Source organism: Subsaximicrobium wynnwilliamsii (assembly GCF_007997225.1).
GTDB classification, from domain to species: Bacteria; Bacteroidota; Bacteroidia; order Flavobacteriales; family Flavobacteriaceae; genus Psychroserpens; species Psychroserpens wynnwilliamsii.
The window spans coordinates 1-57,671 of the sequence record NZ_VORM01000007.1 but is presented as its reverse complement, the minus strand read 5'-3'; the positions used below and the strand labels follow the sequence as shown (position 1 = coordinate 57,671).

Below are 57,671 nucleotides of genomic sequence, written 5' to 3'. Positions count from 1 at the left end.
GTTTTCAAAGATAGTGGAAGTGCTATAAAACAAGCAAACTTTAGATTTAATTGAGTTCCCAATCCTGCTTTCGTGATTTACAGGCCTTTCGAAAACGTTTGAGTTGACAATAACTGATAACTTGGGTTGGGATTTTTTCTATAACTCGGGTTTTTTCCGTTTTTTTGCATGTTTTTTATCAATTCGCTGAACTTATGATTACAAATACAGAGTTAGAACACAAGGGAAATTTGACACCTTCAAAAATCATTGGTTTTCGAAAGGATGTTGACCGACTTTATTTCTCAACCGATAATGACGTGGTGCTTCAGGTAACGGTATTGCGTGACAGCGTGCTTCGGTTTCGTTATACAACCACTGGTACGTTCACTAAGGATTTTTCTTATGCCATAACAAAATATGCTAGTACAGGTTACAATCATCTTGAGATTGAAGAGCTTAAAACTTTTTATAAAATTACCACATCAAAATTGGAGTGCCATATTTCTAAGTTGAATTTGGGGGTTCAAATTTACGATGTGTTGGACAAAAGACTTATCAATCAAGATGAGATTGGCTTTCATTGGGAAGAAAGTTACGTTCATGGTGGCAACTTCGTGAAAATGAGCAAGGTTTCCAATGATGGTGAGAGTTACTATGGTTTGGGCGATAAGCCTAGCCACATCAACTTGAAGGGGAAACGTTTTGAAAATTGGGTAACCGATTCTTACGCCTACGGCAAAGATAGTGACCCAATCTATAAGTCCATTCCCTTTTATACGGGATTGCATCATAATAAGGCCTATGGGATTTTCTTTGACAACTCCTTCCGAAGCTTTTTTGATTTTGCGCAAGAACGACGCAATGTGACCAGCTTCTGGGCTATGGGCGGTGAGATGAATTATTATTTCATCTATGGACCAAAGATGACAGAAGTCGTTGAAAGTTACACCGACCTTACCGGCAAACCACATTTGTTGCCACCTATGTGGGCCTTGGGCTTTCATCAATGTAAATGGAGCTACTATCCTGAGAAAAAGGTAAAGAGCATTGCCAACAACTTCAGAAAACTTAAAATCCCTTGCGATGCCATTTATTTGGACATTGATTATATGGATGGTTTTAGATGTTTTACTTGGAATAAGGATTACTTCCCAGATCCAAAGCGAATGGTCAAGGAATTGCTTGATGACGGGTTCAAGACCGTTGCCATTATCGATCCAGGTATTAAAATCGATAAAGAATATTCGGTATTTAGGGAAGCTTTGGAAAACGACTATTTCTGTAAACGTGCCGATGGCCCTTACATGAAAGGGAAGGTCTGGCCTGGTGAGTGTTATTTCCCAGATTTCACAAATCCTAAAGTGCGCGATTGGTGGGCTGGCTTGTTTCAAGAGCTCATTGAAGATATAGGTGTAAAAGGCGTTTGGAACGATATGAATGAACCTGCAGTGATGGAAGTGCCCAACAAAACTTTTCCAGATGATGTGCGCCATGAATATGATGGCAATCGTTGTAGCCATAGAAAGGCCCACAATGTGTATGGGATGCAAATGGCAAGGGCAACCTACCAAGGGCTCAAAAAGTTTGCTTACCCAAAACGCCCATTTGTAATTACCAGAGCAGCATATTCTGGTACCCAACGTTACACATCAACCTGGACGGGAGACAACGTGGCCACTTGGGAACACCTGTGGATTGCCAATGTACAAGCGCAGCGTTTGGCCATGAGTGGCTTTAGCTTTGCCGGCAGTGATATTGGCGGATTTGCAGAGCAACCTCAGGGCGAATTGTTTACACGATGGGTACAGCTTGGGATTTTTCATCCTTTTTTTAGGGTGCATTCTTCTGGAGACCATGGTGACCAAGAGCCCTGGGCCTTTGGGAAGAATGTGACTGATGTGGTGCGTAAATTCATTGAAATTAGATACCAGTTGCTCCCTTATCTCTACACCACGTTTTGGAATTATGTCGAAGATGGCACGCCAATCTTAAAATCACTCGTACTCTACGATCAAGAAGATGTGCACACCCATTATAGAACCGATGAATTTGTGTTTGGGAACCAAATTTTGGTCTGTCCTATTTTGGAGCCTAATGCCAAGGGGCGCCGTATGTATGTTCCAAATGGAAATTGGTATAGTTTCTGGGATGATTCTATAATTGAAGGAGGTTTGGAGCTATGGGTCGATGCCGATATTGAAGAAATGCCAATCTATATAAAGGAAGGGGCCGTAATACCGAAGTATCCTATACAGCAATATGTTGGGGAAAAGAAAATAGAAACCGTTACCCTAGAAGTGTATTATAAGGAAGGTAAGGAAGTCTCACAACTATATGATGATGCGCATGATGGTTATGATTACACCAAGGGACGCTACAGTTTGAGAACATTCAAATTAACAGGTAAGCCTAATGAATTGATCATTCAACAGCATAAAGAAGGCAAGTTTGACGCTGAATATGGCAATTTTGAAATCAAGTTGCACGGGTTGCCATTTGAAATCGAAGAGATTCAAGTGGATAACGTGGTGATTCCGGTAAAAGAACTCATTAAAAACGGTAATTCTGAGATGACTATAGATAAGGAATTCTCACAATTGCATTTGATAGGAAAAACAGAATAATTCAAATGGTATATTAATTGTGATAACATTAAATCTGTTTGGGCTAAGACAGAACAGTTGATGTCGTACATTACCTTAGTTAAAAAAATAGAATACCATGAATATGAAAAATAACATAGTTGCCACAGTAACTCTAGCGCTGTTTTTGTCTTGTGCTACAAATCCATTTACGGGAAGTAAAACCTTGGCCCTTGTTCCGAATGACTCGTTGTTTCCTTCGGCCTTTGCCCAATATAATCAGTTTTTAACAGAGAGCAAAGTCATAAAAGGCACCGCAAATGCTGAAATGATTACTCGGGTTGGACAACGCATTGCCGTAGCAGCAGAACGTTACTTAAATGCCAACGGCTATCAAGGCTATTTAGAGGACTACCGATGGGAGTATAATTTAGTGGACGATAATACAGTAAATGCTTGGTGTATGCCTGGTGGGAAGATTGTTTTTTACAGCGGTATTTTACCCGTTGCTGAAAATGAGACGGCCATTGCAGCCATTATGGGGCATGAGGTAGCTCACGCCTTGGCCAACCATGGACAGCAGCGCATGAGTGCTGCATATATTCAACAAGGCGTAGCGGTGGCTGGAAATATTGCCTTGGCTAATGATGAGAATCTAGCACTTTACAATCAAGCGTTTGGTATTGCCTCCAATGTAGGGGTAATGTTGCCCTTTAGCCGTGACCATGAGACAGAAGCCGATAAAATTGGTCTTTATTTGATGGCGATTGCGGGTTATGACCCAGATGAAGCTGCCGAATTATGGAAAAGGATGGATGCAAAAAGCAGTGGGCAAGCGCCTCCGGAGTTTTTGAGCACTCACCCAGCCAATGCGACCAGAATCTCAAACTTGCAAAGTTTGGCATCTAAAGCGGTGGCTGAAGCGAAAAAATTCGGGGTTACCTCGTTTAGACCTTTAGGTAAATTTTAATTGTCAAGACTAAAAAATATAGTATTTTCGGAGCTGTTCATTGATTTGAACAGCTTTTTTATTTGATGAATCCAAAGTTATGATGTCTTGTTCAAACCATTTAGTTTCATCAAAAACCTAATAGCCAGCTAAAGCACCTATGTATCAACCAAAAAAAGGAAGTAAGAAATTGCTAAATGCTTGGGCATTTTACGATTGGGCAAACTCAGTATATACCTTGACCATCGCTTCTTCGATATTCCCAATTTTTTATTCGGCATTATTTGTGGATCAGGTTGAAAAACAGGTCTCAGCTTTTGGGATGGTTTTTAAAAGCACAGCACTCATTACCTATGTTACAGCGTTTACGTTTTTGATTGTGAGCTTTTCATCCCCTATACTTTCTGGTATTGCAGATTATGTGGGTAATAAGAAGAATTTCATGAAGTTTTTCTGTTATCTCGGCGGTATTGGCTGTATTGGTTTGTATTGGTTCAGTTTGGAAAACATCCATATAAGCTTGTTGTTTTATTTTATGGGGTTGCTGGGATATTGGGGTAGTTTGGTGTTTTATAATTCTTATTTGCCAGATATTGCCTATCCAGAACAGCAGGATCGTATTAGCGCCAAAGGGTTTAGTATGGGCTACTTGGGTAGTGTTCTTTTATTGCTTCTCAACCTTGCAATGGTAATGCAGCCTCAATTTTTTGGATTTGATGTGAGTATTGCTGAAACCATAACCAACACCGGCACCCAAGCCGAAATTGATCAAGCCATGGCAGCCGCACAGAACGAGGCCTCTTTTGAAGCCATGCGTATTGCTTTTATAACTGTTGGTATCTGGTGGATTCTATTCAGCCAGTACACATTCTACGTCTTGCCAAAAGGCAGTTCTAAAGGTCAAAAAGTCACAAAGGCAATCGTATTCAATGGCTTGAAAGAGCTAAGATTGGTATGGATTCAACTTAAGCAAAATTTGAGATTGAAACGCTATCTGGCGGCATTTTTTGTGTTCAGTATGGCGGTGCAAACCATTATGTTGGTAGCGGTTTATTTTGGTGAGGAAGAAATTGCTTGGGGAGGTCCAGACGCCAAGCGTTTTGGATTGATCACCAGTATCTTGGTAATTCAACTCGTTGCTATTTTGGGTGCGGTGTTGACTTCTCGGGCGTCTGCCAAATTTGGAAATATAAAGACCTTGATCGTGGTCAATTTCATTTGGATGGGGCTTTGTTTTTATGCCTATTTCATGAAAACGCCAATGCAATTTTATATCGCAGCCTCTGCCGTTGGATTTGTGATGGGCGGGATTCAGGCTTTGGCAAGATCCACCTATTCTAAATTTCTACCAGAAACCAAAGACACGACCTCCTATTTTAGTTTCTTTGATGTGGCAGAGAAAATTGGGATCGTAATTGGGATGGTCATTTTTGCAACCATAGACCAAGTAACCGGGAGTATGCGAAATGCCATTCTATTTCTTTTTGTCTTCTTTCTAATCGGTATTGTCTTGCTGTTTAGAGTGCCTCGGGAAAATGTTTAAATTAAAACTGTATGTTTGTAATCAATAAAAAAACTATGAAAATTTCATTTACAAAGATCGCAAGTGCCTTACTTTGCCTGGTGTTATTTACCGCTGTTGCATGTGAAAATGAGTCTTTTGAGGGGGATTTCAATACAGATGGTGTCGCCGGGTGTGAGGTGGCATCTCTAAATACTACACAAGCAGCCTTGAATTTTACAGGCGCAAATATTGATAATTATGCGCTTGTATGCCCAAATTATAAATCGGCTTTACAAGCGCAAATTTTGGCTTGTAACGACGCCAATGGTAATTTACAAGCTATTCTGGATACGCTTGGTGATTGTACCGAATTCACACAACCAGATGATTGCGCAACTGCAACGGCAGCAGTGGGCGTTACACAGTCTGCCTTTTCAAATGCGACAGCTGAAAATTACACCCAACTATGCAATGCATACAAAGCAGCTCTAGAGAATCTTATTGTGCAATGTGGCAATGATGGTGGGACCCAATCTGAAATAGAGGCCTTGGGTGATTGCTTTAATAGCAACCAGCCAAATGCCGAGGTTGAAGGGACTTGGAAATTAACAGCTTGGATGGGAGAAAATCCCATCGATTTGAATAATGACGCGCAGGAAAGCACTAACTTTTTAGATGAAATTGATTGTTATACCGATGAGACGTTGGTGTTTAATGCCGGTGGTACAGGTGTGTCCATGAGTACGTCTTATGCCAATTTTGATGTGCAACTTGAGACAGATTCAACCAATACCTATGACTATACCGTAGATTGTATTGCTGAAGTTGAAAACACCGATTTTACTTGGACACAATCTGGAAACAGCTTAACATTGATCATTGCCGAGCAATCTTATAATTACACAATTGACGGAAACAGCCTTTCCACTCTTGTGCCAAATGGATTTACGGTAAGCAATGCCGATGCTACAATCACAGTGACTGAAGATCTAACTTTTGTGTTTACAAAGCAATAGCACTAGTTTTTAAGAACAAATAAAAAAAAGCGACGGGATTTAGAATCTGTCGCTTTTTTTGGTGTTTCGCACCGTGATTTAATCTGAAATAGATGACTATTTTCCAATACTCCCAGATCCTGTAACTTTAGTGTCTTCGGTCTTAGGATTGCCACGAAATTCAATATCTCCAGAACCTGTGACGCGTGCTATGAGCTTGTTAGTGGAGAAAACAGCTGCATCACCAGAGCCCGTTACCGAAACATTGACGTCTTGCGACCTGATGTCAAACCCGTGAAAATTTCCAGAGCCTGTCACATTCGCTTCCAGTTTTTCTGTTGTGCCTGTAAAGGTCAAATCTCCAGAACCGCTAATCCTAGCCTTTGCAGAAGTGGTCTTGATTTCCAAAACAACATCTCCAGACCCTGAAATGGAAGCGCTTAAATTATTGGTATCAATAACATCGGTATTCCATAAATCTCCAGACCCTGATAAAGACACTTCAGTGATTTCCTTAAACGGAATCGTGATCTTAATGCCTTTATTCGTGCTGGTGTTTAAGTTTACGTTGTTTTCGGTTGTGATGCTCAGTGTTCCGTTTTGTACTTCAGTAATGATATATTCCAAAAGATTTTCTTCTCCTTCAATTTTAATGTCTCCTTCAGTGCCTTCAACCAAGATATAATCAAAAGATCCTGCGCAGTGAATAGCGTCATAATCTGATGTGGTTCTGGTAATGGTTTTCAAGTTGCCGTTACCTTTAATGGCGTTGTTGCCCCATTTTCCTTGTGCGCAGCTAAAGGTGGCTAAGCTTGCCAATGCTAAAATAAGTGATTTCATAATGTTGGTTTTAGTTGATTGTTATAGGTCAGTCACGATTGACCCCGTTTGTACTTTTTTATATGTGTCAGCCGCGACTGACCTTTACGGCGTGGCCGATCCCTCAATTTTTCTTGAAGGTCACACTTCCGTAGTCGCTCTTAATTCTAATTCGGTTACTGCTATTGGCGTTTCGGTAGTAGCCTTGGTAGTATTTATCTGTCGATTCAACCCGCTTTTTTGTGAACTGAAATTCCTCTGCATTCCGCAGTGAGGCATATTCCAAATCAATATCGAAACTAAAATCGTATGCCTCGTCGTAGCCAATGGTAATGCCATTATAATCTGATTCGATGTCTATGTTGCCCGCGTTGGCAGTCATGTTATCAATTTTTATGGAACCGTAATCTGCTCTAAGACTTACATTTTTATAGATGTTGCCCAGTCTTACGGTCAAATAATCACCATTGCCATTCACATTATTGGCATTATTGATGTTTACAGATCCATAATCACAATTGTAGTCCACGTTCTCGGCAATCTCCACTTCAGACTTCGTATAATCTGCAGTGATTGCTAAATTCTTGGTTTTTGCAACGGTATAACTGCTGTAATCTGCATTGATTTTTCCGCTTTTTATGTATTCAAAATAACAACTGTTGGAGTAGTCGAAACTGATGTTATTGTTATCGGCCATCAATTCTTTGGTTGTTATCTTTCCGTAGTCACAATTGAGGTTTGCACGACCTTCCAAACGGTCTAGGGAGATGCTTCCGTAGTCGTTGTTGAGGTCCACATTATTGCTAATGGGAAGTTTGATGATGTAATTGATTTCCATGTTCACGTTATTGTCACGTCCCCAGTTCCACCAAGAATTGGATTTACTTTTGCTGAAAAGCGTTTTTGCTGAAACGTAAGCACTTGATGCGGTAAATTCAACGTCGATGTCGCGTAATTTCTGTCGCACCTTATCTTCATCATTGCCATTGGTTTTAATATGTACTTCTATGGCAATCAGAGTGCCTTCGTAAGTGGTCACGTTAATGTTTCCGTAGCTGTTATCCACTTTTAAGGTGGCGTTTGCTAAAACTGAAAATTCTTTCTTTATGATTTTTTCTTCGGAATGTTTACCGTTCCAATCCCGTTCGTGGTTTGCGAACAGAAACATGGGTGCTAAAAAAAGCACTAAAATAAATTGGTATGAGATAATTGTTTTCATCTGTTTTCTATAAAATATTAGGTGTTTCGGTACTCATGTTCTTGGCATCTTCAATATGTGCCATCACATTTTGAAGCAGCTCAATGCGATTTTGAAAATTACTGATCATGGCATAGACAACACGTTTATCATTGCCACTTTCTTTTAGGTCCATTTTAAGTTTGTTGTAATCGGTTTCCAAAAGTGAAATTTGTTTCAGGGCATCGTTTATGAGTGCTTCAGTTTCTGGTGTGCGTTTTGAATTTAAATTGTTAAGTTCCTGTGAAATAGCCGCATTGAAAAAGTCTTGGGTTTCAGATAATTCTGGAGAAACACTTGCAAGTCCGTCAATTGCGGGTTCTTTATCCAGCGTTGTAAAAATTGCAAGCCCTATCAAAAGTGAAGCGGCAATTGCCAATAAAGGCTTCCAGAAATTAAATGTACTCGAACTTGGTAAAACCTGAACTTTTGAAACTTCGTTCAGCTTATCCAAAAACCGTTGCTGATGGCCTTCGTTGGGAGATTCTACGTCAAACCCTCCTTCCAGTCTTTTAAATAAATCCTTTATATTATCTTTTTTCATCATCTTTTTTTAAATTCCAAATTCCAATCAAAATATTCGCAATCCGCGCCGTACGGGTCAGTCGCGACTGACCCGTACGGAATTTCAAAAATCTGCCATTTCCTCCAATTTTTGCCTTAATTTTTCTTTTGCCCTTGATATCATGGTTCTACAATTCGCATTTGAAATATCCATGATCTCACAAATTTCCTCATAATCAAAACCTTCAATAAGGTGCAGGCTTAGACTCATTTGATAATTAGCCTTCAGTGATTTCATGGTTGCTAAAACTTGCTGCGCCTTCAGATTGGAAAAATCATGATCTTCACAAAAACCTTGGGAATCATCTTCTATTTTGTAGATGACCTCATCCAAAGGCACATCACGGTATTTGCTGTTCTTTTTATAATGATAGATGCTATTATTGATGACAATTCGTTTTAACCAAGCTCCAAATGTCGATAATTCCTTAAGACTCTCTAACTTTGTAAAGGCCGATAGAAAGGAATCCTGCATAATGTCTTCAGCCTCAAACCGATCCTTTACAATGCGAAATGCTGTATTGAACATCGCTCTGTAATACCGATTGTAGACCTCCAGCTGTGCTTGCTGGTCGCCATTTTTACAATGCAGTATAAGCTGCGAAATATCTTGATGGGTTAGTGTCAAAAAACAATTGCTTTACTATTAAGATGTGAAATCGCTAAACTTGTTACACTTATCAATAAAAAACTTTTTAGGCATTAAATGTGAATGGCATAACTATTGGAAACCTATAAAGGTAAATAATTGCTTTTATGTGTTATTTCACTGGATAACTGGGTTTTAGCAATTTTTGAAATTAATTATAACTAAAGATATCTGTTTATTGATGACAGATTGACTAAAAATATACTATGGCGAAATCTAATTTTTTAAGTCTTGACAATTTGTCATTTCAGGAATTTGATGAAAATTCTGAATTGATCCCGTTAATGACACCCGAAGATGAAGAAGAAATAAACAAAGAACTCCTTCCAGACTCATTGCCCATATTGCCTTTGCGTAATACTGTGCTGTTTCCTGGAGTGGTTATCCCAATTACTGCTGGTCGTGATAAATCCATCAAACTCATCAACGATGCCAATAACGGTATAAAAACCATTGGTGTGGTGTCGCAAAAGGATGAGACTATTGAAGACCCTGAAGCGAAAGACATCTTTAAGACGGGAACGGTTGCCCGCATTTTGAAAGTACTCAAAATGCCAGATGGCAATACAACCGTCATTATTCAAGGTAAAAAACGCTTTGAAATCGAAGAAGTCATTTCAGAAACACCATATATAACCGCTAAGGTCAAGGATGTGCCTGAAGCAAAACCTGCTTTGGAAAACGAAGAGTTTTCTGCAATAATTGAATCTATTAAGGATTTGGCACTTCAAATCATAAAGGATAGCCCTAATATTCCTTCGGAAGCTTCCTTTGCGATAAAAAATATTGAGAGCAATTCCTTCTTGGTCAATTTTGTGTCTTCCAACATGAATCTTAGCGTAGACGAAAAACAGAAACTGCTGGAGATAAACGACTTAAAGGAACGTGCTTTGGCAACCTTGAAGTTTATGAATACCGAATTTAAGAAACTGGAACTTAAAAACGATATTCAATCCAAGGTGCAAAGTGATATGAACCAGCAACAACGCGAATATTTTCTACACCAGCAAATGAAAACCATCCAAGAGGAATTGGGTGGGGGTGTGTCTTCGGGTGAGGAGATCGAAGACATGCGTGTTCGCGCCAAAAAGAAAAAATGGGACGAGAAAGTATCAAAACATTTTGATAAGGAACTTTCCAAAATGCAACGTATGAATCCGCAGGTGGCGGAATATTCCATACAGCGCAATTATTTGGATTTGTTTTTGGATTTACCATGGGACGAGTTCAGTAAAGATAAGTTTGATCTCAAACGTGCCATGCGCATTCTGGACCGCGACCATTACGGTTTAGACGATGTGAAAAAACGCATCATTGAATATTTGGCGGTCTTGAAATTGAGAAATGATATGAAATCGCCAATTCTTTGCCTTTACGGCCCTCCAGGTGTTGGTAAAACCTCTTTGGGGAAATCCGTTGCTGAAGCATTGGGCAGAGAATACGTGCGCATGTCTTTAGGTGGTTTGCGCGATGAGGCAGAAATTCGCGGACACCGGAAAACTTACATTGGCGCTATGCCAGGGCGAATCATTCAAAACCTCAAAAAGGCTGGGACTTCCAATCCCGTTTTCGTGTTGGACGAGATCGATAAGTTGTCCAATTCCAATCAGGGCGATCCTTCTTCCGCGTTGCTGGAGGTTTTGGATCCCGAGCAGAATAGCGAATTCCATGATAATTTCTTGGAAATGGGTTTCGACTTGTCAAAAGTCATGTTCATCGCAACTGCAAATACACTCAATAATATCCAGCCAGCATTGATGGACCGTATGGAGATCATCAACGTAACGGGTTACACCATTGAAGAAAAAGTGGAGATTGCGAAACGCCATTTGCTTCCGAAGCAATTGAAAGAACACGGGCTCACAGAGAAACATTTGAAAATTGCCAAACCACAGCTTGAGAAAATCGCGGAAGGCTACACTCGTGAGTCTGGGGTGCGAGGTTTAGAAAAGCAAATCGCCAAAATGGTAAGACATGCTGCAAAAAATATTGCAATGGAGGAGACTTATAATCTAAAAGTCACTAATCAAGACGTGCTTGACGTGTTGGGCTCTCCAAAATTGATGCGCGATAAATATGAAAATAATGCCGTTGCTGGTGTAGTCACTGGTTTGGCTTGGACACAGGTTGGTGGGGATATTTTGTTTATCGAATCCATTTTATCTAAAGGAAAGGGTGAAATGAGCATTACAGGTAACCTTGGAAAGGTCATGAAGGAATCGGCGACGATTGCCATGGAATACATTAAGTCAAATGCTGAAGAATTTGGTATTGATCCAGATGTGTTCTCAAAATATAACGTGCACATTCACGTGCCAGAAGGCGCCACACCAAAAGATGGGCCAAGTGCAGGTGTGACCATGCTTACTTCATTGGTGTCTTTATTTACCCAGCGCAAAGTCAAGCAACACCTTGCCATGACTGGCGAGATTACCTTGAGAGGTAAAGTGCTTCCTGTTGGCGGCATCAAAGAGAAAATACTCGCAGCCAAGCGCGCAAGAATCAAGATAATTTTGTTGTGTGAGGCCAATAGACGTGACATTGAGGAAATCAAGCCCGAATACTTGAAAGGGCTCGAATTTCACTATGTGACAGAAATGAGCGAGGTTTTGGAACTTGCGCTTACCAAAGAAAAGGTAGATAAGGCGAAGAACCTATAATTCTCAAATACACAGTAAAATATGTAATTATAACTGTTTCGGGCTATTTGGTCTGAAAGTTGACAAAAAGAGGTTTTAATCGACCTCTTTTTTGTGCTCTAAAAATAAATTGGGCATGCCACCGTTTTAAGATAGATTTAGTTACTTTGCACACTTTATGCTAAAGAAAATTACCACAATTTGTTGTCTCGCTTTTACAGGCATTTGCGCTGCGCAATTGGGTGGTGAATCGACATATCAGTTCTTGAATTTAATTGCTTCGCCAAGACAAGCGGCTTTGGGGGGTAAGGTAATCACCAACTTTGATTATGATGTGACCGGGGGATTATTCAATCCTGCGACCATCAATCCTGAAATGGACAATCAATTGGCACTCAATTACTCGAGTTATTTAGGCGGAATAAGTTACGGTTCTGCAGCTTATGCCTACACTTGGGATAGGCACTTGCAAACCTTCCATTTTGGGATGACTTACATCAACTACGGAAGTTTTGATGGGTATGACCTCAATGGCGTTTCCACAGGCACCTTTACGGGTAATGAAGCGGCTTTATCTGTTGGCTATGCCTATCAAATTCCGTTTACCGATTTTTATTTGGGTGCCAATCTGAAAATGATCACCTCCAAATTGGAGCAGTACAATTCCATTGGTATTGCTGCAGACTTTGGAGCCATTTATATTAATGAGCGCTTGGATTTTCATGCCGCCATAACGGTGCGTAATTTGGGTACGCAAATCCTAACCTATGCAGACTTGAATGAAAAATTGCCTTTAGAAGTAAATCTAGGGCTGTCACAAACGCTTGAAAACATGCCTTTACGATGGCATTTGACCTTTGAGAATTTGCAGCAATGGCCAATTGGGTTTTCGAATCCGTCGCGAGCCACAACCGATCTTGATGGCAACCAAACCCAAGAGAAAGTTGGTTTTTTTAATGAGGTTTTACGTCATACCATAATAGGAGCAGAGCTTTTTCCAGAACGCGGCTTCAACATTAGAATGGCCTATAATTTTAGAAGAGCAGAAGAATTGCGTATTTTAGAACAGCGCAATTTTTCGGGATTGTCATTCGGTTTGGGCATAAAGCTCAATAAAATGCGTTTTAGTTATACGCATGCCAGATATTCTGGAGCATCGAATGCTAATTTTTTTGGGATTCAAATTGATTTGCGAAAATAATTTATGACGTACGGGTCGGTCGCGACCGACCCGTACGGATTCGCAATACATTGCAAGGATTCGAATTTGAGGCAAAATTAATTCGAATTATAAATTTGAAAAATATTTAAAAATTCCCTTCCGATAGTTCGGGATTATGGGAATTAAAATAATTAAAAATTCCTTCTCCTTTGGAGAGGGCGAGCGAGAAGCATGAAAAAGATAATAACCATTGCCATTGACGGATTCTCATCCACAGGCAAAAGCACCGTAGCGAAACGTTTGGCAAAGGCTCTGGGCTATGTTTACGTAGATACTGGAGCCATGTATCGTGCGGTTACCTTTTATGCGATGCAAAACGATTTAATTTCTGACGATGCCTTTGATAAAGAAGGCCTTATTGCGCATCTAGATAAGGTAAAAGTCAACTTTAAATTCAATGAGAACCTTGGTTTTGCTGAGGTGTATCTCAATGGAACCAACGTAGAGCAGGAGGTAAGAAACATGGAGGTTTCACAATTTGTAAGTCAGGTGGCCACAGTTTCTGAGGTTAGGCAACGTTTGGTAAAACAACAGCAAGCCTTCGGAAAGGATAAAGGGGTCGTTATGGATGGTCGGGATATTGGCACAGTGGTTTTCCCTGATGCAGAGTTGAAATTGTTCATGACCGCTTCCGCAGAAAAGAGAGCGCAAAGACGTTACGATGAGTTATTGGAGCGCGGTGATAAAGTGAGTTATGAAGCCGTTTTGGAAAACGTACAATCCCGGGATTTAGTAGATTCTACCCGCAAAGATTCGCCGTTGGTAAAGGCAGAAGACGCTATTCGTGTGGATAATTCCAACATGACTTTGGATGAGCAGTTTGAATTCATCTTAAAGCTTTCCGAAGAAAAAATCTCAGCATAAAAGATGGCACTAGGAATATTCAAAAGTGTATGGAGGAATCTATCTTTCAGTTTTAAAATCCATTGAATCAAAAAAGCGACCCAAGAGTCGCTTTTTTTAATTTGAAATGATCCTTTAATCTTTATTAGGAATTACCAGTTCCTGATCTGGATGAATCATGTCTGGGTTTTTTAGAACATCTGTATTTGCTTTGAAAATCTTTTGGTATTTTGAAGCATCACCGTAATAATGCTTGGCGATTTTACCTAAAGTCTCTCCCTTTTTAACGGTATGTCTGTGGTAAACAGAGGTATCGGCAACTTTGATGTCGGCCATGATATCACTAGGGTTTTCACCACCTACCGATTTGATTTCATCCCAAAGTAAGTCTTTTTCATATTGTGTGGGAGCGGTGCCGTGCATTTTTAGAACGCCGTTTTCCACTTTAACATCGCCATGTTGAATGTTAAGCTGTTCTCCTAAATCAAGAACGCTTTGATATTTTGATTTTACCATAAAGTTAGTTTTTAATGAAATTAATAGTCTCGTAAATATATCAAATTTAAATGCGAAAGGGTTTCGGTGTTTTCTAAATTTTAACATTTATCAGTCCTGTTTGTCAACAAGTTAAATGAAGACTTCTAAATTTGTGAAAATGATTATTTAATTGTATTTTTGCACTCCTTTTAGCGGAGTCAGAAAGATGAAGGGAATCAAACAAAACAATGATAACACTTCTGTGTGTTATTCGCTTAAAGCTTTCTAAACATAACAGAATACAAATTTTAATTCAGCAAATGTCTGAAAAAGAAACAAACCAAGCTGAGGTAGAGACTTCTACTGAAGCAACAACTGTAGAAACTACAGAAACGCAAACTGAAAAGACTCACAAACAGTCTGAAGCTCAAGCAAACCCAGAGAAATTTTTAGAGGATTTCAATTGGCACAACTACGAAGAGGGAATTGACCCAGTAGATGACAAGCAATTGGAGGAATTTGAAAAATTAGTATCTGAAAATTTTGTGGATACCTTAGATGATGAAGTCGTAGAAGGTACCGTGATCCATCTTTCAGATCGTGATGCCATCATTGACATCAACGCTAAATCTGAAGGTGTCATCTCTCTTAATGAGTTTAGATACAATCCAGATCTTAAGGTTGGTGATAAAGTTGAGGTATTGATTGATGTACGTGAAGATTCAACGGGTCAATTGATTCTCTCACACCGTAAAGCACGTGTAATCAAAGCATGGGAACGTGTTAACAATGCACATGACAATGGTGAAATCGTAAACGGTTTTGTGAAATGCAGAACTAAAGGCGGTATGATCGTTGACGTATTTGGTATTGAGGCATTCTTGCCAGGATCTCAAATTGATGTGAAGCCTATCCGTGATTACGATCAGTACGTGAACAAAACAATGGAATTCAAGGTGGTTAAAATCAATCATGAGTTCAAAAACATTGTGGTGTCTCACAAAGCGCTTATCGAAGCCGATATCGAAGAGCAGAAAAAAGAAATCATCAGTCAACTTGAAAAAGGTCAAGTTCTTGAAGGTACAGTTAAAAACATCACTTCTTATGGTGTGTTTATTGATCTTGGAGGCGTTGATGGCTTGGTGCATATCACAGATTTATCGTGGTCACGTATCAATCATCCAAACGAGATTGTTGATCTAGATCAGAAATTGAATGTCGTTATTTTAGACTTTGATGAAGATAAATCTAGAATCCAATTAGGCTTGAAACAATTGAGCAAGCACCCATGGGAAGCCTTAGGTGATACTGTGAAAATTGGCGATAGAGTGAAAGGTAAAGTTGTTGTAATCGCAGATTACGGTGCTTTTGTAGAAGTAGAAGAAGGTGTTGAAGGACTGGTTCACGTAAGTGAAATGTCTTGGTCAACCCATTTACGCTCTGCGAATGATTTCGTAAAAGTTGGTGACGAGATTGAAGCCGAAATATTGACCTTAGATAGAGAAGATCGTAAAATGTCCCTTGGTATCAAGCAATTGTCGCAAGATCCATGGACGGATATTACGTCTAAATATCCTGTAGGTTCAAAACATACTGGTATTGTACGTAACTTTACAAACTTTGGTGTTTTTGTGGAATTGGAAGAAGGTATCGACGGATTGATTTACATCTCCGATCTATCTTGGACTAAGAAAATCAAGCATCCAAGTGAATTCTGTAACGTAGGTGATAACTTAGATGTTGTAGTTCTTGAACTTGATGTTTCAGGACGTAAATTATCTTTGGGTCACAAACAAACTGAAGAGAATCCTTGGGATAAGTATGAAGCAGAGTTCGCTTTAGGAACCCTTCATACTGCTGAGATTGGAGAAATCGTTGACAAAGGCGCAACCATAGACTTTAACGAAGACATCGTGGCATTTGTACCACAACGTCATTTGGAAAAAGAAGATGGTAACAAGCTTAAGAAAGGCGAATCTGCAGAGTTTAAGATCATTGAGTTCAATAAAGAATTCAAACGTGTGGTCGCTTCTCATACAGCAATATTCAAGGAAGAGGAAATAGCAAATGTAAAAGCAGCTGTTAAGAAACAAGAAACGCAAGCAGCAGAAGCAAAACCTACTTTAGGAGATGCCAACGACGCTTTACAAGCGCTTAAAGATAAAATGGACGGAAAAAAATAAGTGCTGCGCAAGTAGTAACATTTAAACTGAATATTTTTTAATACTGAAAAGAGTCCATCATTTAATTGATGGGCTCTTTTTTTTTGGTCTACAGTCTAAAGTCTGCAGTCTACAGTCTGCAGTCAACAGTACATTCACATTCACAGCAACAGTCGAAATCTCCGATCTAGAGCTCACTGCGAGCCTGCCTTGGCGGTAGGGATGCAGGAGGTTGCGATCTTATGAAACTATAAAGACTGGTGTATAAGATTGCTTCTGCTGAAAGCTTTCGGCCATGCCAATGACAGCGTGTAGAACATCCCACACATCTTCTCTTCGAATCTCTGGGAGTCTCTGCGAAACCCAGTGTAACAACTCCACAACACTGGAGCACATAACTCCGCAGCAAACATCTTCATAACCCCACAAAAAAACCATTGCAAAGCCTAAAATTTTACCTTAACTTTGAACATCACACCCGTTCGAAACCCTTATGAGTCAAAAAGTGTTACTTAATGCTAAAGAATTGAACATCATTCTTCATCGATTGGCTTGTCAACTCATTGAGAACCACAATGATTTTTCTGAAACTGTTTTAATTGGATTACAGCCGCGAGGTACCTTTCTTGCAGATCGTTTGGCAAAACTCCTCCAAACCAATTACAAGATCAAGAATCTCAAACTGGGCTATCTCGATATTACTTTTTTTCGGGATGATTTCCGTAGAGGTGAAAAAATACTCGAAGCCAATAGCACTGTAATTGATTTTGTTGTAGAAAACAAAAACATTGTTTTTATTGATGATGTGTTATTTACAGGGCGTAGCATTCGAGCAGCCTTAACTGCCATACAATCCTTTGGTAGACCTAATGAAATAGAATTGTTGACTTTGATTGATAGACGTTTCAGCAGGCACTTGCCTATTCAGCCAAATTACAGAGGGCGCCAAGTGGATGCCATCAATGAAGAAAAAGTAAAGGTCAATTGGGTGGAGAATGAAGGCGAAGATGTGGTTTATTTGATAAATAGTTAATAAAGTACAAAGTACAGAGAATAGAGAATAAAGACTGAAGACCGACTGCTAACTGAAGACTAAAAAAAATGAGCGAATTAAGTGTCAATCACTTATTGGGGATTAAATATCTTAAAAAGCAAGATATCCAATTGATCTTTGAAACGGCCGATCATTTCAAGGAGGTTATCAATAGACCAATCAAAAAAGTGCCTTCGCTAAGAGACATAACCATCGCAAACCTGTTTTTTGAAAATTCCACACGCACCAAGCTTTCTTTTGAGTTGGCCGAAAAACGCTTATCCGCAGATGTCATCAATTTTTCCGCCTCGCAGTCATCCACAAAAAAAGGCGAGACTTTAATAGATACCGTAAACAATATACTCTCCATGAAAGTGGACATGGTAGTCATGCGCCACCCCAATCCTGGAGCGAGTGTCTTCCTGTCGCAACACGTCAATTCAAGCATTATCAATGCAGGAGACGGCGCACACGAGCACCCAACCCAGGCCTTACTGGATAGTTATTCCATTAGAGAGCGGTTAGGGGAGGTCAAGGGAAAAAAAGTGGTCATTGTTGGAGATATCTTGCACAGTAGGGTAGCACTCTCCAATATTTATGCGCTTCAATTACAAGGCGCTCAAATCATGGTTTGCGGTCCCAAAACCTTGTTGCCTAAATATATTGATACTTTGGGCGTACAAGTGGAGACCAATTTGAGAAAAGCGCTGAACTGGTGTGATGTGGCCAATATGTTGCGCGTTCAAAACGAGCGTATGGATATGAGCTACTTTCCATCAACAAGAGAATATACACAACAATATGGTGTTGATAAACAGTTACTAAACTCATTAGACAAGCCCATAACCATCATGCATCCTGGCCCTATTAATAGAGGGGTGGAAATAACAAGCGATGTGGCAGACTCCGATCAAGCTATTATTTTGGATCAAGTCCAGAATGGCGTTGCGGTAAGAATGGCAGTGATTTATTTGTTGGCAGCCAAAATAAAACATTAACATTATGATCATTGATAAAGACGGGAATACGACCCTAATCACTCAGGAAAAAGCGTCTATTGTAGAGCTTGTGAAAAAAATCGACGTGCTTTATGAGCGCTTCAAAAATGACAATATCATTGTAAATCTAATGTCATTAGATAAGGTAACTTTACAGGATGTTGTGGAGTTTTTGCAACTTTCAAATAAACATAGACGCGCAAAGCATTCCTTTGTTATCGTGTCCAACAGTTTCAACTTGGGCGAAACGCCAGACGAGATCATTGTAGTGCCTACAACCAAGGAAGCCTTTGATGTCATAGAAATGGAAGAAATGGAGCGCGACTTGGGCTTTTAATTTGTGTCTCTATCCATGTCTTTGTGTTTTGTCGCCTCTAAATGTCATTCAATAAATTGATATGAAATTAACCATACTGGGATGTCATAGTGCTACCCCACGCATTAATAGCAATACCACTTCACAAGTACTGGAAATTAAAAATCATACGTTTTTGATAGATTGTGGCGAAGGTACACAGGTGGAGCTGAGACGAAACAAAATCAAGTTCGGCAAGATCATGCACATCTTCATTTCGCATCTTCATGGCGATCATGTTTTTGGAATGGCAGGATTGATTTCCACCCTTAATTTGCTCACAAGAGAGAAGGATTTGCATATATATGCGCCTAAAGGCTTGAAAGAAGTCATAACGCTTCAAATGAAATTGGCCGCTTCCTGGACCAGTTATCAATTGGTTTTTCATGAATTGAGTTCCAATACTTCAGAATTGATTTTTGAAGATGATCAAGTGGAAGTGCATACCATTCCGCTAGACCATCGTGTCTATACCAACGGGTTTTTGTTTAAGGAAAAACCTGGCGAGCGTAAATTGGATATCAACGCCGTGAAGAAAGCAGATATTGAAGTGGCCTACTACCAAAAGATCAAACAAGGTTTTGATGTGGTAAATAAGAAAGGACAACTTATTGCAAATAATGCATTGAGTAAAGCACCAAATCCGCCCAAAAGTTACGCATTTTGCAGTGATACGGCCTATAGTGAGCGCATAGTGCCAATTGTTGAAAATGTAGATATGCTTTACCACGAGTCTACCTTTTTGGAAAAGAACAGCGATTTGGCCACAAAGACGAAGCACTCTACAGCCAAGCAGGCTGCGCAGATAGCTCTAAAGGCAAAAGCAGGCCTTTTGATTTTAGGACACTATTCTACCCGCTATGGCGATTTCAAAGTGTTTCAGGAAGAAGCGCAAGGCATTTTCAAAAATGTGGAACTGGCAGAGGATGGCAAGCAGTTTGAAGTATAAGGGTTTTAGCTTAATCGATTTCAAATATAGGTAGCATTCGGCATGGCTTTAAATGCGATGAAAATGTAACTTAAGCGCTCAGGTTCAATCGTCTAATTGGTTTTGCATTTATTCTTGAACTCTTTCAGATCAAGAATCCATTTGATAGCTTCATCCAAGCTTTTACAGCGTTTCAAGCTTTTTTCTGAAAAGTGCTTTTCCAACGAAGCATTGAGATGGTTGAAGTTGGTATAAGAAACCACAGCACTTGCCACAAGAAAATCATAGTCATCACTAACCTCCTTCCATAATTGAAGATCAAAGGAATAGGAATTTATACGATTGGCGATGTAACCAATTTTAAAACCTCTCTTTATTTCTTCAGAAAAGTGGCTAATAATATCACTTGCAATAGCATAATCCACATGAACTCCTTCATTGAATTCTGAAATCGTGAAATGTTTTGTAAGATAGAACGTGCCAAAGGGAAATTGAACTTTTTTATAGGGTATGAGCTTGGAATATTTGCTATCTTCAAATGTCATTGACGCTAATTTTCACTAAATTTATAAGAATTTAATCAACTGAAAAAGCAAATCAGAACGAAAAACAAAACAAATCTGCAATGAAATCAGACTTAGGTAATTACAGAAAATCTTATGAGAAAGAACAACTTCTCGAAAAAAACGTAGGCTACAACCCTTTTGATCTTTTTAAAAAATGGTTTGAAGAGGTTGAAACTAATTTTGATGTTGGAGAAGTCAACGCCATGACCTTATCAACTATTGGCTTGGATGGTTTCCCAAAAAGTAGAGTGGTTTTGCTCAAGGAATTTTCTGCGGAAGGTTTTACCTTTTACACCAACTATGAGAGCGAAAAGGGCAGAGGCATCATGATCAACTCAAATGTATGTTTGTCCTTTTTCTGGGAAACTGCGCAGAGGCAAGTGATCATTAAGGGAAGAGCAGATAAAATTGAAGAAAGCCAGAGTGACGCCTATTTCCAATCGCGACCAAGAGGAAGCCAATTGGGCGCGTTGGTATCGCATCAAAGTAAGGTTATTGAAAGCCGAAAACTATTAGAGGATCGTTTACACAATCTAGAAAATGAATATGAAGACAAGGTGATTGAACGACCCGACTTTTGGGGAGGCATTATTGTGAAGCCTGTGGAAATAGAATTTTGGCAAGGAAGGCCTAATAGATTGCACGATAGGCTGCGCTATAAGCTAGATTCGGAATATAATTGGAAACGTGAACGACTCTCGCCTTGATATTAACAAATCATCGACAAACGACACTATTTTTCTGTCTAAAAACCTTATTTAATTAATAATCCATGCATTTGATCGATGTTTTACCTAAAAAACCGATGAATTGCATGTAGTTAGTCGAATTTAACATTTCATTAACAGTTATTCAATTATAAGCAGATTATTTTAGGGGTACCCAAATAGAATAACCTACTTATGAAACCTACTAAATTTTTGCCAGTCATGGCCTTGGTCGCTATTTTATCGTTTTCATGTTCTACTGAAACCGTCTCTAATGAAATTATAGATGATCTTGAACTTCAAAGCCCACCTTCAGCAAAGGAAATTGAGATTGAAATCTTAGAATTGATCAACCAACATCGCATTGCCCTTGGCCTTAATGCGTTAAACAGTAATGCCACAATCAAATCAGTAGCGCATTCCCATACCGATTATATGGTGGAGGTTAACAATATGTCTCATGATTATTTTTACCAACGTCGAAACAGTTTGATTGTCAACGTAGCTGCTCAGGAAGTTTCTGAGAATGTAGCCTACGCCTATAGTTCAGCGCATTCGGTTGTGCAGGCTTGGCTAAGAAGCGAGGGGCATAAAGCAAACATTGAGGGCGATTTTACAGATTTTGATGTTTCCGCTGAGCAAAATACTCAGGGAAAATGGTACTTCACAAACATCTTTATCAAGAAGTAAGGCTTAAATCCATTAAAAACTAGAGGTCTAGAATGCTATCCCTAATAAACTTAAGTCAGAAAATTTTCAAAATATTAACTTTAGCTTTCAAATAATACTATAGATATCAACTAAATTCGTATAGCTTTAAATAACAGCTCGCTGTTTTCTTCACTCAAGGCTTCACGATTTTATGAAAAAATCAAAAAAAGTTGGGACAATTGTCGTCAACTGCTATTTGCGGTAACGATATAAGCTCATCTGTACTGTACGTCTCGGCCTTGGCTATCGCTTTTGCTGGACAATACGCATGGATTACCCTATTGATTGTCTCCTTTGTGTTATTTCTATTCAGGAAGATTTATGGAGAAGTGGTTGGTGTGTTACCCTCAAATGGCGGAGCTTACAACGTACTTTTAAATACCACAAGTAAATCAACGGCCTCCTTTGCCGCCACTTCAACAATGCTCTCTCAACATGGCCACAGCTGTGATTTATGGTAATGAGGCCATACATTACCGTGTTGAAGGAGGGTGAGCATTTACGGGAGGATTTGGTAAAGGAAATTGAATTTTTAGATAAAGAGTATCCCAAAATAAAAATAGATTTTGTTAAGCTCGACGGCGAGTTTTCTCCAGAATTTATTGAGGAACTCTCAAAAAAATGGAACATTCCCGTCAATTTTATGTTTATTGGTGCACCTGGAGTCGATTGCCCTTACCGTATTGAAGAGTTGGGTGGCGTGCGATTGATTATATAATACAGGCACTTTCAAAACAAAAAATCCACAGTGTTGTTGATTTGCAACCATTGTGGATTTCTATTTAGAGCGCAATTCAAAGCCTAATTCAATGTGTAAGCGCTGAGTATATTCTTAAGTTGCAGTTTGAGATCCTCTCCAGTATCGAAGACCATTTGTTGATCACTAGGGAAGGGTACTGCTCTATTTCTTGTCAATTCACGTTCTTGAAGGCTCAAGGCGCGCTCATCGCCTCTTACCCAGGCATAAAAATTCTCAAAAATGAATGTGCTGTTGAGTTTAAAGCTATCCACAGGTTTGTTTGAACCCAATTTGCTAAATACAACATCAGCAATGACCTCTACAGATTTATATTGACTTACTTCAAAATAGCGCGCTTTCGCATTGATTATTTTATCAATTTTCATCTTATTGCCAAGACTGTCCAACAGGATCGATCCGTTGCGGTCTTTTTTGTATTCCCAGCCATCAATGATGTTTTTTTCATTCAACTTCTGCTTTTCATGTACGCGTTCTGGAGAGAGGGAAATGGCTTTAAGCCTCATAACAACGTCGTAATCATAGCTAAGGTTTTGGTCTATATATCCATGATAGGTGGTCCAAAACGCATCGAGGCCATAAGTGTCAAAATTCAATACATCTGTTTCCAATTGCTTCGGAATGATTTGTTTGGTTTGATTTTCTATGTAAACCATAACAAAATCAGTTCCTTTGAGATGTGCTTCTTGTAGTAATGCTCTTGTATCTTTAAAATTTGGATTTATGGCTTCCACATAACTGAATTGATCGTATGCTTCGCGAGCATCGTATTTGTTATCAGAGCTAAGTTGCGATTTACCAAGAGCCAATAGGTATTCGGAAGTTTTGTAACGATAGTCAACAATTTCTGAAGCATAGTCTTTGAATTCCAATTTGAAATCTTTCCCATTTATCTTGAGCGGAAGCACGCGTTTAATAGCTAACTGTCTGTCATCTAAATCCAAGTACATCTCATAAATTGTTTTAAAGTACTCTGGATTGCTGTCCTTTTTAAGGGTGTTGATGCGTTGAAGATCTTCTTGCATTGCCTTGTAATACGCATCTTCCAGCAGGACTATGAAATCCTGTTTACGTGGCTTGTCTTTATTGCGGTCTAGTTTTTCAAGCGCTTCTTGGATGGCTTGATCATAATTGCCATGACTTATGGCTTTACCAATTTGTTTTCTTCCGCTACAAGATGTAAGTACCAAAAGAAGTGCTGCAGTGAGTAGTAATTGCTTCATAATCGTGGAATTTAAGTGTTTATTATTCCAGAAATCCAAAAATGATGCCAAATCAAAACACGCAGTGCTTTAGCCTTCGGAAAAGCCTTCCGTTAAATACACGACATGCGGAAACAAAAAAACTTGAAACCAATAACATGCTATTGGTTTCAAGTTTCAATTCGAATCAATATGTTTCTTATTTTTTCTTTTTAGGATTAAAAATCGGTAATAATTGGGTGGAAACTTCTCCAAAGCCTATGCGAGTGCCGTCTTTTTCACAATACCCGCGCATGATAACAGTATCGTTGTCATTGATAAACTTTCGCTCAGTGCCATCACTCATTTTAATTGGCTTTTCGCCTCTCCAGGTCAATTCTAACATAGAGCCATACGTATCTGGCGTCGCTCCAGATATAGTGCCACTGCCCATCATATCCCCCGAGTTTACAGGACAGCCATTAATTGTGTGATGCGCCAATTGTTGGGACATGTTCCAGTACATGTATTTAAAATTGGTTTTACTTAAAATGGATTCTTTGGCACCTTTGGGTTTTAGGGACACTTCTAAGTTGATATCGTAGCTTTTCTTCCCTTTAAATTGTAGATACGGTAATTGTGGTTTTATGGGTTTAGGGCCATCAATTTTAAAGGGTTCAAGTGCATCCAAGGTCACAATCCATGGCGATATGGACGATGCAAAACTTTTAGCCAAAAAGGGTCCTAAGGGCACATATTCCCATTTTTGGATATCTCGGGCAGACCAATCGTTGAATAACACCAATCCAAAAATATATTCTTCAGCTTCGTTTACAGGAATGGACTCGCCCAAATCGTTGGCATCGGTCGTTATAAAAGCCATTTCCAACTCAAAATCCACCAATTTGGAAGGTCCAAATACCGGTGTATCACTATCGGCTGGCATGGTTTGACCTTGAGGCCTGTGCACAGGAATTCCCGATGGAATTATAGAAGAACTCCTGCCGTGATATCCCACTGGGATGTGAAGCCAATTGGGCATCAAGGCATTCTCTGGATCTCTAAACATCGTGCCCACATTTTTAGCGTGCTCAATACTCGAGTAGAAATCGGTATAATCGCCAATTTGCACTGGTAATTGCATTTCTATTTCATCCAACCGGAAACATACGATCTCCTTGTGTTTGAGATTGTTTTTAAGCTTAGTGTTATTGCTGTCAAAAATTTCGGCAATTCGATTTCTTACTAAACGCCATGTCTTTCTGCCATCGGCAATAAAATCGTTCAAGGTATCCTGTAAAAAGATATCGTCTGTCAAGGGGATGCCTTCAAAATAACCTAATTGATGCAATGCGCCTAGGTCTATGGCAGTGTCGCCAATTCTGGTGCCAATGGTAATGATATCGTCACGGGTTAAGAAAACGCCGAATGGGATATTCTGTATAGGAAAATCAGAATTCTTGCTCACGTGCAACCAGGAACTTCGGTCTGGATTGTTAGCTGATAATGGCATATTTTTTGTTTTTTGATTGTTGTGTTGATCTATTCAAACCTACATAATTTTTTTAATCTTAGAGCATATTTTATCTTAAAAAGCAGGTATGAATTTACTGTTAATAGACTACTCATAAAAGATGGGTTAAATATATTGTTTTGAAATTATATCTATGATCAATTTCTTACTTTTGCTAAAATTTAACACAATCGAAGATTCCATAGATTTTAATAGGAATTTTTAAAAGTTTTCGAACAAATTAAATCCAAGAAATATGCAACGTGATCACCAAATTTTTGAACTTATAGAAGCTGAAAAGGAGCGTCAACTCAAAGGTCTTGAACTGATAGCTTCAGAAAACTTTGTAAGTGACCAGGTCATGGAGGCTGCAGGCTCGGTCTTAACCAATAAATACGCCGAGGGCTACCCTGGAAAACGCTATTACGGAGGCTGTGAAATAGTTGATGAGGTAGAGCAAATTGCAATTGATCGTGCAAAAACCTTATTTGGTGCCGTGTATGCCAATGTGCAACCCCATTCGGGAAGTCAGGCAAACACAGCGGTCTTTTCTGCTTGTTTAAACCCTGGAGATAAGATCTTAGGTTTTGATCTATCCCATGGCGGTCACTTGACCCACGGATCTCCCGTTAATTTTTCAGGGAAATTATATACCCCTTCATTCTATGGTGTTACAGAGGAGACTGGGGTGCTTGATTATGATAAAATTGAGGAAATCGCAATTAAGGAGCGACCAAAAATGATCATTGCAGGTGCATCGGCATATTCAAGGGATATGGATTTTAAGCGTTTTCGCGAGATTGCCGATAAGGTCGACGCGCTTTTATTGGCCGATATTTCCCATCCCTCGGGATTGATAGCAAAAGGCATCTTAAACGATCCTATTCCGCATTGCCACGTAGTAACCACAACAACGCATAAAACGTTACGTGGCCCAAGAGGAGGATTGATATTGATGGGAGCGGATTTTGATAATCCTTTCGGTTTGAAACTGAAAAACGGATCGCTTAAAAAAATGTCATCCTTATTTGATTCAGCAGTGTTTCCAGGAAATCAAGGTGGTCCATTGGAGCACATCATCGCGGCAAAAGCGATTGCTTTTGGTGAGGCATTGACCGATGAGTTTATGCGTTATATGTTGCAAGTTAAGGCAAACGCCAGTGCAATGGCCAAAGCCTTTGTGGATAAAAATTATGATATCATTTCCAAGGGAACCGATAATCACATGATGCTTATCGATCTTAGAAATAAAGACGTTACTGGTAAGCAAGCCGAAGAGGCTTTAGGAAAGGCAGACATTACTGTTAATAAAAACATGGTGCCTTTTGATGATAAGAGTCCGTTTGTGACTTCTGGGATTCGCATAGGGACGGCTGCAGTTACCACTAGAGGTCTAAAAGAATCGGACATGGCTGCCATTGTCGACTTCATTGACGAGGTTATCAGCAATAATCAAGATGAGGACAAATTGAAAGCCATTAGTGAAAAAGTGAATGCCATGATGAGAGACAAGCCTTTGTTTGCCTAATGGTTGAAAGGGACTAATGCTTAAAAGCCCGTTGGTAAATTTACCAACGGGCTTTTGATCTTTATAGTATTCCTGCTTTAGAATTGAACTATTACCACATAAAAAAAGCTTCTCAATTGAGAAGCTCTATCTTGTGAATATAACTCTCTTAGTTAAGGGTTGCGACGTGTTTTGTTAAATTGGATACCAAATTAGCAGCTTTGTTATCATGTATAACATTTTTCTTAGCTAATTTATCAATCATGGAAACGACTTCTGGCAAATATTCCTTTGCTTCATTGCCGCTCTCCATTTCTCTCAACTTTTTGATAGCACTACGTGTTGTTTTGTGCTGATATCTATTAGTCAATCGCTTTGATTCGTTACTTCTAATTCTCTTTAATGCTGACTTGTGATTTGCCATTGTATTACCTTCTTATTTAAAAAATTGTAGCCCGTAGGGGAGTCGAACCCCTCTTACCAGGATGAAAACCTGGCGTCCTAGCCGATAGACGAACGGGCCATTTTAATTTATTCCATTCTGAAATTTAGATTTTGATGATCTTTGTTTCAGTTTTAAAATGAACTTGCAATTACCTCATTGCGGATGCAAAAATACAACTATTTTTAAATGATGCAATATTTATTTAAAATTTTTTAAAAAAAATTAATAAGCCTTAGCAAAAAGCACCCTTTGTTTCGATGGTTTCCCGCTAAACACGCAGGTTCCAAGCTCTTCTTTGGCGTCCATTGGGATGCATCTTATGGTCGCTTTTGTGGCGTCTTTTATCTTTTGTTCTGTTTCTGCCGTGCCATCCCAATGCGCTGAAATAAAACCTGTTTTTTTATCGAGTACCTTCTTAAATTCTTCAAAATCATCCACTTTAGTCATGTGGGAATCTCTAAAATTTAAAGCTTTTGTGAACAATTCCTCCTGGATGGTGGTCAAAAGTGTTTCAACAGTGCGCTCTAAGTCATCAAACCCAATGATTTGTTTTGTCAAATTATCACGTCGCGCCAGCTCAGCTGTGTTGTTTTCCAGATCCTTTGGGCCAATCGCAACTCTTAAGGGGACACCCTGCAATTCATGCTGGGCGAATTTGGCACCAGGACGGTGAGTGGTTCTCCCGTCAAATTTGCAGCTGATGCCTTTAAGCTTTAAGCCTTTGATTATGCCATTCGCTTTCTCGGTAATAAGCTCCAATTGCTCCTCATTTTTATAGATGGGCACAATTACCACTTGGGAAGGGGCGAGGTTTGGAGGAAGCACTAAGCCTTTGTCGTCGCTGTGTGTCATGATCAATGCGCCCATCAAACGAGTTGAAACCCCCCAAGAGGTCGCCCAGACATACTCCAATTGGCCTTCCTTATTCGTGAATTTCACATCAAAGGCTTTGGCGAAATTCTGGCCTAAGAAATGTGATGTTCCGGCTTGTAAGGCTTTTCCGTCCTGCATTAAGGCCTCGATACAATAGGTTTCAATGGCACCAGCAAAACGTTCACTTTCGGTCTTTATACCCTTAATAACTGGAATCGCCATAAAATTTTCGGCAAATTCAGCATAGATATCATTCATGAGTTCAGCTTCAGCAATGGCTTCTTGTTTTGTGGCATGGGCCGTGTGGCCTTCTTGCCATAAAAATTCCGTCGTTCTTAGAAACAGTCGTGTTCTCATTTCCCAGCGCACCACATTTGCCCATTGGTTCACTAAGATAGGTAAATCACGATAACTCTGGATCCAACCTTTGTAGGTGCTCCATATAATAGCTTCACTGGTAGGTCTTACAATTAATTCCTCCTCCAGCTTGGCTTCCGGGTCTACTCTAAGTTTTCCTGGATTGTCAGGGTCGTTCTGTAGCCTATAATGCGTCACAATGGCACATTCTTTAGCGAAACCTTCAGCGTTTTTTTCTTCAGCCTCAAACAAGCTTTTTGGGACGAAAAGAGGAAAATACGCATTCTGATGGCCAGTTTCCTTGAACATGCGATCCAGTTCTGCTTGCATCTTTTCCCAAATGGCGTATCCATAAGGTTTGATGACCATGCAGCCTCTAACAGCAGAGTTCTCCGCCATATCGGCTTTAACCACCAGTTCATTGTACCACTTGGAGTAATCATCTGCTCTACTTGTAAGGTTTTTGCTCATTTTTAGTGTTTTGGCACAAAAGTTGCGACTATGTTAAATAAAGAAATAGTTCAGCAAAACTAACTATTTTTGTATTGTTCAACACTATAAATAAAAAGATATGCTACTCACAAAATACATAAAGAATAAATTTTCATTTTTTATTACATTTGGCTTTGCGTTCGCTTTATTTTCTTGCGGTTCGTTTCAGTATGTAGGTTATGATAATGATGGGATTTACTCTGACGAAGAAGTGAATTATGAAGAAGCACCCGTAAAAACCACTACGGAAGTAGCCAATAATTCTTATTACAGAAATTATTTTGCTGAAAAGGCCAACCAATTTGCAGATGTGCCCGATGCGGAACCTGCGGTATTTACCGATATTGAGACTTATTCAAGTGATTACGATCAACCTTACGAGGATGAGGCCCAAGTAGGTTATGCGGGTTGGGGTGCCGCGAATGAAAATGTTACTATCAATTACTACGATACCGGTTGGAATAACTTTGGAATGGGCGGTTTTGGAATGGGCGGTTTTGGAATGGGCGGTTTTGGATGGGGCGGCTTTGGCTGGGACCCATTTTGGGGTGGTAATAGATGGGGATTCAATAATTGGGGCTGGGGTTTCAATAATTGGGGCTGGAATCAAGGTTGGGGTTGGAACCAAGGTTTCGGAAATTTTGGTTTCAATGGTGGTTTTCACGGAATTTATAACAACGGGTGGAACAATCATAGGGGAAATTATGCCTATAATGCCGGTCGTAGAGGTTCGCGAAGCAATTCTAATATTACCAGAGACTATGCTTCCAGTACTAGAAGATCCTCGTCTGATGTGTCAAGAAATGCAACAATCAATAGAAGATCTGATAATTCCTCAAGATCTCGTGCAACGTATGATGCAACCAGAAGAACTAGATCAACAATATCAAGTCCGTCTAGAAGAAGTTCGGGGAATGATGTAAGGACCAGAAGAAGCTCTCAGAATGAAGTAAGGTCTAGACGAAGCAATAATTCTAGAGCAAGATCTTCAGCGCCAAGCAGAAGCAGTACGCCCTCGGTCAACCGTTCATCCAGGAGCAGTTCGTCTAGCGCAAGGTCGGGCGGTTCTTCATCTAGATCGTCAGGAGGCTCTTCAAGATCTTCTGGTGGAGGGTCTTCACGCCGCGGAGGTAGATAATCAATTGTCCTAAAATCTTTTAAAAATACATAAATGAAAAAGTTAAGTTTACTGATCATAGGTGTCTTATCTATGTCTCATAGTTACGCTCAGGAAATTTCAGATGCTGTTCGATTTTCAAATGATGAGGTACAAGGCACAGCTCGATTTAGAGCCTTGAGTGGTGCTTTCGGTGCTCTGGGAGGTGATATGTCTGCGGTAAGTATCAATCCGGCAGGATCGGCCATATTTGCTAGGAGCCATGCCTCATTTTCACTCTCTAGTTTGACCGTCAATAATGATGTGAATTATTTTAACGGATTTAATTCATCATCAGAGTCCAAATTTGACCTCAATCAAGCGGGTGCAGCTTTTGTCTTTGCCAATAATGATCCAAATTCAAAATGGAAAAAATTCACTTTGAGTTTTGCGTATGACAAGACCGCGAATTATGAAGATCAATGGTACGCCTCGGGAACAAATACAAGGTCTATTGATCGCTACTTTTTGGATTATGCTCAAGGTTTGCCTTTGAATGAAATCTCAGCATTTTCAGATGAAACAATTTCAGAGGGGTATTCGGGAATTGGATCTGCCTATGGCTTTGGAAACCAACAGGCGTTTTTGGGTTATGAATCCTATATTTTAGAACCCGCTGCAGATACCGATGAAAATACGGTGTATTCTTCTAATATTGGTGCGGGAACTTTCAACCAATCTTATGATTATGCTGCCACAGGCTACAATGGAAAATTCACATTCAATATAGCCACACAATATGGCGAGACGCTCTACTTAGGGCTTAACTTAAATTCGCATTTTATCAATTATGAGCGTTTTACCAATTTCACTGAATTCAACAACAATGCAGGATCGCTCGTTACCGATGTTGATTTTGAAAATAGCTTAGCAACGAGAGGCAATGGCTTTTCATTTCAATTGGGTGCAATTCTAAAAGTGACCAATGAGTTGCGAGCAGGCTTTACCTATCAATCCCCAACTTGGTACACTATTACTGAAGAAACAACCCAGTATATTTCAACGGTAAGAAATGGTCAAAATGGCTTTGAAACAGTAATGGTAGACCCTAACGTTGTCAATGTGTTTCCAGATTATAATTTAAAAACCCCAGGAAAAATAACAGGTAGTTTGGCTTATGTATTTGGTGATAAAGGCTTGTTAAGTTTTGATTATTCTCGTAAGGATTTTTCGAATACTCAATTCAGGCCCACTTCAGATCCGTTCTTCGCTTCGCAAAACAACTTGATGAATAACGCGCTTCAAGCATCCAATACTTATAGATTAGGTGGAGAATATCGTTACAAAAGAGTGAGCTTTAGAGGTGGTTATCGTTTTGAGGATAGTCCTTATAAGAACGATAGTTTCTATGGTAATCTAAATGGATACTCTGCAGGGTTAGGTTACAAATTTGGAAGCGCTAGTCTGGATTTTACATATGATTATGCTGAAAGAACAATTAATAACAGATTGTTCGAAGTTGGTCTTACCGATGCGGCAATCTTAGATACCAACAATTCCAATTTTACGCTCTCATTAGGTTTTAGCCTCTAGGGATGCGCTATAATTCACTATTGAAAAATGCCGAAATAACACTCGGCATTTTTTAGTTTAGCTTTTATTATTAAACCAATATGATAAAACGATAACTGTTTGAACAGCTGCTTTAGGTTTGATAACTAATAGGTTATATGTTCAAAAATATTGAGTTTAAGTTATGTATATTAAGTTTTTTTGTATCTTTCCTCTGATTACAAGTATATAGTTCCCCACACAATTTCTTTTTGGTTTGTTGTTTTTATGAATTCCCAATGGAAATCACTGTAAAAGTGTTTCTGTCTTAGCGCTGTGTTAAGAACACGAAAACTGCTCAACATGCCTTAATTTTTTTAAATAGCTGTGGCATGATAAAAACTGCAAAATTGTATGGTAACGACATTACCTTATCGCATACCGAAACCGCTCTACCAGAAGGCTTAAATGACAAATTTAGACTCAAACGAAGTATTGAGGTCGCTGCAACCAGATCTGAAAACAAACCTATAATCATAGAGTTTGAGGATGATGATTTGCTAGCGATCCATTTTACTGATAATACCGAATGGATTGGACATCCAGAGGATATTCAAGAGCTTTATGGCAAAAGTGTTTTGGAGAACCGATCAGGAAAACAAGAGGATTATTTATTTGAGACTCAAATCACCGCCGATAACCAAACAAGAGGATTCGTAAGCAGGGCTGTGGTAAAGCTTTTTAGCGTTTTTTCAACGAAAGCGGTCGCAAAGGTGTCTATGACCCAATTGGGAAAGTCGTATGACCAGAAGGTGCAGCCACATCCTGGTCTCTACCAATTAAATGCTGATTTTAAATTAGAACCCTTCAAAAAAACCGCCAAAACACATTATCTTTTATTTCTTCATGGGACCTTGTCCACAACCATCGATGCCTTTTCGGGATTAAAAAGTACGGGTGTTTGGCAAGAAATGCAATTGCTTTATGGATCAAATATAATAGCACTTGAACATTATACCTTGTCTCAAAGTCCATTGCAAAATGCGCTGGATTTCTTGCTGGCTTGTCCAGATGATTGCACTTTGGACATCTTAAGTCATTCACGAGGTGGCTTGGTTGCCGATATTTTGGCGAAATGTGACCATCGTAATTTTGATACGCAAGTTGGCTTTAGCGAAAATGAATTGAGTATCGTTTATAAAGAAGATAAGGTCTCCCATAAATTGATGCTCAGTATTAATGAATTGGTTATTAGTAAGCGCATAAAAATCGTCAAGATTGTTAGAGTGGCCGCACCAGCTAGTGGTACAACGATCTTATCGCGAAGAGTGGATCATTTCTTCAATTTATTGCTCAACGCCATATCCTTGGCATTTGGGATTAGAAACCCAATGTACGAGTACGTGAAATCGTTTTTATTGGAGCTCATCAACCAGAAAGAAGATCCAGAGGTTTTACCAGGGCTAAACAGTATGATGCCAGAAAGTGTTTTCCAAAACATGATGAACGCAGCAGATACTGCTGTGGTAAGCGATCTCTTTGCCATTACTGGCGATGCCGATGCCTCGGGAATCAACCTTGATTCCTTGAAGGTTATTCTGGCCAATCTATTCTATCAAGCAGCCAATGATTTGGTGGTCGATACACGTCGCATGCTTCATGGCGTGCAGCGTCGAGACGGTATCTACGCCTTTCCGTCTAAGGGAAGTGAAACCAACCATTTCAAGTATTTCTCAAATTCCAATACCCAAAATGCCATTTTGGAAGCCCTACTGGCTTCAGAAAATAAACCAGCACTGAGTTACACTAAAATGGTGCATTCTGCTGCCGATAGAGGGGTGGTGCTCGATTTATTTTCTATGGATGGATTTTCACTAAAACCAAAAAATATAACTAGGGACGTGGTCATCATTGTTCCAGGGATTATGGGTTCTACCTTGGCGACCAATAACGAAGATCGCTGGGTTAGCTTCTCCAATCTCAACAAAGGCACCATAGCCAGCGACCTGAATATTAGCGCCACAAATGTGGAAGCTTCTGGCATTATCAAAAAATATTATGCCAAAATGGGCGCGCATTTTGAAGCTAATCATGATGTCATTACTTTGGAATTTGATTGGCGAAAATCGGTCAAATCTGCTGCAGTGGCGCTAAAGGAACTTTTGGATTCCCTTTCTCAATTAAGTATTGGTGTCAATATCGTGGCGCATTCCATGGGAGGTTTGGTGGTTAGACAGTGCATGATGAGCCACAAGCCAACTTGGGAGCTGTTTTCCAAAAACAAAAACAACAAATTCATCATGTTGGGCACGCCTTGGTTGGGTTCTTATTTGATTATGGAGGTGCTTACAGGCCATAGCAAAAGGGTAAAACAATTAGCAGCAATCGATTTTAAAAACTCTAAAAAGGATCTGTTGAAAATATTTTGGAAATATCCTGGAGTCTTTGAGTTGATGCCAATAGAAATGCACAGCAAAAGAGCGTTTTGGGAAACTCAATTTTGGGATGAGCTAAATGAAAAAGCCAAATTGGAGGTCATGCCTCCCGCAGAAAAAAACACACGCGCCCTTAAGGATTTTGAGGATTTTAGAACTGAAGTCATAAGCTTTTTGGACCATTTGGATAAAGAGGACAATGACGGTTTTTTCAAGAATATTTTTTACATCTGCGGAAAAGCAAATGAAACCGTATTCGATTACACTTTTAAAAGTCGCTTTTTATCCAAAAATGAAAAATTGGTTTACAAGGCTACCTCTTATGGTGATGGCAGTGTGACCTGGCAATCTGGAATACCTAAACAATTGAAGGGCAGTAAAAATCTGTATTACGCCAATACATCGCATGGTGATCTCGCCAATGAAACCTATATTTTTGAAGGAATTGCCGATATTATTACCTCTGGTAGTACCCTTAAGCTAAGTGCAAATTCTCCTGCATCACGAAGTGGTGAGATCATTAGCGAGGTTCACGAATATGCCGAGCCACTTGGCAATAAAACCGCGGTGCTGGATGCCATCTTTAATGTAGAACAACCCACCGAGCCAGTAGCAGAGTTGATCACTGTCACGGTTGTGAATGGTGACCTCAAAGTGGCTTCTTATCCTGTTTTGGTTGGTCATTTCTATATGGATATGATTTTAAGTGCCGAAAAAGCCTTGGATGGCTATCTCAACAACCGCTTATCCCAACGCTTGGATATAGGGTATTATCCTGGTAGGGTGGGAGAGAGTGAAGTTTTCTTCAATTTAAAAACGCAGCCAAAAGGTGCGATCGTTTGTGGTATGGGGGACAGTGATAAACTCACTACTTTTTTGGTCGCTAAAACGGTAAAAATGGCCACCTTAAAATATGCAATGTTCATGCGTGATAATTATACCTTACCTGAAGCGAAGCGATATGCCAATGGCATTTCGGTTATTTTGATTGGCATAGGTTATGGTAAATTGCCAATAGAGGATTCCATCAAAGGTATTTTATTGGGTGTTTCCGCAGCGAATACCTATATTAAAGAAAAGGGTGAGGGTCTTAAACTTATTAAGGACATTGAAGTCATCAATTATTATGAATCTATTGCAAGCCAGGCTTACTTCAGCCTAAATAGAATCAAGGATAATGATAATCGCATCTTGATAAATTTGAAAAAGGGTATTTTAAGACGTACCGGAGCCAAGAAAAAACAACTATTTGGTGATAGTCAGTATAATTGGTGGTACAACCTTCACATCAACAGCATTGTTAAACAAGCTGAAACTACTACAGAGCCCAATAAAGTGGTGGGATTTAATTACTATGCAACCAATGGTACGGCAAGGGTGGAGCAGGAGATGATAGGAATAGGTCTGGACCGCATAAATTTGCTTTTAGAAGATAAAGCGTATCAATTCATTTGGAATAAACGATTGTCAAAAACCTTATTCGAGATGTTGATCCCTAATGATTTCAAGGACATTTTTAGAAATCAAACCAACATGATCATCAAGATGGATAGGCAAAGTGCCCAACTTCCTTGGGAATTATTGCACGACCCAGAAACTGATGAAACACCAGCGTCGGTAAGTTCTAGTTTTATTAGGCAGCTGGTGGCAGAGAGTCCAGACGATTTCGACAAAGTAGCGCTCAGCAATAATAATGCTTTTGTGGTGGGAGATCCTCTGTATGAAAACGAAAATCTACCACAATTGCCAGCTGCTAAAGCCGAAGCGGAATGGTTAAATGGCCAATTAACCAGATTTGGCTTTACGAGCAATGTTTTGCTTAACAGTACTGCCACCACAATTATGATGGAGCTGTTCAATAAAGATTATAAGATCATGCATTTTTCTGGTCATGGGTTATATGCTCCAGAAAAAGGCGAAGTAGGTATCGCCATAGGCAATGGGATATGTATCGATCCTGCCATGATCAAGCAATTGGGCTATGTGCCAGAATTTGTGTTTATTAATTGCTGCTATTCTGGCGCTGTGAATGCCGCAGATGATAATTATAGTAAGCAACGCTATAAACTGGCGGCAAATGTGGGCACACAGTTGATTGAAATGGGCGTGAAAGCCATAGTTATTTCTGGTTGGGCAGTTGACGATGCCGCTGCCAAAACATTCGCTGAAGCGTTTTATAATAAAATGTTTGAAGGTTACAATTTTGGGATGGCGGTACAAAAAGCGAGAATGGCTTGTTACCAACTTCATAAGAGCACCAATACTTGGGGTGCTTACCAATGTTATGGCAATCAGTTTTATCAGTTTGACAGTAGAATGAAAACCAAAAAAGAGGATCTGGAATACGTGATTTCCTCCCAGGTCTATACAGATTTAGACAATCTACTCATTGCCATAAGAGATCAAAAATACAATACGGTGGCGACCTTAACCAAGCTGGAATTTTACCTTGAAAAGGTGCAGAATGCCAATTTATTGGATGCCTCTGTGCTTGAAAAGGAAGCCATGATCTATAACGAGTTGGGTTATTCTGAAATCGCATACCAAAAATTCAAGGATTTATTTCAATACACGAGCGGAAATTTCTCTATCGAAGCCCTAGAGCAATACTGCATCATCAAAACCAATCGTATTCAAAAAGAAACGCTTTTGGAAGATCTCCACGAAATTGAATTTTTGACCTTGATTGGAAAAAATCCGAGCCGACTCAATATCGTTGGTAATGCCTATAAAATAGCGTCCAAACTCTTAGACACCAATAAGGAACGCATTGAGTATCTAAAAAAAGCGTTTACCTTTTATGAAGATTCCTATAAAGCTTCGAGTGATCCTTATAGCGGTGAGGCGCTGGATGCCATGTCCAATTTGATTTTCATTGGTCATATCCTAGAACTTTTGGGCGACGATAAATTGTTGGATAGAATCAATAAAAGTAATGCCTTCGAGAGTATCGTGGATGTCAAAACCTACTTGCAGGATTTTCATCAGGAATTGGAGAGTTTTGACAAAACCGATTTAGATGTTTCGGTGCTTATTGGGATGGCTGAAGCCAATTACGGTTTGATGTTATTGGACAGCAAGTTTAAGCCGAGTATTGAAATAGAGATTATTGACCGCTTTAAACATGTATTCCGTTTGCTGTACAGTCCGCGGTATATCAAATATGAAATCATTCAAATTGAATTTTTACTTTTTTATATTAAAGATGAAGTGATTAAAAAACAATTGGAAGCCATAAAGTTGGAAGTACAACAATTGCTGAATTAGAGTGGAGTTTGAGGCAGGAAGCGCGAAGCACAGAGAAATAGCTGTTAAATTTTAATTTTGAAAATCCTAAATCCCAAATCCCTCAAACCTTATCAGTTGATTGGGATAACAAAATATACAGATTATGTCAAAATCCAGAAAACTAAAAACACCAGGCGTATATGTAGAGGAAATAAGTTCGCTGTCTCATCAGGTAGTTCAATTGCCTACAGCGATTACAGGATTTGTGGGGTATAGCCTAACAAATTCTTATCAGGGTAAGTCGTTTCAAAATAAAGCCGTGAAGATTCACTCCTTAAGTGATTATGAAAGGCATTTTGGAGGTACTGCAAATATACAATATCGGTTAAAACCTGTTTCGGTTCCTCAAAATCAAAGCGATGCTTATGATGTTTTTATTCAGGGTAAAGCTTATGTTATAGAGCCAGAGGAAAATCGTTTTTGCTTGTATGAATCGGTAAAGTGGTTTTTTCAAAATGGTGGCGATGACTGCTATATTATTTCCGTGGGGACTTATGGGGGAGTTAAAGATTTCCGTGGGGACTTATGGGGGAGTTAAAGTAATCCCAGATTTTTCAATTGCTCAATTTTTGAAAGGTCTTGGCGTGGTGGAGACAATCTCAGAAATTACATTAATTGCAATTCCTGATGCCGTCTTTTTGGAGTCATCAGATTGTTTTCAGCTTCAGGAAGCCATGGTGGCGCAATGTGAAAAATTACAAAATCGTTTTGCCATCTTAGATGTGTATTCTGGTAATGAGTCCATTGCAAGCTCAGCAAATCCTATAAAAAATTTTAGAACACAGTTAAATGCAAGGGCATTAAACTATGCTGCAGCTTATTATCCCTGGTTGCATACCGGTTTAAAAAGCCATACTGATGTTGATTTCACGAATTTAAATGAACGGTCAAAAGTGTTGTTGCGTCAAATCTGTGAACAATTCATCTCTAAAAATTTTAATGCTTCGGAAGCAAAAGCCATAAAACCCTATTTGGACTGTATAGCAAAACCGATGCAGTCAATCCCAACAATTAGCGTACAGCAACTGCTAACTTCAGAAGAAGCTCACAAAAAGCTGAATCAAATCATTCCCGATTACAAACAGATCATGCTTGCCTTATTGAAGCAGGAAAACCTCATGCCTCCATCGGCAGCAATGGCAGGAGTCTATACGGTTATGGATAAGACCCGTGGCGTCTGGAAGGCTCCTGCGAATGTAGGTGTAGTAGGAGTTGTCGCTGCTTCTGTGCGCATTGATTCCCAGCAGAATCAGGCTCTTAATGTCGATGTTTCAGGAAAATCAATTAACGCCATTCGAGAATTTCCCAATCGGGGTATTCGGGTTTGGGGAGCACGCACATTAGACACAAACCTTTTAGAAACGCGTTACATCAATACAAGCCGTACGCTAATTTCAATAAAACAATCGGTAAAATGTGCTCTAAAACCATTTGCCTTTGAACCTAATGACCAAAATACCTGGCAGCGAATCAATGGGATGGTCGAAAATTACTTGAATACATTTTGGCGAGAAGGTGCCTTGGCAGGTTTAAAAGTGGAGCAGGCTTATTTTGTCACTATTGGCTTAAATCGAACCATGTCCCAACAAGACATAAATGCCGGCCTATTGAAATTGGAACTTGGCGTCTCCTTCACACGACCTGCGGAATTTAGCGTAATTCGAATTGTACAGAAGATGGGTGCAAATTAATATAAGTGCCATCCAATTTTTAAAAACATTATAATTACAACTTATTGTCCAAAATACTAAATATTGAATCCTACCTCCAATAAAAAGTCCCCTTTGGGAATTTAGGAGACAACACACAAAAAATAATCTTATGAACTTCAAACGCACCACAATCATCCCCTTAGACGATGCTGAATTGGCAAAGCAGTTATTTGATGCCTACTTAAATAAGGAATTTATGATTCTCATGATTATTTTGGGCGATACAGACAGTATTAGAAAAGCCTTGCCTAAAGCAGATAATTTGGCTACCAAATCTTACTATGGCATGGAGCGGTGGGTGCTTTGGATCAGGAATCACGATGTTTTAGAATCCACATTAAGGCCACTCTTGGAAACTAATGAGCAGGATGAAACGCTTGTTTATGAAGACGTTAAATGTTTTAGCACTTCGCCAATTTTAGACGCTGCCACAGGTGTCATCCTCAAAAATGCAGAATTGAACTACCTCAGTTTACAGCGCTCCTTTTTTAAGGCGCAATCCCATGATACGGGACTCATTAACGATGTAAACAACAGTCTATGACAAATTTAAAAGCAATATTAGTTTGTGTGCTTCTCTTGTTTTCGCTAGCAAAGGTTCAAGCTCAAATTATTCAGGTTACCGAAATTGATCGTGGATCTTCACGCTCTATTTCGCTTGCAGAGGCGCAGATCATTGATATTAATGCCAGCTTGGAAATCAATTTGTCCAAAACCGAACTTCTAAAAATGATTGCCGAGCAATATCCACAATACACACAACAAACTGCGCTGGAGTCCAAAATCAATGCAATAAGCGACGCTTTGCTCAACCAAGAGGCCATTTTGAATAGTTTAATCCTGGGTGTTGAAAATGTTGAAAGCCAACAACAATTTTTCGATTTAATGGAGCTGTTCTTAATGACGATTGGGGAGAATGAGATGCTGAGCCAGCGTTATGAAATCTTAAGCGAAGCATACTTCAATCTTGAAAATCACGAAACACTCAACATGGAGGCCTATATTTTTTCACGATTCAATGCTGATGCTTTAGAGCTGAAGGAACAATTGAAACTTATGGAAGCCACCAAATACAATGTGAGCTTGGTCGCATTTAAGAAGGATAAGTTGGGAGGCGATCGTGTGCACGTTCAAAACTTTGATACCTATACTGAAAGGGATTATGTTACCATTGAACGCTGGGTAACCAGTTTGAGCGATTCCCAAGAGGAACAAATTGCTGGATTGGCCGAAAAAGCAAAGACAAATGAAGCAAAGACATTGCGCATTTTTGAAAGTTTAAAAACCAAACTAATAACCTATTTGCCAAATTTGGATTGTGTGCAAGCTCAAAAGGAAAACCTAATGACCTTATTGAACAATCCAGAAACCTATGGCGACCTAACTGCTGATATCACATTACAGGCCAACGAATTGTTCTCCCGATTGAATGCATTGAGCTCAATGGTGACAGCCTTCAAATCAGACATAGGCTCGTGGACCATTACCACGCCTTTTGAATTAAAGACCAACCTTGAAAATTTCTCAAAAAACTCAAAACACCTTACAGAGGATTTTGAGCTATTAGAGTCTTTGTCAAAAGCCATTGAGCGCTTAAGGCCTAAGTTTGATCAACTATTTCAGGGATTTGAGCCCTGTGTTCTTGAGTTCGAGGCTTACTTCAAAGTAGTCCAAGAGACCCTTACCTTATTGAAGCTGCAGCAATCCAACTATATCGTAAACAAAACTATAGGCGATGAGGTTCACAGATTCAGTATTGATAATTTACCGAGTAAAGGATTTATCAATCTAAAAGGCACAGGCAGTCGAACTAATGGTGATGAGCTCGTTTTGGAAGTAGTGTTGCGAGTGCCCTCAACCCTAGAGGGGGCACCAGAACAACAGTTTTTGTTAGAGCAGCGCAGTTTTTATATGCAACTTATAGGAGCACGATCTGAGGTGGCAGTTGGTATGATCCTGGCAAATCCCATTGGGTCAACCAATCCTGCGATTGACCCAGCGCGAAGTTTTTTCTATGCACCTTCTGCTTCGATTTTGTTGAAATTTGGTTCTAAAAGCTCTTATTTTTATAATGAATTTGTAGATTTAGGTGTTGGTCTCAATTTCGCTGCATCCGATTTTGATACCGACGGCACCCCCGAATTCGGAACCGGGTTGGTAGTCACAGGTTTTAAAGACATCATCAGTTTCGGTATCAATTATAACGTGACCTTGGATGAGCCTTACTGGTTTTTTGGGATTAATTTACCTTTTAATCTGCCAGGATTGCCAATCAATTCCGTAAAGAATTAAAGAAGAATCCATACCAATTAAATCCTAACATTGGCAACATGTAATACCCTGCGCTGCAGTTTTAAATAGTACATAGTCGCAAAACTCAATACTCCAAATATTGAAAAGCCAATAAACAAAGGCAAAACAGAATCATTTACGAAACCACCGATAAAAGTCGCAATTGGCACTGCCATGACTGTAGATGCAAAACCATTGATGGCTGCACCAATACCTGCAATGTGGCCCAAGGGCTCCATCGCTAAGGATCGCAAGTTTCCAAAGAGAAAACCAACTGCAAAAAATTGGATCAGAAAGAACACAATCAACACCTGTATGCTCGGGTTGTTGCCCGAATAAAATAGCAGCACATAAACAATGGAATTTATTGCAAATGCAACGGTAGCGAGCAGCACGATGTGAAAGGCACCAAATCGCATGACCAGTCTGCTATTGGCAAAAGTGGCGAATCCCACGGCAAAAGCAGTACTTGCAAAAATATAGGGGAACAGTTCTCCCAAATGGTATTGCTCTTGAAAAATCTGTTGGGCGGTGCTCAAATACACCATAAAGGATCCTGTGATAAACCCAGAAATTATGGTAAAGGCCACTGCCTCCTTATATCTTATAAATTCTTTGGCACCTGTTATAAATATGGAGGGCTTAAAAGCGATGCGTCTCTCTTTTGGAAGGGTCTCTGGTTGTCGCTTAAAAAACCAAATTATAACAATTAGACCAATGATGAGGTTGACATTAAATATGGCCTGCCAATTAAATAGCTGCATCACAAACTGTCCGTAAGTAGGTGCAACAATTGGGATTAGGATAAAAAACATGGTAATGATAGACAGGATCTTGGCCATATAATCACCACTATACGTATCCCGCGTCATGGCAATGGATATGGTTCGCGGGGAAGAAAGCCCAATGCCTTGAAAAACCCTTGCGATGATCATGGTTTCAAAATTTTGAGTCGTGACACATACAATGCTTGCGATTACAAAAAGGCTAAATCCAAAATACACCATTGGTTTTCTGCCGAAACTATCAGATAAAGGGCCAAAAATTAATTGGCCAAAGCCCAAACCCAAAAAAATCATGGTGATCAAAAGTTGGTTGTCTTGAGGATCGGTGACATTCAGGCTGTCTCCTATCTCTGGCAAAGCGGGTAGCAAGGCGTCAATAGAAAGTGCTACAATAGACATTAGAGATGCCATGAGTACTACAAACTCTAACTTGAAGACAGGTGTTTTTTTCATATTGCAAAAGTACTTGAATTACAAAGTCGGTCCTTTAAAGGCGGTATTAATTTTATATTAAAAGGAGACTCACATCAAATCTTTCTGTAAAAAAGACTCGTTAATTTCTGAAAGGAGGCCTGGAAAAATTTTCCGTAATTTGAGAAGTTTAGGCGCCGATAAGAGATTGCTCAGATAAAACGGTCAGCCTCGTGCAATAGGATTCATAAAAGCTGTGCTTCAAGCTCAAAATTATCGGAATAATAAAAAAGACATACTCTTTTTCGATTAACTAGATTAATTTTTCAGCATACGTTGTTGATGGGTTCTATGCGCGCGCGTAGCGTTATCGAATTAGCGGGTCAACTATGATGATTTAAGTGAGCCTAACGTCTCGCATTTCGATTCCCATAATGTTGTTTTGGGCCTTGCGATTTTTTCATACCGTCTTTCATCATCTTGATCTGTTCAGTCAACATACCGCGTTTATCAAGCTTTTCGGCGTCTTTGAGGAGTTTTTTAGCTTCTATGGCTCTGCGTTTGCTAAATGCAATGCCGGCAAGGTTTAGTTTGGCCATGGCTTTGTCATGATCCATAGAGAGGCCAAGATCCAAAGCTTTTTTGAAATGCTTCTCGGCGTCATTCATATTGGTTTGTGAAACCATTACCCCGTGAAGAAAATAAAAATAACCTTCTTGCTTTTTGACCAATGCACCTGAAGGGCTTTTAATCTTATCCAACCAGCGTTTGGCGCCCTCAAAATCTTGTTTTCTTAATTTCAAGAAGGCCAATAAAATGAGTTCGTTTTTAAAATATAGAAAAATAAAGATCGTCGAGAGTAAAATGTACATGATACCATTGCCAATGTTGCTTTCTGTAAATTCATAGATGGCGTAAGCGATGATCAAACCGGCGATGACCAATTTTATATTTTTATTGAACATAAGTTTCTGTTTTATAAGTTGTTTTCGTATTCACTGTCGTTGGCAATTTCATTCCTTGCATGGATTTCATGGTTGATAGGCCCGAGGCAGATGAGGAGGTTTCCATACTTTTAATAAAGCCGTTTGATTTATAGGTTTCAACTGCGGAAGTCATTGTGCCTTCAAGATCCATGCTTACGCTTTCATCGTCGGTAATTAAATGTACTTTACTCTTCCCTGAAATTTTGTAAACACCATTGGTAAGGCCTTTGAGGGTCCAGGTGTTTTCTGAAGATAAATCGCCTGTATAGGCATTTTGCCATGAATCACCAACCTTAACCGAATTTGTGGGATAAATATAGGTAAGCTGTTCAAAACTTTGGGATAAGCTCTCATTTCCAAACTCGGTTTTCATGGCCTCTTTCATGAGTTCTTTGGTGAATTCATCCATATCGCCAGCAGCATCCACCATTCTTGATATCAATTTTTCTGTACCAGAAATGGATTTTATTTTACCATTACTAAATAAAACCATCTTAAGCGTGGTTTTGGTAAGGCCAGAAAATAGTTTGTCTTGCATTTCATCGTTAGATAAATCAGCCGTATTTACAGACATGATATTCCCTGCGAGATTAGAAGTGGAATTCATTTTGAAACGATCAAACTTGAAGTTCACATTAATGACGCTGTCATTGACACTAATCACATAGAAGCTAAAATCGCCCTCAATACTGTTCTTCACGATATGTGTGGTGTCTTCCATATCTTGGACAATATTTTGGTCTGCCTTTTGGAAGATTTTGAAACGATCACCTTGCTTTAAATTATAGGCCAAATTCATCTGGGCGTGACCAGATAACATGCCAAAAATAAAGACCACCAAATATTTGACAGCGAGGCTTTTCATATATATTTTATTATTTGCGAGTGCAAAGAACGTGATTTTTATGATTTCTACCTAAGCAATTCAAACATGAAATCATGATTTTAAAGCCATAAATTCGTGAAAATTTTAAAGGGATCGATCAAATTCAATAAATCTTGAACAATTTTAAATTTAGGTTTGGCAAAATCAAAAGTCTTTGTATATTTGCACCCAGTTTTGAGATAGCTCTCAACATATAAATTACGACTATAAGTTTTTAAAAAGATAAGACAATGCCAAAAAGAACGTTTCAACCGTCCAAACGAAAAAGAAGAAACAAACACGGTTTTAGAGAAAGAATGGCTTCTGTAAACGGAAGAAAAGTTTTAGCGCGTAGACGTGCTAAAGGTAGAAAGAAAGTGTCTGTATCTTCTGAAGTAAGACATAAAAAATAATGATTAACAATTGTTGATATTTAAGGGCGTTACTTCGGTGTAACGCCTTTTTTCGTATCTATTCATTAGTTATTTTTGAACTTTTAAAATTCATAAAATGCCAAAGAACAACAACCTTAAATCCATTTTAATTATTGGTTCTGGACCTATTATTATCGGTCAAGCCTGCGAATTTGATTATGCTGGTACTCAAGCCCTAAGATCACTTAGGGAAGATGGAATTGAAACCATTCTCATCAATTCCAACCCTGCCACCATCATGACAGATCCCACCATGGCAGACCATGTCTATCTCTTGCCATTGACCACAAAATCTTTAGTGAAAATACTAAAGGAGCACCCTCAAATCGATGCGGTTTTACCTACCATGGGTGGTCAAACTGCCTTAAATCTATGTATCGAAGCCGATGAAAAAGGCATTTGGGAAGACTTCAATGTCAAGATCATTGGTGTGGATATCGATGCCATCAATATTACAGAAGATCGCGAGAAATTTAGAGAGCTTATGCTCAAGATTGGCATTGGCATGGCGCCCCAAGCAACTGCAAGTTCTTTTTTGAAAGGAAAGGAGATCGCTCAGGAATTCGGGTTTCCACTAGTGATTAGGGCTTCCTATACGCTTGGCGGGGATGGTGCTTCCATTGTTCACAAGGAAAAGGATTTTGATGCATTGTTGACACGTGGCTTAGAAGTATCTCCAATCCATGAAGTCATGATCGACAAGGCGCTTATTGGTTGGAAGGAATACGAACTGGAACTCTTACGCGATAAAAACGACAATGTCGTGATCATCTGTACCATAGAAAACATGGATCCCATGGGCATTCACACGGGTGATTCCATAACGGTGGCGCCAGCGATGACGCTTTCCGATAAGACCTACCAACGCATGCGTGACATGGCGATCCATATGATGCGAAGTATTGGTGATTTCGCTGGAGGGTGTAACGTGCAGTTTGCGGTAAGCCCAGACGAAAAAGAAGACATCATAGCTATCGAAATCAATCCGCGTGTGTCGCGCTCTTCAGCATTGGCAAGTAAAGCCACCGGTTATCCTATCGCTAAGATTGCTGCAAAATTGGCCATTGGTTATCACTTGGATGAATTGAAAAATCAAATCACTGGCACCACATCGGCTTTATTTGAACCAACTCTGGATTATGTGGTCGTGAAAATTCCACGATGGAATTTCGATAAATTCGAGGGCTCAGATCGTACCCTCGGGTTACAAATGAAATCAGTTGGTGAGGTCATGGCCATTGGAAGATCTTTTCAAGAAGCGCTTCACAAAGCCACACAATCCTTGGAGATAAAACGAAATGGATTGGGTGCCGATGGGAAAGGCTATACCGATTACCATCAAGTCATTGATAAATTGACCAATGCGAGTTGGGACCGTGTCTTTGCGATATACGATGCCATACAAATGGGCATACCTTTGAGCAGGATTCATGATATTACCAAAATTGATATGTGGTTCTTGAAACAATATGAAGAACTGCACCAATTGGAAAAAGAGGTCTCAAGATTTAATATCAATTCCATAGAACGCGACTTATTGCTTGAAGCCAAACAAAAAGGATATGGTGATCGTCAAATCGCACACATGCTCAAGTGTTTGGAAAGTGAGGTCTATAACAAACGTGTGGAATTCAATATCAACCGTGTTTATAAATTGGTTGATACTTGTGCTGCAGAGTTTAAGGCACAAACGCCATACTATTATTCCACCTTTGAAAATGAGATGGAAACTGCAGATGGTGAGCGTCACTCGGTAAACGAGAGTGTGGTTACAGATAAGAAAAAAGTCATTGTTCTGGGCTCTGGTCCTAACCGAATCGGGCAGGGCATCGAGTTTGATTATTGCTGTGTCCACGGTGTATTGGCCGCTGCGGAATGTGGTTACGAAACCATCATGATCAACTGTAACCCAGAGACCGTTTCAACCGACTTCGACATTGCCGATAAGCTGTACTTTGAACCTGTGTTTTGGGAGCATATTTATGACATTATTCGTCACGAAAAGCCGGAAGGTGTCATCGTGCAATTGGGCGGCCAAACAGCTTTAAAGCTTGCTGAAAAATTGGATCGCTACGGGATAAAAATCATAGGGACCACTTTTAAATCCTTGGATTTGGCTGAAGATCGCGGTAGCTTCTCCAACTTGCTGCAGGAAAATGACATTCCCTATCCAGAATTTGGTGTGGCGTCTAATGCAGATGAAGCCATGGCGGTTGCCGATAAATTGAACTTTCCCATTTTGGTAAGACCTTCCTATGTGTTGGGTGGCCAAGGGATGAAGATCGTGATCAACAAAAAGGAATTGGAAGAACATGTGGTGGATTTACTGCAAAAAATTCCGAATAACAAATTATTGCTAGACCATTATTTGGATGGCGCCATTGAGGCGGAAGCAGATGCCATTTGTGATGGTGAGAACGTTTACATCATCGGTATCATGGAGCATATCGAGCCTTGTGGTATCCATTCTGGCGATAGTAATGCAATCTTGCCACCCTTTAACCTGGGTGAATTCGTGATGCAGCAAATTAAGGACCATACCAAAAAAATCGCTTTGGCATTGAATACGGTTGGTTTAATCAACATTCAATTTGCCATCAAGGATGATATGGTTTACATCATCGAGGCCAACCCGAGAGCGTCTCGTACTGTGCCTTTTATCGCCAAGGCTTATGGCGAACCTTATGTGAATTACGCCACGAAAGTGATGCTGGGCGAGAAGAAGGTGACCGACTTTAATTTCAATCCGCAACTAGAGGGTTTTGCGATCAAACAACCGGTGTTCTCTTTCAATAAATTTCCTAATGTGAACAAACAATTAGGCCCAGAGATGAAGAGCACAGGAGAAAGCATCCTATTTATTGATAGTTTAAAAGATGATCAGTTTTATGAACTCTATGCGAGACGCCGCATGTATTTAAGTAAATAATCATTTCCTTTTTAATAAGCTAAAGCCATCAGATTTTTTGATGGCTTTTTTTTAAAGGTTTATTTTTTTAACAGTTTACTAAAATTTTTGCTGTATCTTATAATCGTATTCACACATAAAAGTAAAATAACTATGAAAGTAAAATTACTTTTTATATTTTTTATTACCGTTTTTGCTGCGACTGCGCAGACAACAGAAACTTACGATCTGGATTGGTTTACAGGTATTGGAAACGATGTTGATCTAACCATTGAAACTGGTGATACGGTTACGTGGACCTGGACTAGTCCTAACCATACCGTAGAGAATAATCCAAATGGAACAAGTGAAGAAACATTTGATAGTGGTTTATTACAACCCAATGGTTCTGTTTTTTCATATACATTTACACTTCTAGGATCAAACGACTATTATTGCGGTATTCATGGCGCAAATAGTATGTCTGGCACTATCACAGTCTTAGCTGAAGGAACACTCAGTAGTGTTCAATTTGAAAAGCCTATTGCTTTTTCAATCTATCCGAATCCAAGTGTCGAGTCCATGAAAATTTCTCTACCCAGTTTAATTGACGGGGGCCTGAATTTGGCGGTTTTTGATATTTTAGGTAAGCAGATTTATTCAAAATCTTTAAATGAACTCAACTCTAATATCAACATCTCAAAATGGAATGCTGGGATTTATTTAGTTAGAATTTCGTCTTCCGATGAAAGTATTAGCTTGGTCAAACGCTTCGTGAAACGTTAAGAATGATTGTTTTTAGTTATAAAGCCTTCAGTGATGAACTGAAGGTTTTCCTTTTTTATACACTCAATATTTATCTGGCAGCTCAATCTTGACATTGTGTTGTTTCAATTCTTCCATATAATTTTCATAGGAAAAACTGGCCTTATCAAATTCGCTCTTTCGCATCCGTTTGGTTTGGGTGCGTTTTATGGCCTTCAGAAATCGCTTCACTTCATTTTTATCATTGAGGATCAATCCTGGTACATTGACTGAGTTTCCGTGGTCATCTTTGGCAACCATTGTAAAATAGGATGAATTACAATGCTTGACCTTTCCGGTTCTAATATTTTCAGATTCAACCCGTATGCCCACAACCATTGAGGTGTGGCCCACAAAGTTGATCGATGCCTTCATAGTTACCAACTCACCAATATCAATGGGGTTTAGGAAATCAACGGTATCTACCGAAGCAGTCACGCAATAGGTCTCTGAGTGTTTGGAAGCGCAAGCAAAGGCAATCTGGTCCATAAGGTTTAGGATATAGCCCCCATGAATTTTCCCGCCAAAATTGGAGTGGGAGGGCTGCATCAATTCTGAAATATTAATCACAGAGGCTTCAACGGTTTTAAAATCGGTCATGAGTAGTGGTTTTGAATTGAGTAAATTGAGTTGCGGGCTGTTGTTTCAATTGAAGAAGTTTGTCTACAACGGTTTAGATTTTAGTGATTTAGAAATTTGTGATATTGTTTGAATTTTATCCTTTTGGGCAAATTTGAGGATTGAGAATAAAACCAGAATCGTACTCTATATTAGAGGGCTCATTGATGAATTATTTTTAGAGGTTAATAAAAATAAGGGCCGAAGCTCTAAAATACTTTTTCTTCTGAATTAATTGAACAATTGTGCTTTTGAGTCTATGAAGCAACGCAAATGATTAAAAATACTGAAAACAATGAAAACTGAAAGACATTGGAAAAGTATATTATTTTCTAACATGTGGCGAGTCCTCCTGCTCCACTTTGGTAACAAAATACTTAGTATCCCCCAACCAAAAGAAAGTGCCAAAACGCTGGGTGTAGCTCAGTTTTACATAGTCGCCTTGAAACTCCTTTAAATTTTTGATGACCTCTTCATCCTTATCCAATACCGAAAAAGAAAAAATCTGGGCACCTGAAATCCCTTGGCTTATCTCGCCTTCCCAAGTTTTGATAATAACACCTTTAGTGCTGAATTTGATGAGCTCCCCCGAACGATAGCCTTCACTGTATGGCACAAAATAAATCACGAGATAGTAAATCGCCAAAATGGCAATGGTAGAAATAACGACAATACTTATGACTTTTTTCATAGGATTTGTTTTTTAAAGTGCGTTATGATAATAGACATTTAAAGCTTTATACCCACAAATATATCCCAAATTTGTTAGTGGGTTGCCTAAAGGATTCGATTCATCGCATAAATTTTGAAAGCAGTTGGTTCTTAGGTTTCAAATTGATAGTATCATTTGGTATTATCAATTATTCTTCCTCGTCATCCATCGCCTGATCAATTATGGTTTCGGGTAGCGATTTTTTGGCTTTGGCGCCCATGCGTTTCAGTTTTTGGACGCTGCTGATCAAATTGCCACGTCCCTCCACCAATTTGTTCATGGCGGAAGAATAATCTTTTTTGGCATCATCCATTTTTTTGCCAACACCCGTAAGGTCCTTGACTAAACCTTCAAACTTATCGTAAAGTGCACCGGCCTGTCTTGCGATTTCAATGGCATTGCGCTGTTGTTTTTCGTTGTTCCACATGGTGTCAATGGTACGCAAGGTGGCCAAAAGGGTGGAAGGCGTCACGATCACAATATTTTTCTCGAAAGCGGAGGTGTAGAGTGCATTTTCGGCGTTGATGGCTATGGCGAAAGCGGGCTCTATTGGCACGAACAACAGCACAAAATCTGGTGACTCCATATCGTAAAGATCGTGATAGTTTTTTTCTGAGAGCTGATCCACATGGCGTTTTAGTGAATTGATGTGGGCTTTCAAAAATAATGGGCGTTGGTCTTCATCGGCATTGACGTAGCGCTCATAATCGGTTAGCGACACCTTGCTGTCAATGATCATTTTCTTGTTGTTGGGTAAATTGAGCACCACATCGGGGAGCACTCTTGTACCGTCTGGCCTAGTGAAACTCTGTTGTACAAAATACTCACGGTCTTTTTCAAGCCCCGATTTTTCCAAAACCCGCTCCAAAACCAGTTCGCCCCAATTGCCTTGCATTTTGCTGTCGCCTTTAAGCGCTTTGGTGAGGTTGCTGGTTTCTTTGCTCATTTGTTGATTGAGGTCTTTCAATCCCAACAATTGTTCTTTCAAAGCGGAGTGCATGCTGATGCTTTCCTTTTGGGTATCGTCCACCTTTTTCTCAAAAGTCTGTATTTTTTCTTGTAAGGGGCTCAAGATGTTCTTGATGTTTTCTTTATTCTGAAGTGTGAATTTTTCCGATTTCTCATCGAGGATTTTAGTGGCCAACAGTTCAAAATCCTTCCGGAGCTGAATTTGGCGCAGTTCCACTTCTTCTTCGCGTTGGGTGTAGCGATTTTGCAAGTTATTGAACTCAGTGGTTTTCCGTGCCAATTCATTACCCAAAAACTCCTTTTCACGACGAATGTCTTCACGGTCCAACTCGATTTTTGATATGGCCTCAGCATATTCAGCCATTTTGGCTTTGTAATTAGCCTCTTGGCTTTGGCTTTCCGTGGCGTGCTGTACCTTGTTTTCTTGGAGCTGTTGTGATAAGTTGATATTCCGCTCCTCTAAAGTGCTCTGCTCGCTTTTGCTTTTTAAGGCATTGAATCGCATGCCCAAATAGGCGCCAAGAGCTGCGGAAATTAGAATCGTTAAAAGGAGTATGATGGAGTCGGTCATAAGGACGGAAAGATATTTATCCAAAGATAAAATAAAAGCGTAAAGCATGCCGAAGTGACTCTTGAACTTATCAAGAAATGGCAGTCTGTTTTGAAGCTCTAAAAAAAAAATAAATGAGATAATTGTAATAGTTGAATTTTTTTTGTAGTTTAAAAACAAACATAACCTTTTTACTATGAAACATTTAACTACTCTCAAGCTTATTGGTTTTCTTATTTTACTGCTCATAACATCGCCAGTTATTCATGCGCATAGCCTTTTAAGTGATGACCCATTATTAGACACCAAAGATGATATTACGAGTTCAATAGACCCATCGGTAAATGTATTTATCGACAAAGATGTACTTCAAGCGGAAGCATTGTTAAATACCACATTAAACCATGATGATGGTGTTTTTCATTTGTTTACCCACGGTAAACCTGGGCAACTCCTTATTGATGGTCAATGGCTTCAAAAAGAAGAAATAGTCTCTTTTATCAATTCAAAATTCAATTTCCCTTTAGGGGAAAACTCCGAAGGACAAAGGGGCCTTAATATCTACGGCTGTAACTTCGCCCAAGGCGAAAAAGGTCAAAAGGCAGTCGCCTACTTAGAAAAGCAACTGGGCATTACCATAGCAGCTTCTACCAATGTGACCGGTAAAGATGGCGATTGGCAACTGGAAAGCGGCACACCAACGCAACTCAAGGCTTTGCAAAATTATGCCTACAATCTGCAAATTAGTTGTCCTAATGGTTTAGATGTGCACATTGCCAATGATGTTTCTGGTTCTGTGAATAGTACGGAGTTTAGCCAGGCCAAAGATTTTATAGCTCAATTGGGTGCCTCTTTCGATAATGATTTTGGTACGCTCAACACTCAATCTAGAATTTCTATTAGCAATTGGTCTGCTGGAAGTAATCGTTTTGTAGAATATGACTTTCCATCTGCGGGACAAAACTATACCACAAGTATAGCAGACATCTTATCCTACTCATCATCATCTCGACCATTTGGAGGCCAAACAGATGTATATACCGCTTTACTCAGAGCAAATGAATGGGTAAGACAAAACCCCGTTTCAGACCGTGATGTGCCCAAAGTTATTGTATTACTAACCGATGCAAGCTGCAGTCAGGTTGCTAATAATATTTCAAGTTTAGCAACACAAATTAAAAATCAAGGGATTTATATTGTGGTTTTAGCCATTGATGATGCAGCGAGTTGCACCGCCCTTCAAGGTATCAACGTGGCTTCTGCAGGAGGATACTTTAGTGCTAATAACTACAACACTTTACAACAAGATGCCATTACCTTTATACAAAATATTGCAACTGCAAGCTGTGATAACGGCGGACCTGCATTTTTTGATTTGACGGTAAGCCTCTCCGATTTTGTAATAACAGATTGTAATACCACAGCAGTTGCCTCTGCAAACTATACGGTGTCTAACATTTCTTCGGGAGATGACTTTAATGCCAATCTTCAGGTGTCTTTTTATAATGGCGACCCAACCCAGCCGGAAACACAATATATATTTACGGACAATGCGGGCACGCAAAACCTGGCCAATGGTATGGGTACCTATAGCAGTACTGTAAATAGTGATGCACTCATTAATACCAGCACGCTCTATGCTGTGGTGAATTTTGATGGCAGCTTACCGGGTAACGCTGTGCCTCTATCCTTAAGCGATTTAAGTAACCAAATCAATGTAGCAAACGAAGGTCGAACATTTAATAACATATCTACCCCAGTCACCCGTGACGACGGTGCTGGTTGTCAGCCGTTTTCAACTATCGATGTACAAGTTTCTAACTCAGGTGTGGGCTGTGATGATGAAGTTATTTATACCCTACAAATTTGCAATACCGGTACGGCAGATGCACTCATGAGTCCCAGTGATATTATCCCATACGCTCCAGCAGGCTTTAGCCTTAGCAGTAGCACACTTATCGGTACCGATCCATTTGATAACCTAACCGGAATAACAGCTTCTCAGCTGGGTCAGGACATAGATGGTGAGGCGCTTGGTGATGGTAGCGGCGCTTCAGTTTCTATGTCGGCAGACGGCACCACCGTGGCGATTGGAGCTAGTGCAAATGATGTCAATGGCTCCAATTCAGGTCACGTTCGGGCATATCACTTGTCGGGCGGCACCTGGAATCAGCGCGGACAAGACATTGACGGAGAGGCGGCGTTTGATTCTAGCGGCTTTTCGGTGTCTATGTCGGCAGACGGCAACACCGTGGCGATTGGAGCAATAGGAACTGACGGTAATGGTTCAAATTCCGGTCATGTAAGGTTATATGACTGGTCGGGTACTGCTTGGATTCAGCGTGGATTAGACATTGATGGAGAGGCAGCTGGTGATAGCAGCGGCTTTTCGGTTTCTATGACGTCAGACGGTAACACGTTGGCGATTGGAGCAAGGAATAATGATGGTAATACAGGTATCGATACCGATAACAGAGGTCACGTTCGGATATATGACTGGGCGGGTGGCAGCTGGAATCAACGTGGACTAGACATAGACGGTGAGGCAGCTGGTGATGAAAGTGGCTGGTCAGTTTCTATGTCGGTAGACGGTAACACTGTGGCAATTGGAGCAACTGATAATGATTCTAATGGTAGTAAATCTGGTCACGTTCGGATATATGACTGGTCGGGTACTGCTTGGACTCAGCGTGGATTAGATATTGATGGCGAAAATAGTAATGATGAAAGCGGCTGGTCGGTTTCTATTTCGGCAGACGGCAACACGGTGGCGATTGGGGCAATTGATAATGATGGCGGTGGTGGAAGTTCAGGACACGTTCGGGTATATGAATGGTCGGGTACTGCCTGGACACAGCGTGGGTTAGATATTGACGGTGAGGATAATGATGATGAAAGCGGCTATTCAGTTTCTATGTCTGCAGACGGCAACACCGTGGCGACTGGGGCACATAGAAATGATGGTAATGCCTTTCGGGCTGGTCACGTTCGGGTTTATGACTGGTCGGGTGGCAGCTGGACACAGCGAGGATTAGACATTGACGGCGAGGCATTTGGTGATTATAGCGGTAGATCAGTCTCTATGTCAGCAGACGGTAATACGGTAGCGATTGGGGCACCTAGTAATGATGGCAATGGCACTTCTTCAGGTCACGTTCGGGTGTACAGTTACGGCTCTGGCGCTGAAATATTACCTGCCAGCACTTGCGCCACCTATGAGTACACTTATAACATTACTGGTGTGGCAGCAACGGCAGGAACCCCATACGATTACAGCCTAGCGGTAAATGCAAGTGCCCAAAGTGGCAACGACCCGGTTACTTTCACGCCCAACACAAACTTTAGCGCAGATGGAAATACCGGCCTAAACGGCTTTGACGGTGCAGTGAACAACACAGATGATTTAACCTATGATGGTGTTACAACGCCTTGTACTGCGGGAGATCAAATCGCGGTAAGTGTTTCCATGACCGGGGACGGGTCTTGCCCAGGTTCGTTTAGCACAGCCACGGTAACTGTTGAAAACACAAGCGGTACAACAATAAGTCATGCCCTACTCACTTTAGATTTATCGGGTACCGATGCTTTCTATAATGGAGAGCCTTATAACTTTACCAATGGCATGGTACTGGAAGAGCCCAATATCTTTGATCCTGCTTATCCAGCAGTACCCAATGCTCTTTCAAACCAAACGGGCAGCCAACAGTTGGCTATATTTGCCTTACCAGATGGTACATCTACCTTTGAATTGGATGTAGCCGTTGGCACTTCAGTAATCGATTTATCAGCCACAATAGCCCAAATACCTACAAATCTTAATGCAGGTGGTTCGGCAATTGGATCAGCTGGTATAGCCCCAGCAGTAGAGCCTAGTATCTCAGGCACTCCACCAGGTGATGTCACTACTGCCGCAACAACAATAGCATTGAGTGGGTATGCTGCTACCAATGCAACGAGTGTTAGTTGGACGTCGGGGAGCAATGGTAGTTTTGCCAATGCTAGCACAGCCAGCACTACCTATACCATCAACGATCAAGATCGTGCCTATGGTTTTGTGGAGTTGTCACTGGAAGCGCTGTCTTCTGGCGGATGTTCAACACTCACTAGCTTTCGTGTAAATATCACTGGTGGTACTTATGACTATGGTGATGCGCAAAGCAGCTTCGATAGCGGTGAAACCCAACTTCCAGTCGCTGGTGCAGCCCTTATATCAAATGATGTGTTTTTAGGCACAATACCAGCAGATGCAGAAGCGGCGGCTCAGCCCACTGCAGATGCTACGGGTGACGGCGCAGATGAAGATGGCTTACAGACCTTGACTTTCGGTAATTTTCAGCCTGGTAACCTCTACACACTTAGTGTAGATGCCACAAACAATAGTGCAGCTCTAGCTTATTTACATGCGTATATAGACTGGAATGACGATGGCGACTTTATTGGGGATGAAGGTGAAAAATCACTTTTGGTAAATGTACCTGCCGGTTCAGGAGCAGCTACTTATGAGGTTAACTTTATCATACCAAGCAATGGCGCTGCCTTTACATCAAGTACCATTGTAAGATTACGACTGAGTTCAGACGAATTTGCAGCTGGCAGATCTTATGGTGCAGCTGCCAATGGAGAGATAGAAGATTTCCTTATAGATGAAACCCTTAGTGTAGAAAATCTTGAAGCAAAAGGGATATCCATTTATCCAAATCCGGCTAGTGATTTCTTGATAATTGACTTTGGTCAAAACGCAGGTAGATTTAATACTGTGGAATTGTATGATATTACAGGTAGATTGATGTCTAAAACGAGTCTAAAAGAGAATCCACTAGACAAAGTACAAGTAAGAATAGATCAATTAAATGCTGGTATTTATCTTCTCAACCTAAGTTCAAAAGAGGATCAATTCAGCCAGAGAGTGATTATAAGATAGCACAAAATAAAGGAGTTAATTCTTCATTATAATCAACATCTAATTGTAAAACAACCCTCAAGGTAAAATTTGGGGGTTGTTTGTCTTTTATAAGTTCTAGTTAAGTAGAGCATCACTAATTTAGAAGCCAACAGTTCAAAATCCTTCCGAAGCTGAATTTGGCGCAGTTCCACGTCTGCTTCGCGTTGGGTGTAGCGATTTTGCAAGTCATTGGACTCAGTGGTTTTCCGTGCCAATTCATTACCCAAAAACTCCTTTTCACGACTGTTGTCGTCACGATCCAATTCAATTTTTTAAATGTATTATTTCTTGATCCTGAAACTCCCCGTTAGTGCATCAAAGGCAATTAGATCCTCAGGAAATAGCGTTTCAAAGATCCCTTGCTCTATCAAATGGCATGGCGTATCATAAACCACATCATTGGGCGTCATCACGATCATGCTATCACACAATTGAATGGCCAAATCAATCTCGTGGGAGGAAAACAAGATGGTTTTCTGGGTCTCTTTTGTGAGTTTTTGGAGCAATTTCAAGATGTAGGCTTTGTGATACATGTCTAGATGCGTGGTGGGTTCATCCAAGATAATGAGCTCGGTGTCTTGGGCCAAAGCACGGGCGATCATGACGTTTTGTAGTTGGCCGTCACTAAGTTCATGGCATTTGCGATGTTGCAAATCGTTGAGATGCACTTGATCAATGGCAGTGTTGACGATAGATAAATCTGCTTCAGAAAGCGTACCAAGCCAGTTGGTGTAAGGTTGGCGACCAAGCGCGATCAATTCAAAGACTGATAGATTTTTAGACAACAACTGTTCCGTTAGCACTAAGCTCAAATGTTTGGCGAGTTCCAAAGCGGAATACTCTGACACCCTTCTGTTCTTGATAAAAATGGAACCATCCAAGGCAGCTTGTGTGGCAGATAAGCTGCGTAGCAAGGTTGATTTCCCGATGCCGTTTGCGCCCACAAGTCCAATGAGTTCGCCTTTTTCCAGGGAAATATTGATGTTTTTGGCCACAACAGTTTGGCCTTTCTTGGATGCATACCCAATGGAAAGGTTTTCGGTGCTCAAAATGCTGTTGTGTGTGTCCTTTGACATTGTTTTTGACTTAATACCTGTTGATTAATATGTTGAAAAAAAAGAGTCTCAAAGTTCATTTCGTGTCCAGGGTATTTTATTTTTCTCTAACCTCTAACCTCTAACCTCTAACCTCTAACCTCTAACCTCTAACCTCTAACCTCTAACCTCTAACCTCTAACCTCTAACCTCTAACCTCTAACCTCTAACCTCTAACCTCTAACCTCTAACC

The 57,671-nt window shown here is 40.0% G+C and carries 46 protein-coding genes and 1 tRNA gene; 28 read left to right on the top strand and 19 right to left on the bottom strand.

Going from position 1 to position 57,671, the window contains the following annotated elements:
• Positions 1-194 precede the first annotated feature (194 nt).
• The 4 genes from ESY88_RS08385 to ESY88_RS08370 all read left to right on the top strand — a co-directional run bounded on the left by ESY88_RS08385 (position 195) and on the right by ESY88_RS08370 (position 6,033).
• Positions 195-2,606, top strand: a complete 2,412-nt coding sequence (locus tag ESY88_RS08385) for a glycoside hydrolase family 31 protein (protein ID WP_147086509.1) — start codon at positions 195-197, stop codon at positions 2,604-2,606.
• 97 nt (positions 2,607-2,703) lie between these two features.
• Positions 2,704-3,534 (top strand): M48 family metallopeptidase, encoded by an 831-nt coding sequence (locus ESY88_RS08380; RefSeq protein WP_147086510.1) that lies wholly within the window; start codon positions 2,704-2,706, stop codon positions 3,532-3,534.
• Between the two features lie 139 nt (positions 3,535-3,673).
• Entirely contained in the window at positions 3,674-5,056 is a 1,383-nt protein-coding gene (locus ESY88_RS08375; protein WP_147089852.1) for an MFS transporter, read from the top strand.
• Between the two features lie 35 nt (positions 5,057-5,091).
• Positions 5,092-6,033, top strand: a complete 942-nt coding sequence (locus tag ESY88_RS08370; RefSeq protein ID WP_147087965.1) for a lipocalin family protein — start codon at positions 5,092-5,094, stop codon at positions 6,031-6,033.
• A 96-nt stretch (positions 6,034-6,129) separates the two neighbouring features.
• Here ESY88_RS08370 and ESY88_RS08365 read toward each other — a convergent pair whose 3' ends face one another.
• From ESY88_RS08365 to ESY88_RS08350, 4 genes are all read right to left on the bottom strand, one after another.
• Positions 6,130-6,852 carry a head GIN domain-containing protein gene (locus ESY88_RS08365; protein ID WP_147087964.1) on the bottom strand — a complete coding sequence of 241 codons (723 nt, stop codon included), beginning with the start codon at positions 6,850-6,852 and terminating at the stop codon, positions 6,130-6,132.
• A 103-nt stretch (positions 6,853-6,955) separates the two neighbouring features.
• Entirely contained in the window at positions 6,956-8,050 is a 1,095-nt protein-coding gene (locus ESY88_RS08360) for a DUF4097 family beta strand repeat-containing protein (protein WP_147087963.1), read from the bottom strand.
• Between the two features lie 7 nt (positions 8,051-8,057).
• Entirely contained in the window at positions 8,058-8,612 is a 555-nt protein-coding gene (locus ESY88_RS08355; protein WP_147087968.1) for a hypothetical protein, read from the bottom strand.
• An 84-nt stretch (positions 8,613-8,696) separates the two neighbouring features.
• On the bottom strand, positions 8,697-9,260 hold the full coding sequence (locus ESY88_RS08350; RefSeq protein ID WP_147087962.1) for an RNA polymerase sigma factor: 564 nt from the start codon (positions 9,258-9,260) through the stop codon (positions 8,697-8,699).
• 227 nt (positions 9,261-9,487) lie between these two features.
• Between ESY88_RS08350 and lon the strand changes: the two genes are divergently transcribed.
• The 3 genes from lon (at position 9,488) to cmk (ending at position 14,006) form a co-directional block, all read left to right on the top strand.
• Positions 9,488-11,941: an endopeptidase La gene (gene lon / locus ESY88_RS08345; RefSeq protein WP_147087961.1), complete on the top strand. Its 2,454-nt coding sequence runs from the start codon at positions 9,488-9,490 to the stop codon at positions 11,939-11,941.
• Between the two features lie 157 nt (positions 11,942-12,098).
• Entirely contained in the window at positions 12,099-13,121 is a 1,023-nt protein-coding gene (porQ, locus tag ESY88_RS08340) for a type IX secretion system protein PorQ (RefSeq protein ID WP_147087960.1), read from the top strand.
• A 192-nt stretch (positions 13,122-13,313) separates the two neighbouring features.
• Positions 13,314-14,006 carry a (d)CMP kinase gene (gene cmk / locus ESY88_RS08335; protein ID WP_147087959.1) on the top strand — a complete coding sequence of 231 codons (693 nt, stop codon included), beginning with the start codon at positions 13,314-13,316 and terminating at the stop codon, positions 14,004-14,006.
• A 114-nt stretch (positions 14,007-14,120) separates the two neighbouring features.
• On the opposite strand, the gene ESY88_RS08330 is transcribed toward cmk, so the two are convergent.
• Positions 14,121-14,501, bottom strand: coding sequence for a LysM peptidoglycan-binding domain-containing protein (locus ESY88_RS08330; protein WP_147087958.1), 381 nt, complete (start codon positions 14,499-14,501; stop codon positions 14,121-14,123).
• Positions 14,502-14,782: 281 nt separating this feature from the next.
• Here ESY88_RS08330 and rpsA point away from each other — a divergent pair, with 281 nt between their 5' ends.
• The 5 genes from rpsA (at position 14,783) to ESY88_RS08305 (ending at position 19,959) form a co-directional block, all read left to right on the top strand.
• The gene (gene rpsA, locus ESY88_RS08325) at positions 14,783-16,645 is read left to right on the top strand and encodes a 30S ribosomal protein S1 (protein WP_147087957.1); all 1,863 of its coding nucleotides are present in this window, start codon (positions 14,783-14,785) and stop codon (positions 16,643-16,645) included.
• Between the two features lie 472 nt (positions 16,646-17,117).
• Complete coding sequence (gene pyrR, locus ESY88_RS08320; protein ID WP_147087956.1) at positions 17,118-17,657, top strand: bifunctional pyr operon transcriptional regulator/uracil phosphoribosyltransferase PyrR; 540 nt, start codon at positions 17,118-17,120, stop codon at positions 17,655-17,657.
• Between the two features lie 68 nt (positions 17,658-17,725).
• On the top strand, positions 17,726-18,655 hold the full coding sequence (locus ESY88_RS08315) for an aspartate carbamoyltransferase catalytic subunit (protein ID WP_147087955.1): 930 nt from the start codon (positions 17,726-17,728) through the stop codon (positions 18,653-18,655).
• Positions 18,656-18,659: 4 nt separating this feature from the next.
• The gene (locus tag ESY88_RS08310) at positions 18,660-18,992 is read left to right on the top strand and encodes a ribonuclease Z (protein WP_147087954.1); all 333 of its coding nucleotides are present in this window, start codon (positions 18,660-18,662) and stop codon (positions 18,990-18,992) included.
• A 61-nt stretch (positions 18,993-19,053) separates the two neighbouring features.
• On the top strand, positions 19,054-19,959 hold the full coding sequence (locus ESY88_RS08305) for a ribonuclease Z (protein ID WP_147087953.1): 906 nt from the start codon (positions 19,054-19,056) through the stop codon (positions 19,957-19,959).
• Between the two features lie 92 nt (positions 19,960-20,051).
• Here ESY88_RS08305 and ESY88_RS08300 read toward each other — a convergent pair whose 3' ends face one another.
• Positions 20,052-20,483, bottom strand: a complete 432-nt coding sequence (locus ESY88_RS08300; protein ID WP_147087952.1) for a hypothetical protein — start codon at positions 20,481-20,483, stop codon at positions 20,052-20,054.
• Positions 20,484-20,563: 80 nt separating this feature from the next.
• On the opposite strand from ESY88_RS08300, the gene pdxH reads away from it, so the two are divergent.
• The 4 genes from pdxH (at position 20,564) to ESY88_RS08280 (ending at position 22,640) form a co-directional block, all read left to right on the top strand.
• Entirely contained in the window at positions 20,564-21,211 is a 648-nt protein-coding gene (pdxH, locus tag ESY88_RS08295) for a pyridoxamine 5'-phosphate oxidase (protein WP_147087951.1), read from the top strand.
• 195 nt (positions 21,212-21,406) lie between these two features.
• Entirely contained in the window at positions 21,407-21,901 is a 495-nt protein-coding gene (locus ESY88_RS08290) for a CAP domain-containing protein (protein WP_147087950.1), read from the top strand.
• Between the two features lie 191 nt (positions 21,902-22,092).
• Positions 22,093-22,383 (top strand): amino acid permease, encoded by a 291-nt coding sequence (locus ESY88_RS08285; protein ID WP_223270768.1) that lies wholly within the window; start codon positions 22,093-22,095, stop codon positions 22,381-22,383.
• Positions 22,383-22,640, top strand: coding sequence for a hypothetical protein (locus ESY88_RS08280; protein WP_147087949.1), 258 nt, complete (start codon positions 22,383-22,385; stop codon positions 22,638-22,640). The genes ESY88_RS08285 and ESY88_RS08280 overlap by 1 nt, the downstream gene beginning before the upstream one ends.
• A gap of 83 nt (positions 22,641-22,723) precedes the next feature.
• On the opposite strand, the gene ESY88_RS08275 is transcribed toward ESY88_RS08280, so the two are convergent.
• Positions 22,724-23,902, bottom strand: coding sequence for a hypothetical protein (locus tag ESY88_RS08275; protein WP_223270767.1), 1,179 nt, complete (start codon positions 23,900-23,902; stop codon positions 22,724-22,726).
• A 178-nt stretch (positions 23,903-24,080) separates the two neighbouring features.
• Positions 24,081-25,373 carry a fumarylacetoacetase gene (gene fahA, locus ESY88_RS08270; RefSeq protein ID WP_147087948.1) on the bottom strand — a complete coding sequence of 431 codons (1,293 nt, stop codon included), beginning with the start codon at positions 25,371-25,373 and terminating at the stop codon, positions 24,081-24,083.
• A gap of 256 nt (positions 25,374-25,629) precedes the next feature.
• Between fahA and ESY88_RS08265 the strand changes: the two genes are divergently transcribed.
• Positions 25,630-26,901: a serine hydroxymethyltransferase gene (locus ESY88_RS08265; RefSeq protein ID WP_147087947.1), complete on the top strand. Its 1,272-nt coding sequence runs from the start codon at positions 25,630-25,632 to the stop codon at positions 26,899-26,901.
• A gap of 148 nt (positions 26,902-27,049) precedes the next feature.
• Here ESY88_RS08265 and rpsT read toward each other — a convergent pair whose 3' ends face one another.
• The 3 genes from rpsT to proS all read right to left on the bottom strand — a co-directional run bounded on the left by rpsT (position 27,050) and on the right by proS (position 29,026).
• Entirely contained in the window at positions 27,050-27,304 is a 255-nt protein-coding gene (rpsT, locus tag ESY88_RS08260) for a 30S ribosomal protein S20 (RefSeq protein WP_147087946.1), read from the bottom strand.
• A gap of 27 nt (positions 27,305-27,331) precedes the next feature.
• Positions 27,332-27,403, bottom strand: a tRNA-Glu gene (locus ESY88_RS08255).
• A gap of 144 nt (positions 27,404-27,547) precedes the next feature.
• On the bottom strand, positions 27,548-29,026 hold the full coding sequence (gene proS / locus ESY88_RS08250) for a proline--tRNA ligase (RefSeq protein ID WP_147087945.1): 1,479 nt from the start codon (positions 29,024-29,026) through the stop codon (positions 27,548-27,550).
• A 100-nt stretch (positions 29,027-29,126) separates the two neighbouring features.
• Between proS and ESY88_RS08245 the strand changes: the two genes are divergently transcribed.
• The 7 genes from ESY88_RS08245 (at position 29,127) to ESY88_RS08215 (ending at position 41,421) form a co-directional block, all read left to right on the top strand.
• The gene (locus ESY88_RS08245) at positions 29,127-30,185 is read left to right on the top strand and encodes a hypothetical protein (RefSeq protein WP_147087944.1); all 1,059 of its coding nucleotides are present in this window, start codon (positions 29,127-29,129) and stop codon (positions 30,183-30,185) included.
• Between the two features lie 33 nt (positions 30,186-30,218).
• Complete coding sequence (locus tag ESY88_RS08240) at positions 30,219-31,736, top strand: OmpP1/FadL family transporter (RefSeq protein WP_147087943.1); 1,518 nt, start codon at positions 30,219-30,221, stop codon at positions 31,734-31,736.
• A 350-nt stretch (positions 31,737-32,086) separates the two neighbouring features.
• Positions 32,087-37,396 carry a CHAT domain-containing protein gene (locus ESY88_RS08235; RefSeq protein WP_147087942.1) on the top strand — a complete coding sequence of 1,770 codons (5,310 nt, stop codon included), beginning with the start codon at positions 32,087-32,089 and terminating at the stop codon, positions 37,394-37,396.
• Between the two features lie 124 nt (positions 37,397-37,520).
• Positions 37,521-37,955: a hypothetical protein gene (locus ESY88_RS08230; RefSeq protein ID WP_147087941.1), complete on the top strand. Its 435-nt coding sequence runs from the start codon at positions 37,521-37,523 to the stop codon at positions 37,953-37,955.
• On the top strand, positions 37,882-39,108 hold the full coding sequence (locus ESY88_RS08225) for a phage tail sheath family protein (RefSeq protein ID WP_189702554.1): 1,227 nt from the start codon (positions 37,882-37,884) through the stop codon (positions 39,106-39,108). The genes ESY88_RS08230 and ESY88_RS08225 overlap by 74 nt, the downstream gene beginning before the upstream one ends.
• 130 nt (positions 39,109-39,238) lie before the next feature.
• Complete coding sequence (locus tag ESY88_RS08220) at positions 39,239-39,673, top strand: hypothetical protein (RefSeq protein WP_147087939.1); 435 nt, start codon at positions 39,239-39,241, stop codon at positions 39,671-39,673.
• Entirely contained in the window at positions 39,670-41,421 is a 1,752-nt protein-coding gene (locus ESY88_RS08215; protein ID WP_147087938.1) for a hypothetical protein, read from the top strand. The genes ESY88_RS08220 and ESY88_RS08215 overlap by 4 nt, the downstream gene beginning before the upstream one ends.
• 17 nt (positions 41,422-41,438) lie before the next feature.
• Here the strand turns inward: ESY88_RS08215 and ESY88_RS08210 are convergent, their stop codons facing one another.
• The 3 genes from ESY88_RS08210 to ESY88_RS08200 form a co-directional block, all read right to left on the bottom strand.
• Positions 41,439-42,659 carry a multidrug effflux MFS transporter gene (locus ESY88_RS08210; RefSeq protein WP_147087937.1) on the bottom strand — a complete coding sequence of 407 codons (1,221 nt, stop codon included), beginning with the start codon at positions 42,657-42,659 and terminating at the stop codon, positions 41,439-41,441.
• Positions 42,660-43,024: 365 nt separating this feature from the next.
• Complete coding sequence (locus ESY88_RS08205) at positions 43,025-43,582, bottom strand: DUF2892 domain-containing protein (RefSeq protein WP_147087936.1); 558 nt, start codon at positions 43,580-43,582, stop codon at positions 43,025-43,027.
• Positions 43,572-44,468, bottom strand: a complete 897-nt coding sequence (locus tag ESY88_RS08200) for a DUF6263 family protein (protein WP_147087935.1) — start codon at positions 44,466-44,468, stop codon at positions 43,572-43,574. The genes ESY88_RS08205 and ESY88_RS08200 overlap by 11 nt, the downstream gene beginning before the upstream one ends.
• 251 nt (positions 44,469-44,719) lie before the next feature.
• On the opposite strand from ESY88_RS08200, the gene rpmH reads away from it, so the two are divergent.
• The 3 genes from rpmH to ESY88_RS08185 all read left to right on the top strand — a co-directional run bounded on the left by rpmH (position 44,720) and on the right by ESY88_RS08185 (position 48,575).
• Entirely contained in the window at positions 44,720-44,881 is a 162-nt protein-coding gene (rpmH, locus tag ESY88_RS08195; RefSeq protein ID WP_147087934.1) for a 50S ribosomal protein L34, read from the top strand.
• Positions 44,882-44,978: 97 nt separating this feature from the next.
• Complete coding sequence (gene carB, locus ESY88_RS08190) at positions 44,979-47,831, top strand: carbamoyl-phosphate synthase large subunit (protein WP_147087933.1); 2,853 nt, start codon at positions 44,979-44,981, stop codon at positions 47,829-47,831.
• A gap of 132 nt (positions 47,832-47,963) precedes the next feature.
• Complete coding sequence (locus ESY88_RS08185) at positions 47,964-48,575, top strand: T9SS type A sorting domain-containing protein (protein ID WP_147087932.1); 612 nt, start codon at positions 47,964-47,966, stop codon at positions 48,573-48,575.
• Between the two features lie 63 nt (positions 48,576-48,638).
• On the opposite strand, the gene ESY88_RS08180 is transcribed toward ESY88_RS08185, so the two are convergent.
• From ESY88_RS08180 to rmuC, 3 genes are all read right to left on the bottom strand, one after another.
• Positions 48,639-49,193, bottom strand: coding sequence for an acyl-CoA thioesterase (locus tag ESY88_RS08180; RefSeq protein ID WP_147087931.1), 555 nt, complete (start codon positions 49,191-49,193; stop codon positions 48,639-48,641).
• 343 nt (positions 49,194-49,536) lie between these two features.
• Positions 49,537-49,902 (bottom strand): 6-phosphogluconate dehydrogenase, encoded by a 366-nt coding sequence (locus ESY88_RS08175; protein WP_147087930.1) that lies wholly within the window; start codon positions 49,900-49,902, stop codon positions 49,537-49,539.
• Between the two features lie 169 nt (positions 49,903-50,071).
• Positions 50,072-51,463 (bottom strand): DNA recombination protein RmuC, encoded by a 1,392-nt coding sequence (rmuC, locus tag ESY88_RS08170; protein WP_147087929.1) that lies wholly within the window; start codon positions 51,461-51,463, stop codon positions 50,072-50,074.
• 175 nt (positions 51,464-51,638) lie between these two features.
• Here rmuC and ESY88_RS08165 point away from each other — a divergent pair, with 175 nt between their 5' ends.
• Entirely contained in the window at positions 51,639-56,363 is a 4,725-nt protein-coding gene (locus ESY88_RS08165) for a DUF4347 domain-containing protein (protein ID WP_147087928.1), read from the top strand.
• 32 nt (positions 56,364-56,395) lie between these two features.
• On the opposite strand, the gene ESY88_RS08160 is transcribed toward ESY88_RS08165, so the two are convergent.
• The gene (locus ESY88_RS08160; RefSeq protein ID WP_147087927.1) at positions 56,396-56,647 is read right to left on the bottom strand and encodes a hypothetical protein; all 252 of its coding nucleotides are present in this window, start codon (positions 56,645-56,647) and stop codon (positions 56,396-56,398) included.
• 18 nt (positions 56,648-56,665) lie between these two features.
• Positions 56,666-57,460 (bottom strand): ABC transporter ATP-binding protein, encoded by a 795-nt coding sequence (locus ESY88_RS08155; RefSeq protein ID WP_147087926.1) that lies wholly within the window; start codon positions 57,458-57,460, stop codon positions 56,666-56,668.
• Positions 57,461-57,671: the final 211 nt, after the last annotated feature.

Bases quoted from the DNA above. Each gene is read 5' to 3' on its own strand.
- rmuC (WP_147087929.1), bottom strand. From the start codon at position 51,463: ATGACCGACTCCATCATACTCCTTTTAACGATTCTAATTTCCGCAGCT.
- ESY88_RS08280 (WP_147087949.1), top strand. From the start codon at position 22,383: ATGAGGCCATACATTACCGTGTTGAAGGAGGGTGAGCATTTACGGGAG.
- carB (WP_147087933.1), top strand. From the start codon at position 44,979: ATGCCAAAGAACAACAACCTTAAATCCATTTTAATTATTGGTTCTGGA.
- ESY88_RS08230 (WP_147087941.1), top strand. From the start codon at position 37,521: ATGTCAAAATCCAGAAAACTAAAAACACCAGGCGTATATGTAGAGGAA.
- ESY88_RS08200 (WP_147087935.1), bottom strand. From the start codon at position 44,468: ATGAAAAGCCTCGCTGTCAAATATTTGGTGGTCTTTATTTTTGGCATG.
- ESY88_RS08305 (WP_147087953.1), top strand. From the start codon at position 19,054: ATGAAATTAACCATACTGGGATGTCATAGTGCTACCCCACGCATTAAT.
- proS (WP_147087945.1), bottom strand. From the start codon at position 29,026: ATGAGCAAAAACCTTACAAGTAGAGCAGATGATTACTCCAAGTGGTAC.
- ESY88_RS08315 (WP_147087955.1), top strand. From the start codon at position 17,726: ATGAGCGAATTAAGTGTCAATCACTTATTGGGGATTAAATATCTTAAA.
- ESY88_RS08240 (WP_147087943.1), top strand. From the start codon at position 30,219: ATGAAAAAGTTAAGTTTACTGATCATAGGTGTCTTATCTATGTCTCAT.
- ESY88_RS08365 (WP_147087964.1), bottom strand. From the start codon at position 6,852: ATGAAATCACTTATTTTAGCATTGGCAAGCTTAGCCACCTTTAGCTGC.
- ESY88_RS08210 (WP_147087937.1), bottom strand. From the start codon at position 42,659: ATGAAAAAAACACCTGTCTTCAAGTTAGAGTTTGTAGTACTCATGGCA.
- ESY88_RS08385 (WP_147086509.1), top strand. From the start codon at position 195: ATGATTACAAATACAGAGTTAGAACACAAGGGAAATTTGACACCTTCA.
- pdxH (WP_147087951.1), top strand. From the start codon at position 20,564: ATGAAATCAGACTTAGGTAATTACAGAAAATCTTATGAGAAAGAACAA.
- ESY88_RS08275 (WP_223270767.1), bottom strand. From the start codon at position 23,902: ATGAAGCAATTACTACTCACTGCAGCACTTCTTTTGGTACTTACATCT.
- ESY88_RS08205 (WP_147087936.1), bottom strand. From the start codon at position 43,582: ATGTTCAATAAAAATATAAAATTGGTCATCGCCGGTTTGATCATCGCT.
- ESY88_RS08180 (WP_147087931.1), bottom strand. From the start codon at position 49,193: ATGACCGATTTTAAAACCGTTGAAGCCTCTGTGATTAATATTTCAGAA.
- ESY88_RS08235 (WP_147087942.1), top strand. From the start codon at position 32,087: ATGATAAAAACTGCAAAATTGTATGGTAACGACATTACCTTATCGCAT.
- fahA (WP_147087948.1), bottom strand. From the start codon at position 25,373: ATGCCATTATCAGCTAACAATCCAGACCGAAGTTCCTGGTTGCACGTG.
- porQ (WP_147087960.1), top strand. From the start codon at position 12,099: ATGCTAAAGAAAATTACCACAATTTGTTGTCTCGCTTTTACAGGCATT.
- ESY88_RS08155 (WP_147087926.1), bottom strand. From the start codon at position 57,460: ATGTCAAAGGACACACACAACAGCATTTTGAGCACCGAAAACCTTTCC.
- rpsT (WP_147087946.1), bottom strand. From the start codon at position 27,304: ATGGCAAATCACAAGTCAGCATTAAAGAGAATTAGAAGTAACGAATCA.
- ESY88_RS08370 (WP_147087965.1), top strand. From the start codon at position 5,092: ATGAAAATTTCATTTACAAAGATCGCAAGTGCCTTACTTTGCCTGGTG.
- ESY88_RS08185 (WP_147087932.1), top strand. From the start codon at position 47,964: ATGAAAGTAAAATTACTTTTTATATTTTTTATTACCGTTTTTGCTGCG.
- rpsA (WP_147087957.1), top strand. From the start codon at position 14,783: ATGTCTGAAAAAGAAACAAACCAAGCTGAGGTAGAGACTTCTACTGAA.
- ESY88_RS08360 (WP_147087963.1), bottom strand. From the start codon at position 8,050: ATGAAAACAATTATCTCATACCAATTTATTTTAGTGCTTTTTTTAGCA.
- ESY88_RS08245 (WP_147087944.1), top strand. From the start codon at position 29,127: ATGCTACTCACAAAATACATAAAGAATAAATTTTCATTTTTTATTACA.
- ESY88_RS08380 (WP_147086510.1), top strand. From the start codon at position 2,704: ATGAATATGAAAAATAACATAGTTGCCACAGTAACTCTAGCGCTGTTT.
- ESY88_RS08215 (WP_147087938.1), top strand. From the start codon at position 39,670: ATGACAAATTTAAAAGCAATATTAGTTTGTGTGCTTCTCTTGTTTTCG.
- ESY88_RS08310 (WP_147087954.1), top strand. From the start codon at position 18,660: ATGATCATTGATAAAGACGGGAATACGACCCTAATCACTCAGGAAAAA.
- ESY88_RS08265 (WP_147087947.1), top strand. From the start codon at position 25,630: ATGCAACGTGATCACCAAATTTTTGAACTTATAGAAGCTGAAAAGGAG.
- lon (WP_147087961.1), top strand. From the start codon at position 9,488: ATGGCGAAATCTAATTTTTTAAGTCTTGACAATTTGTCATTTCAGGAA.
- ESY88_RS08220 (WP_147087939.1), top strand. From the start codon at position 39,239: ATGAACTTCAAACGCACCACAATCATCCCCTTAGACGATGCTGAATTG.
- cmk (WP_147087959.1), top strand. From the start codon at position 13,314: ATGAAAAAGATAATAACCATTGCCATTGACGGATTCTCATCCACAGGC.
- rpmH (WP_147087934.1), top strand. From the start codon at position 44,720: ATGCCAAAAAGAACGTTTCAACCGTCCAAACGAAAAAGAAGAAACAAA.
- ESY88_RS08355 (WP_147087968.1), bottom strand. From the start codon at position 8,612: ATGAAAAAAGATAATATAAAGGATTTATTTAAAAGACTGGAAGGAGGG.
- ESY88_RS08300 (WP_147087952.1), bottom strand. From the start codon at position 20,483: ATGACATTTGAAGATAGCAAATATTCCAAGCTCATACCCTATAAAAAA.
- ESY88_RS08165 (WP_147087928.1), top strand. From the start codon at position 51,639: ATGAAACATTTAACTACTCTCAAGCTTATTGGTTTTCTTATTTTACTG.
- ESY88_RS08330 (WP_147087958.1), bottom strand. From the start codon at position 14,501: ATGGTAAAATCAAAATATCAAAGCGTTCTTGATTTAGGAGAACAGCTT.
- ESY88_RS08175 (WP_147087930.1), bottom strand. From the start codon at position 49,902: ATGAAAAAAGTCATAAGTATTGTCGTTATTTCTACCATTGCCATTTTG.
- ESY88_RS08375 (WP_147089852.1), top strand. From the start codon at position 3,674: ATGTATCAACCAAAAAAAGGAAGTAAGAAATTGCTAAATGCTTGGGCA.
- pyrR (WP_147087956.1), top strand. From the start codon at position 17,118: ATGAGTCAAAAAGTGTTACTTAATGCTAAAGAATTGAACATCATTCTT.
- ESY88_RS08290 (WP_147087950.1), top strand. From the start codon at position 21,407: ATGAAACCTACTAAATTTTTGCCAGTCATGGCCTTGGTCGCTATTTTA.
- ESY88_RS08225 (WP_189702554.1), top strand. From the start codon at position 37,882: ATGACTGCTATATTATTTCCGTGGGGACTTATGGGGGAGTTAAAGATT.